The organism is Pseudomonas sp. PS02302, assembly GCF_029959585.1.
Taxonomy (GTDB): Bacteria; Pseudomonadota; Gammaproteobacteria; order Pseudomonadales; family Pseudomonadaceae; genus Chryseomonas; species Chryseomonas aestiva.
The window spans coordinates 1-56,410 of the sequence record NZ_JASCON010000018.1 but is presented as its reverse complement, the minus strand read 5'-3'; the positions used below and the strand labels follow the sequence as shown (position 1 = coordinate 56,410).

The window sequence follows — 56,410 nt, the reverse complement described above, 5'->3', positions numbered from 1 at the left end:
CAGCCCTGGCGATGTTGGCCAGCCTGGACGTGACGGCGCTGCACCCACGGCTGGCGGAGGTGGAGGTGGTCATTGCCGCCGACGTCGACAATCCGCTCTGTGGTCCCCAGGGCGCCAGCCAGATCTTCGGTCCGCAAAAGGGCGCTTCGCCCGAGCAGGTCCGCCAGCTCGACGCGGCCCTGGCGCATTTCGCCACCGTCACCGCCGCGACCCTGGGTCGTGATGTCCGGGAGCAACCGGGTGCCGGCGCCGCCGGTGGCGTCGGCTTTGCCGCCCTGGCCTTTCTCCAGGCGACCTTCCGCCCCGGCATCGAGGTGGTGGCGGAACTGGTCGGTCTGGACGACGCCCTGATCGACGCCGATCTGGCGGTGACCGGCGAAGGGCGGTTGGACGGCCAGACCCTGAGGGGCAAGACCCCGGCGGGCGTATTGCGTCTGGCCCAGCGCCACGGCGTGCCGGTGGTGGCCGTGGCCGGATCGCTGGGCGAGGGCTACGACGCCCTCTATGAGCAGGGTCTCGCCGCCGCCTTCAGCCTGGTGCCGGGCCCGCTGAGTCTGGAAGAGGCCCTGGCCCAGGCCGAGGTGTTGCTGGAGCGGACCGCTCGCGATATCGGGCGGTTGTGGCGGACGGCGAAAGGCTGACGCCAGAGCCTGCCTGGCTGGCGAGCCGCGGGGATTTGCCTCATGCTGGGCATTCCGCTGCCAACCGACTGCCGCGATGACCTCGTCTGCGATCCTGCGTACCGGCCTGCTCACCGCGGCCCTGCTGCTGACAGTGCCCGCCGTCCAGGCGGCCATTCCCAGTCTCAAACCGGCCAACACCTGCGTGCGCAGCGCCTTCGTGCTGCGCTGTCAGGACGGGCAGGGCGGTTGGTACGGGGTGGCGGTGCAGGGCAACGACACCCTGATGCGTGGCTATGATCCGGTATCGGGCCGCTCCTGGGCTCAGACCAGTACGCGGCTGGGACGGCTGCAGTTCTTCAGCGGCCTGACCAGCGACGGCACCCTCTGGCTGGGCCGCACCCGCCAGCTGGGCTGGAACGTCATCAGTCGCTTTTCCACGTCCCAGGGCGACCGCGCCCGCACCAGCTGCAACCGCGTGGCGGGGTGCGAGTGGCGTTAGGTGAACCGGCTAATCGGCTCACTAGATGAGCTGATTGGCCGGTTTATCCGGCTCAGGCGTGACGCCCAGGTCGGGTTGATACCTGATTGCCTGTTCAACCCAGCGCCTGGGTCAGCAGCGCGAACTGATCCACCCCTTCGCGGGACCGCGGCGCCGCGCCCCTGGCCATCTGCTCGACCTCATCGACCTGGGGGACACCGATTTCAATCAGCCAGGGATTGAGACCGCTGCGGGCCGTCACGTCGAATCTCAGGTAGCGCCCTTCGGCGTGGCGCAGCAGGGCGAGGATCAGGGCCTTGGCTTGGTCGGTGGATTCGGCGATCACCGGGCCGACCGACAGGCCGCGACCATAGGGGCGTAGCAGGGCGAAGCCGCGTAGCTGGCCTTCCAGCTCCAGGCCGACGATGCGCTCGGCCTGGGGCACCAGTTCGCGGAGCAGGGCGCTGCGGTCCAGGCCGGTAGCCGCCTGGGCGAGGGTCTCCAGCTGCGGCGCCGCTGCCGGATTCAACGCGCGGACCTGACCTTCCAGCGGATGGCGTTCCCCCATGGCCGGCAGACGCGCCACCTGGTGCTGATAGATGCGCTCATAGGATTCGAAGCCCTGGCTGCGGTAGAGCGGGGCACCGCGCACCGTTGCGACCAGCAGCGGCGTGCGGTTGCCGGCCAGTTGCAGCAGGCCGTCCATGAGCCGGCGGCCATGGCCCTGACCCTGGTGGCTGTCGGCGACGATCACCAGGCCGATGGTGGCGTAGTCGCCCTGGGGTACGCAGAAGCCGGTGCCGAACACGCCCTGGTCGTCTTCCAGCACCAGGCCTTCGCCGGTGTGGAACAGGCACTGCCAGTCTTCCAGGCGATGGGGCCAGTGCAGCGCCTGGGACAGCTGGTGGGCGGTGGCGAGGTCGGTTTCGCGCAGGGGTCTCAAGGTGGCGTGGGACACGGCAGGGCTCCGGTTCGGGTCTGGCTGATTCAGGTGCCAGCCTAGCAAGCCGCGACGGCAGATTCGGTTGCCGGCGGGTGGGCGTGCCACTGCGAGGCACCGAAGGTCCCTGCCAGTTCGGCAAAAGATGGCGGCCCGGCGGCCTAGCATTGGGGCCAAGCCCACAGCCCTAGCGGAGCGCGCCATGGCCTCGTTCGACCCCAGAGCAATAGCGGTTCGTTGTGCCCACTTCATCGACGGTCGCACCTGCGATGCCCGCGCCGAACTGGAGGTGTTCCGGCCGTCCGATGGTGGCTTCCAGAGCGGCCTGCCGTGCGCCTCGGCGGAGCTGGTGGACGAGGTGGTGGAGGGCACCTGGCGCGCCTGGAAGGCCAGCGACTGGGCCAGTCGGCCGCCGCGTGAACGCGCGCGGGTGATGCGCCGCTGGGCCGATCTGGTGGAGGCCGATGGCGAAGTCCTCGGCCCGCTGGAGGCGGTGGGTTCGACCCGACCGCTGCGCGAGGTGCTGGCCTGGGACATTCCCTATGTCGCCGAGGGCATCCGCTTCTTCGCCGAATTCGCCGACAAGCACGGTGGCGAGGTGGCGGCCACCGCCACCAGCCACCTGGGCCTGCAGATCACCGAGCCCTATGGCGTGGTGGGCGCCATCGCGCCCTGGAACTTCCCCCTGAGCATGGCCGGCTGGAAGATGGCCCCGGCGCTCGCCGCCGGCAATGCGGTGGTGATCAAGCCGTCGGAACTGACACCCTTTTCCATCCTGCGCCTGGCGGAACTGGCCGTGCTGGCGGGCCTGCCGGCCGGCATCCTCAGCGTGGTCCAGGGCGATGGTCGGACCACCGGCGACGCCCTGTGTCGCCATCCGCGCATCGGCAAGGTCACCTTTACCGGTTCCACCGGGACCGGCACCGCCATCATGGTCGCCTGCGCCGAGAGTGGGCCCAAGCCGGTGACCCTGGAACTGGGCGGCAAGAGTCCGCAACTGGTGTTCGCCGATGCGCCGGATCTGGCCCGTACCGCCCGCAGCGTGGCGGCGGCCATCACCGGCAACGCCGGCCAGGTGTGCGTCTCGGGTTCGCGGCTGCTGGTCCAGCGTGCCGCCCTGGAGCCGATGCTGGAGGGCATCCGCGCGGCCTTCGCCGCCTTGCGTCCGGGGCCGACCTGGGCGGCGGAGGCTACCCTGGCGCCGATCATTTCCCACCGCCAGGGGCAGCGCATCCAGGACATCGTCTCCCGCAGCCGGGCGGCCGGCGCGGAGATCCTGGTCGGTGGCGCCCTGGAGGAGGGCATGGGTGGTGCCTACTATCAGCCGACGCTGATCGCCGGGGTCGACGCGGGCAACCCTGCGGTGCACGAAGAGATCTTCGGCCCGGTGCTGACCGTGCAGGTGTTCGACGACGAAGCCGAGGCCCTGGCCCTGGCCGACCACCCCACCTACGGCCTGGCCGCCGGGGTGCACACCGCCGATCTCGGGCGGGCATTGCGGCTGACCCGGGCGCTGGAAGCCGGTACCGTCTGGGTCAATCGCTATGGCCGCAGCCACGACTGGATCATCCCCACCGGCGGCTACAAGCGATCCGGCATCGGCAAGGACCTGGGCCGCGCCGCCTATGAGGCGACCCTGCGCAGCAAGAGCGTGCTGATCGACCTGGAACACTCCTGAAGCTTGGCTGAAAAGTCGCTGAGCGATGGTCAGGCAAGGCAAAAATCAGCGAGGAAGCGGAGTTTACGAATGGTAAATGAGCATTCCGAGATGATTTTTAACGCAGCATGGCCGAGCGCAGGCACTTTTCAGCCAAAGCCTGAGGTCGCCGCAAACAATGCTGGGCCCTACCGCTAAAACGGTTTTTTCTGTCTCCCGCGGTGCCTGAAAGCGGACAACTGTCAGGCCCGCCGATGCTGTAATGCTTGCCAGGGACGCCACCGGCGTCCCGGCCTCTCACTCATGACCCCTGTCAAAGGACCCTTGCCATGACCGCCTTTCGGCCCAAGTACATCACCTTCGACTGCTACGGCACCCTGACCCGTTTCCGCATGTCCGACATGGCCCGCGAGATGTTCGCCGACCGCATTCCCGCCGAGGCGATGGACCAGTTCTGCAAGGACTTCAACGGCTATCGCTTCGACGAGGTGCTCGGCGCCTGGAAGCCCTATTCGGAGGTGCTGTACGCGGCGGTGGAGCGCACCTGCAAGCGCTGGGGCATCTCCTTCACCGACGCCGAGGCCAATGCCTACTACGAGGCGGTGCCCAGCTGGGGGCCGCATCCGGACGTAACCGCGGGCCTGGCCAAGATCGCCGACAAGATCCCGCTGGTGATCTATTCCAACGCCGCCGACGAGCAGATCATGTCCAACGTCGACAAGCTGGGCGTGCCCTTCCACCGGGTCTTCACCGCCGAGCAGGGCCAGGCCTATAAGCCGCGCCTGCAGGCCTTCGAATACATGCTGGACACCCTCGGCTGCGGTCCGGAAGACGTGCTGCACGTGTCGTCGAGCTTTCGCTACGACCTCATCCCGGCCGACTACATGAACATCAAGAACAAGGTGTTCGTGAATCGCGGCCATGAGCCGAGCACGCCGTTCTACACCAACACCGAGATCAAGGACATCGGCGGCCTGGCCGCGGTGGTCGGTCTCGAATAACCCCCTGAGCTGCCGGAGCGCCCGCCCATGAGTCTTGGCCCAGCATCGTCCGATTCCTACTGGCTCGCGACCGCGCCGGGCTTTACCGGGGCTACCCCCGGGCCGGTGGCGGGCGAAGTGGATGTCGCCGTCATCGGCGGCGGCTTCACCGGGCTCTCCGCGGCCGTGGCGTTGCGTCAGCGGGGCGCCTGCGTGGCGGTGCTGGAGGCTGGCCGGGTGATCGGCGAAGCCTCCGGACGCAACGGCGGACACTGCAACACCGGGGTCGCCCAGGATTACGCGGCCCTGCACGCCAGCCTGGGCGCGGAAAAGGCCCGGGCGTTCTACCAGGCCTATGCCGATGCGGTGGCCAGCGTCGAGGCGGTGATCGCCGAAGAGGGCATCGCCTGCGACTTCCACAAGGCCGGCAAGCTCAAGCTGGCGGCCAAGCCACAGCACTATGACAACCTCGCGCGCACCTGCGAACTGATCCGCCAGGAGGTGGACCCACAGGTCGAGCTGCTCAACGCCGCCCAGGTGCGGGCTGAGGTGGCGTCCGACGATTTCCATGGCGGTCTGCTGCAGCACAACGGTGCCCAGATGCACATGGGGCGCTTCGGCGTCGGGCTGGCGGAGGCGGCCGTGCGGCGGGGCGCCCAGGTGTACGAGGGCGCGGCGGTCAGCGATCTGCAGCGACTGCCCGATGGCAGTTTTCGTGTGATCAGCGCCCGGGGCGAGGTGCGCGCCCGCCAGGTGCTGGTGGCCACGGGCAACGCCAGCGTCGGCCCTTTCCAGTGGTTTCGCCGCCGCATCGCCTCGGTGGGCAGCTTCATCATCGCCACCGCGCCCCTGCCCAAGGCGCAGCTGGACGGTTTGCTGCCCAATCGGCGCACCTATGTCACCAGCCGCATCATCGGCAACTATTTCCGCACCACCCCGGATCACCGGCTGATCTTCGGCGGACGGGCGCGTTTCGCGCTGTCCGATCCACGCCAGGACGCCAAGAGCGGCGCCGTGCTGCGCGCCGCGCTGGGTCAACTCTTTCCCAGCCTGGCCCAGACGCCCATCGACTATTGCTGGGGCGGCCTGGTGGACATGACCGCGGATCGCCTGCCCCGCGCCGGCGAGCAGGACGGCCTGTTCTACGCCATGGGCTACAGCGGCCATGGCGTGCAGATGTCGGTGCACATGGGCCGGGTGATGGCCGAGGTACTGGAAGGTCGCGGCCAGGCCAATCCCTGGCGGGTGCTGGACTGGCCGGCGATTCCCGGGCATTTCGGCAAGCCCTGGTTCCTGCCGCTGGTAGGGCTGTATTACCGCGTCCAGGATCGCCTGCACTAGCCCCGATCCCGCCACCGCCACCGCCAGTCCAGGCCCCGCCACGCAGCGCCCGGCTTGGCGGTTTTTTCGTTTCCGCAGCCTGTCGCAGCGCTCACCGGCGCCGCTGCGCAGAACCTGCTGTCGCGGCGTGCTTCCTGCGATGATCCAGCCTCCCGTCGCGGTCCGCAGCGCGCTCCGTCAAGCCAAGGGAAACGCCGTTCCGGCGCGCCAAAGGCGGGCATGACGGGCCCCGATGCGCCGTCGCGACGCATACCGCAAACAATGCTGAGCGGCTTGGTCAAAACGGTCTTTTCTGTCTCGCTGCGGGGGCAATTCGACGGTAATCGACGAGGGGCCGGTGCTGTAATGAACCTGGCCGCACGACAAGGCGGCCAAGAGGACAGCTTCGTGCGCCCGGGGAGGGGTGCGCGGACTGGCGACCGAGTCCCCAACGAGCGAGCCGACATGACCGAGAAAAAGACTGGAAGTCCCCTGATAGGAGCTGCTGAAAGCGTTCGGGCCTTCGAGGCCCTGCATCGGGGGGTGTCGCGGCGCGATGCGCTGCGCCTGCTGGGCGCCGCCGGATTGCTGGCGACCGGGGTGGGCAGTCTGCTCGGTCGGGATGGCCAGGCCTTCGCCGCAGAAGATGCGGTCACCGGCACCCCGCGTCGCGGCGGTCGGGTGCGTGCCGCCGCGGCGGGTTCCTCCACCGCCGATACCCTCGATCCGGCCAAGGGCTCTTTCTCGGGCGACTATGCCCGCCAGTACTTCTTCTACAACGGCCTGACCGTCTTCGACAGCCATCTGGAACCCCAGATGGCCCTGGCCACCAGCGTGGAGACCCAGGATGCCCTGACCTGGACGATCAAGCTGCGCCAGGGCGTGCAATTCCACAATGGCAAGACCTTGGACAGCGCCGATGTCGTCTACTCGCTGCTGCGCCACAAGGACCCGGCGGTGGGTTCCAAGGTCAAGGCCCTGGCCGATCAGTTCGCCGAAGTCACCGCGGTGGCGCCCGACGAGGTGCGCATCCGCCTGGTGTCGCCGAACTCCGAGCTGCCCGCGGTGCTGGCCATCTCACCGTTCCTGATCATCGCCGACGGCACCAAGGACTTCTCCACCGCCAACGGTACCGGGCCCTTCAAGGTCAAGGAATTCAAGCCGGGCGTGCGCACCGTGGGCGTGCGCAACGAAAACTACTGGAAGTCCGGCAAGCCCTATCTGGACGAGATCGAGCTGATCGGCATCGGTGACGAGCCTTCGCGGGTCAATGCGCTGCTGGCCGGCGACGTCCAGCTCACCGTGTCGGTGGATCCCCGTTCGGCGGATCGGCTCAAGCAGGGCGGCAAGCTCAAGATCGTCGCCAACAATTCCGGTAGCTACACCGATCTCATCATGAGAATCCCCAACCGTCCCTTCAACGATCCCAACGTGGTGGAGGGCATGAAGCTGCTGTTCGACCGCGAGCAGATTCTCAAGTCGGTATTCCTCGGCTACGGCGTCATCGGCAACGACCAGCCGATCATGCCCGGGACACCCTATTACGCCGCGGACCTGCCCCAGCGGCCCTATGATCCGGACAAGGCCAAGTTCCTGTTCCAGAAGGCCGGCATCGCCGGGGCGAAGCTGCCGCTGGTGACCTCCACCGCCGCCGACAACGCCAACGAGATGGCCCTGGTGCTGCAGCAGTCGGCGCGCCAGGCGGGGCTCAACCTGATGGTCAACCGGGTCAGTGCCGACGGCTACTGGAACAGCCACTGGATGAAGGACCCGCTGGGTTTCGGCAACATCAACGCCCGGCCCACGGCCAATATCCTGCTGTCGCAGTTCTTCAAGTCCGATGCGCCCTTCAACGAGTCGGGCTGGAAGAACGAGCAGTTCGACCAGTTGCTGGTGACCTCCCGGGGCGAGACGGACATCGCCAAGCGCAAGCAGATGTACGCCGACATGCAGCTGCTGATCCACCAGCATTGCGGCATCGGCCTGCCGATCTTCACCAGCTCCATCGATGCCCATTCGCCCAAGCTCGGTGGCTACGGGATCATCCCCATCGGCGGCTTCATGGGCTACATGTTCGCCGAGCACGTCTGGCTGGAGGCCTGACGCCCGGTGCCTGCCGGCGAGCCTGTCCGCAAGGGCCTGGCTCGCCGCTCCACGCTCAAGCAGGAGGTGGCTTTGGACCTTTCCGTTTTCACGCTCATCGCCAGACGCCTCGGGGGCGGGTTGCTGACCCTGCTCATCGTCTCGTTGCTGGTGTTCTTCGTCTCCGCGCTGTTGCCGGGTGATGCCGCCCAGCAGGCGCTGGGCCAGTTCGCGCTGCCCGAGCAGGTCGCGGCCCTGCGTGCCCAGATGGGGCTCGACCAGCCCGCGTTGCTGCGCTACGTCCACTGGCTGGGCGGTCTCCTGCACGGCGATCTCGGCCAGTCGCTGGCGAGCCAGATGCCCATCACCAGCATGATCGGCGATCGGCTCGGCAGCTCGCTGATGCTGGCCGGAGTCACCGCCCTGGTGTCGGTGCCCCTGGCGCTGGGCCTGGGCATCGTCTCGGCGATGAACGCCGGCGGCCGCCTGGACCGGGCCCTCAACGTCTTCACCCTGGGCATCGTCGCGGTACCGGAATTCCTGGTGGCGACCCTGGCGGTGCTGGTCTTCGCCGTGCACCTGCAGTGGACCTCGGCGCTGACCTTCGCCCATGACATCGACGGCCCCCTGGATTTCCTGCGCGCCTATGCGCTGCCGGTGGGCACCCTGTGCTGCGTGATCGTGGCGCAGATGGCGCGGATGACCCGCGCAGCCCTGGTGGAGCAGTTGCAGAGTTCCTATGTGGAGATGGCGCGGCTCAAGGGCGTCGGTCCGGTCCGCGCCGTCCTGCGCCATGCCTTGCCCAATGCCGTGGGCCCCATCGCCAACTCCATCGCCCTGAGTCTTTCCTACCTGATGGGCGGGGTGGTGATCGTCGAGACCATCTTCAACTACCCGGGCATCGCCCAGCTGATGGTGGACGGCGTCGCCAGTCGCGACCTGCCGCTGATCCAGGCCTGCGCCATGCTGTTCTGCTGCGCCTACCTGGTCCTCATGACCCTGGCGGATCTCTGCGCCATCCTGTCCAATCCGAGGCTGAGAACGCTATGACCCGACCCGTGACTCCCGTACGTGCCGCGTCCGTCCTGCCGGTGGATGGCAAGACCCTCGACGCCCAGTTGTCACCCCCTCGTACCCGGCCGCGGGCCCGCTGGTCGCTGACCGGCATTTTCGGCGGCGTGCTGGTAGCCTTCTGGCTGTTCATCGCCGTGTTCGGCGCCTGGCTGACCCCCTATGACCCGGGCGCCCTGGGCGATAGCGCGGTGCTGGCCGGTTACAGTCAGGCGCACCTGCTGGGCACCGACTACCTGGGGCGCGATGTCCTCAGCCGCATCCTCGACGGCGCCCGTTTCACCGTCGGCCTGGCGCTGGTCGCCGCCGTGCTCTCCTGCGTGCTGGGCACCGGGCTCGGTCTGCTGGCGGCGCTGTCCGGCCGCTGGGTGGACGAGCCGCTGTCACGGCTGATCGATGCGCTGATCTCGCTGCCGAGCAAGATGCTGGCGCTGGTCATGGTCTCGGCCTTCGGCTCCTCGGTGCCGCTGCTGATCGTCATGGCGGTGGTGGGCTATGCCCCCGGCTGCTATCGCATCGCCCGCAGCCTGGCCATGAACCTCACCGAGCTGGAGTACGTCCAGGTCGCCCGCACCCGCGGCGAGGGCCGGTTCTACATCGCCCTGCGGGAGATGCTGCCCAACATGCGCCTGCCGCTGCTCACCGATCTGGGGCTGAGATTCGTCTATATCGTGCTGCTGCTCAGCGGCATGAGCTTTCTCGGTCTCGGCGTGCAACCGCCGAATGCCGACCTGGGCTCCCTGGTCCGGGAAAACATCGGCGGTCTGGCCGACGGCGCCCCGGCGGTGCTGATGCCGGCGCTGGCCATCGGCACCCTGACCGTGGGTGTCAACCTGCTCATCGACCGGTTCGGCGCGCGACGCCGGGGAGGGCGCTGAGATGGAATTGCTGGTAGAGGTCAAGGACCTGCGGGTGGTCGCCCAGGGCGACGACGGCAGTGAAACCACCATCGTCAAGGACGTCGGCTTCAGCCTGGCCAAGGGCGAGGTGCTGGCGCTGATCGGCGAGTCGGGCTCGGGCAAGACCACCATCGCCCTGTCGTTGCTCGGCTATGCCCGGGCGGGCTGTCGGTTGGCCGGTGGCTCGATCCGCGTCGGCGACACCCAGGTGCTGGAGCTGGACGCCGCTGGCCTGCGGCGCCTGCGCGGTCGCACCGTCGCCTACATCGCCCAGAGCGCGGCGGCGGCCTTCAATCCGGCGCGGCGGCTCATGGAGCAGATCATCGAGAGCGCGCTGATCCATGGCGTGTTGAACCGCCGGGAAGCCGAGGCGCGGGCGTTGCAACTGTTCAAGGAGCTGGCGCTGCCGGACCCCGAGCACATCGGCCAGCGCTATCCGCACCAGGTCTCGGGCGGTCAGTTGCAGCGGTTGATGGCCGCCATGGCGCTGATCACCGATCCGACCCTGGTGATCCTCGATGAACCCACCACGGCCTTGGACGTCACCACCCAGATCGAGGTGCTGCGGGTGTTCAAGCAGGTGGTGCGCGAGCGTGGCGTGACCGCCATCTACGTCTCCCACGACCTGGCGGTGGTGGCCCAGATGGCCGATCGCATCCTGGTGCTCAATGGTGGCGAAGTCTATGAGAATCGCCGCACCGAGCGGCTGCTGGCGAGTGCCCGGCATCCCTATACCCGCAGCCTGTTGGCCGCGGCCCGGCCGGAACCCCTGGCGGAGCGTGGCCTGCCCACCGTCGAGACCACGGCGCCGATCCTGGAGGTCAGGGATCTGGTGGCGGGCTATGGTTCCCTCGGCGCCGATGGCCTGCCGCACTACCGGGTGCTGGAAGGCATCGACCTGCGCATCGCCAAGGGCCAGGCCCTGGGTGTGATCGGCGAGTCCGGGTCGGGCAAGTCGACCCTGGCGCGGGTGATCGCCGGCCTGCTGCCGCCGGCCCAGGGCAGCGTGCGCCTGGGCGGCGAACTGTTGCCGCCAGGCCTGGAAGGCCGCACCCGTGAGCAGTTCCGCCGGGTGCAACTGGTCTATCAGAACGCCGACACGGCGCTCAATCCGTCCCACAGCGTGGAGCGAATCCTCATGCGGCCGCTGGAGACCTATCACGCCTTCGACAAGGCCACCCGCCAGCGCAAGGTCCGCGAATTGCTCGACCGCGTGCAGCTGCCGGCCAGCCTCGCCAGTCGGCGTCCGGGCGAACTGTCCGGGGGGCAGAAGCAGCGGGTCAACCTGGCCCGGGCGCTGGCGGCCGAACCCGAGCTGATCCTCTGCGACGAGGTCACCTCGGCGCTCGATACCGTGGTCGGCGCCGCCATCCTCGACCTGCTCGCCGAACTGCGCCGCGAGCTGGGGCTGGCCTATCTGTTCATCAGCCACGACATCTCCACGGTGCGCAGCCTGTGCGACGAGGTGCTGGTGCTCTACGCCGGACAGCCGGTGGAAGTGGGCACGCCGGCCACCTTGCAGCATCCGCCGCTGCATCCCTACACCGACCTGCTCACCGCCTCGGTGCCCGAGCTGCGTCAGGGCTGGCTGGAAGAGCAGCCGATCCGTGCGCCGCTGCCCTGGGTCCCGTCGACAGCCGCCAGTGGCCGACTCTGCAGCTTCCTGCAACGCTGCCCGGTGCGCATCGAAGGGCGCTGCGACCGGGTGCCGCCGGAGCCCCGGATGCTGGCCGGTGGCAATCGCATCCTCTGTCATCACGACGGTGACGCCCTGCAACGACTGCAGGGCGGTACCGTGCTGCACACCCAAGGAGTTCGCGCATGACTACCCGCTTCCAGCGTCTCGGCGAAACCGGCCGACCGCAGGTCAGCCTCAGTGTCGATGGCCTGCCGGTCACCGCCCTGGCCGGCGACACCCTGATGGTCGCCTTGCTCACCAACGGCCCGGCGCTGCGCCGCTCCGAATTCGGCGACGAACGTCGCGCCGGCTTCTGCCTGATGGGCGCCTGCCAGGATTGCTGGGTCTGGACGGCCGAGGGCGAGCGCCTGCGCGCCTGTGGCACCGAAGTACGCGAAGGCCTGCAGATCCTGACCACGCAACCGGAGGCCATATGGAATCTGGCCTAGTTCAACAGGGCGCGAACCCGCCGCGGGTGATCATCGTCGGCGCGGGTCCGGCCGGCGTGCGCTGTGCGGAAACCCTGCTTTCCGCGGGTATTACCCCGGTGGTGATCGATGAGAATCGCCGCGATGGCGGCCAGATCTATCGGCGTCAGCCCGAGGGCTTCCAGCGGCCCTACGCCACCCTCTATGGCAGCGAGGCAAGCAAGGCCGAGGCCTTGCACCGCAGCTTCGACAGCCTGCGCGGGCGCCTCGACTACCGCCCGGATACCCTGGCCTGGCACCTGCACGAGCGCACCCTCTATACGGCGCAGGGCAATCGCCAGCGGACCCTGGAGTTCGACGCCCTGGTGCTCTGTACCGGTGCCGGCGATCGGCTGCTGCCGGTGCCGGGCTGGAATCTGGCCGGCACCTATACCCTGGGTGGCGCCCAGATCGCCCTCAAGGCCCAGGCGGTGTCCATCGGCCGCCGGGTGATCTTCATGGGCAGCGGGCCCTTGCTCTATCTCGTTGCCGCCCAGTACCAGCAGGCGGGAGCCACAGTGGCGGCGGTACTCGATACCGCGCCGCTGCGCCTGCGTGCCCTGGCGACGCCCAAGCTGCTGGCCCGCCCGGGGGTGGCCTGGAAGGGCGTGCAGCTCATGGCCGCGCTCAAGCGCGCCGGTGTGCCGCTGCATTTCGGCGTCACGCCGCTGGAAATCCTCGGCGATGCCGAGCAGGGGGTTGCCGGCGTGGCCTTCGCCGATGCCCGTGGCTTGCGTCAGGAGGTAGCGGGTGACGCCGTGGGCCTGGGGTATCACCTGCGCCCGGAAACCCAGCTCGGCGACCTGGCCCGCTGCGCCTTCGAATTCGAGCGGGCGACCGGCCAGTGGGTGCTGCAACTGGACGGCGACGGCCGCACCTCGACGCCCGGCGTCTATGCCGCCGGGGATGGGGCGCGGGTACGGGGCGCCGACGGCGCCGAGCTGGCCGGGCAACTGGCCGCTTGCGCGGTCCTGACCGATCTCGGCCGCACGGCGCCCAGCGGCCTCGCCGAGCGCTGCCGCGAGGCGCTGGCGGTGCAGGAGCGCTTTCGCCTGGGCCTGGCCGAAGCCTTTCCCTGGCCGGCCAGGCAGATGGCCAGTCTGCCGGACACCGCGGTGGTCTGCCGTTGCGAAGGCATCACCGCCGGCGAACTGCGCGCCGTGGTGCGTGAAAAGGGCGCCCGTGAAGCCAACCGCGCCAAGGCCTTCAGCCGGGTCGGCATGGGCCGGTGCCAGGGTCGCTATTGCGCCCAGGCCGGGGCCGAGATCATCGCCGCCGAATCCGGGGTGCCGGTGGAAACCGTCGGCCGCCTGCGTGGCCAGGCACCGATCCGGCCATTGCCGCTGGGCATCGTGACCAGCGAAGAGGAGGTTTCATCATGAGTCAGCATGCCGCCAACCGGGCCGATGTCATCATCGTCGGCGCCGGCATCATGGGCAGCGCCAGCGCGTTTTTCCTGCGTCGCCGGGGCTTGTCGGTGCTCCTGCTGGAGCGTGACCAGGTCGGGCGCTTCGCCAGTGGCACCAATTTCGGCAATGTCCGCCGTCAGGGCCGCTACCTGAGTCAGGTCGCGCTGGCCACGCGGTCGCGGGGGATCTGGGGTCGCCTGCCGGAGCTTATCGGTGACGATCTGGAATTCATTCCAGGCGGTCATCTGCGGGTGGTCTACGATCCGGCGCGCATCGCCATGCTGCACGAGTATGCACGGGCGCCGGAGACCGCCGCCCTGGAACTCCAGGTACTTGAAGGCGCGGCGCTGCACGAGAAATTTCCCTATCTGGGCCCCGAGGTGGTGGCCGGCTCCTATGCGCCCCACGATGGGCACGCCAATCCGCGCCTGGCCGCTCCGGCGTTCGCCCGCGCCGCGGTGCGCGAAGGCGTCGATCTCCAGGAGGGGGTCGAGATCACCCAGGTCACCAAACCGGGCGGTGACTTCCTGGTGCAGGCCGCCGATGGCCGGCGCTACCAGGCGCCACGGCTGCTGATCACCGCCGGTGCCTGGGGCAGCCGGTTGTCGAGCCAGTTCGGCGAGCCGGTACCCATCGAGACCCACGGCCCGCAGATGGGGGTCACCGAGCCCTTGCCCTATGTCTTCCGCGAGACGGTGGGCGTGTCTTCGCCGCTGGTGAGCGAGACCATCTATTTCCGCCAGATCCCCCGGGGCAACGTCATCTTCGGCGGCTGCTTCCGCACCCGACCGGACCTGGATACCCGCCTGGCCCGGGCCGAGCCCCATGGCATGCTCAACCAACTGGCCCAGCTGCGCCGCCTGGCGCCGGCGCTGGGGCGGATCAACGTGATCCGTACCTGGAGCGGGGTGGAGGGCTATATCGTCGATGACCTGCCGATCATGGGTCCCAGCAGTCAGGTGGACGGCCTCTACTACGCCTTCGGCTTCTGTGGCGCCGGCTTCCAGCTCGGCCCGGGCGTGGGCGATACCATGGCCGAGCTGATCGCCACCGGGCGTACCGAGACGCCCCTGGCGGCCTTCGATATCAGCCGCTTCGCGCAGCCGCGCAGCGAGAGCCTCGCCGGATGAACAGCCAGGACCTGCTGCGCACCCTGATCGGCTTTCCCACCGTCTCCGCCGACTCCAACCTGGCGCTGATCCAGCATGTGCAGGGCCTGCTGGAAGGCGCCGGTATCGCCTGCCGCCTGGTGCTCGACGAGAGCGGGCGCAAGGCCAATCTCTTTGCCAGCGTCGGCCCAGGCGACGTGCCCGGCGTGCTGCTCTCCGGGCATACGGACGTGGTGCCCGTGGCCGGCCAGGCCTGGACCCTGCCGCCATTCGCGGGGACCCTCAAGGACGGCCGGATCCATGGCCGCGGCGCCTGCGACATGAAGGGCTTCGTCGCCTGTGCGGTGGTGGCGCTGCTGGACGCCGCTCGCGGTGAACCGCTGAAACGACCCTTGCAGCTGGCGCTCTCCCATGACGAGGAGATCGGCTGCGTCGGGGTACGGCGACTGCTTGATGTGCTGGAAATGGCACCGGTGCGACCCTTCCTCTGCATCGTCGGCGAACCCACCAACATGCAGGTCGCCCTCGGCCACAAGGGCAAGGCCGCATTGCGCGCCCACTGCCATGGCCAGGAAGGTCATTCCTCCTTGGCGCCGCAGCACGTCAACGCCATCCACCTGGCCAGCGACCTGGTCGGCGCCCTGCGTGCCAGCCAGCGGCGGCTGGCGGAAGAGGGCGCGCATGACGCGGCCTACGATATTCCCTACACCACCCTGCATGTCGGGCGGATCGACGGCGGCAAGGCGCTGAACATCGTGCCCAACCTCTGCACCCTGGACTTCGAGATCCGCCATCTGCCGGCGGACGATCCCGCCAGCCTGGTCGCCGCGCTGCAGGAAACGGCGGACAGCCTGGTCAGGGAGGCACAACAGACCTCAGCCAAGGCCGCCATCGAGATCGAGACGGTCAACGCCTATCCGGGCCTGGACACTCATCCCAGCGTCGAAGCCGTGCGCTTCCTGCAGACCCTGGTCGAACCCGGCACCACCCAGCTCAAGGTGGCCTTCGGCACCGAGGGCGGACTTTTCGCCAGTCGCCTGGACACCCCGGTGGTGGTCTGCGGCCCCGGCAGCATCGAGCAGGCGCACAAGCCGGATGAGTATGTCGAATTGAGCCAGCTCGCTGCCTGTGACGCTTTGCTGGGACGGTTGCGGGTGGCCCTGGGCTGAGGCCACCCCGAGCCTCGGCTAGTACCCTCGCTGCCGATCCACCAGCCCCCGCAGCGGCTCGCCGCGCTGGTGGCGGCGAATGTTGTCCAGCAGCACGGTGAAGGCCGTTTCCGGCACCGTCATGGCGCCCACGTGGGGCGTCAGCCAGATCCGCGGATGCTGCCAGAAGGGATGGTCGGCTGCCGGCGGTTCCGGCTCCACCACGTCCAGCACCGCCTGGCTCAGCTGACCGCTGTCCAGGGCCGCCAACAGATCGGCTTCCACGAGCTGGGCGCCACGCCCCAGGTTGATCAGGCTGGCGCCGCGAGGCAGGGCGGCGAAGAGGTCGGCCGCGAGAATTCCACGCGTCTCCTGGGTCAGGGGCAGCAGGCAGATGAGAATCTCGCAGTCGGCCAGGAACGCCGGCAGCTGCGCGGCGCCGGCATGGCAGCGCACCCCCGGCAGCTCATGGGCCGAGCGCGACCAGCCCGAGAGCTGGAAACCAAAGGTGGCGAGCCGCTCCAGCACTGCCTGGCCGATCTGGCCGAGACCCAGCACCCCCACGCGTCTATTCTCCGCCGTCACCAGGGCATGCTCCTGCCAGCGTCCTGCGGCCTGCTGGTCGAGGTAGCGCGGCAACTGGCGATGCAGCGCCAGCACCATGAGGGTGGCGTACTCGACCATGCCGGCGACGATGCCGGGGTCCAGCATGCGCACCACCGGCAGGTCGGCAGGCAGCAGGTTCAGGTCGAACTGATCGACCCCGGCCGAGGTGGCGAACAGCACCTCCAGGTTGGGAAAGCGGCCGGCAAGGTCCTCCGGCGGTTGCCAGCAGGCCAGGTAGCGTACCTCATCGGCATTGCCCACCTCCGGCCATTGGCGGAATTCGATATCGGGCGCCCGCTCCTGGAACAGGTGTCGCCAGGCCTGGCCGCGTTCGGGATCGGCCTTGTAGAGCAGCGTCATGGGAAAGGTCTCCGGCAAAGCCCAAGGATGGCGCAACGGGGCGGTAGTTTGTCCTGAAATCCCCGGCATCGCCGTCATGATCGGTGGTGCGGTGGAAACTGCGCCGCATCCGGGAAAAACGGTAGCTTCTGTGCTGGTCCGGGGCGCAAACGCCATAACCCAGGCGCCTTGGCGGTCGATACTGGCCAGGTCCGCGGCACGCCCGCCGCACCTCTTAGCCTGAGGATTCGCCATGCCCTTGCTGCATTACTGCCAACCGTCCAATGACCGCCAGCTGCCGCGCGCGCTGCAACCCCTGCACGCTGATCCCCTGGCCGCCGGCCGGGAACCGCACCTGCACGATAGCCGCCTGGGCTATGTGATGGGCAGCGCCGTCGCTCATTCCGCCGACTGCCAGCTGGACGACTACCCCTGGGTGGAAGTCAGCCTCATCGAGGCCGGAGCGCTGCAGCTGGAATGGGACGGAAAGGTCCTGCAGCTGGAGGCCGGCGATGCCTTCATCCTGCCGCGTGGGCTGACTTGCCGCTGGCGTCACAGCGGCGAGTTGCGGCGCCTGTTCATGGCCTTTCCCGGCCGGGCCAGCGAGGGGCCCATGCCGCAGGGACCCGTGCTGCTGGATCCCGCGGCCCCGCGCGAGCCCTCGCCGCCGCCGGCGGCCAGCGTCCTGCTCAGTCCTGAGCCCACGGCCACTGGCTGCGATCTGTTCGAAAGCGGTGGCGGCGCCCTGCGGATCGGGATGTGGGAATGCTCGGCCTATACGCGCAAGGCGGTGAGCAATCCCCACTGCGAGCTGATGCTGCTTCATGCCGGCACCGTGACCCTTGAGGTCGAAGGAGAAGCGGCCTGCACCGTCAAGGCGGGCGAGGCGGTGCTGGTACCGGCGAATACACCGATGGCCTGGGACAGCCGGGAGAGCGTGCGCAAGCTGTATTGCATCCTGCGCTGAGAAGAGGACGCTCCGGCAGCGGGATGCTGGTGGAGCGTCGCGGCGAGGGTGGTCAGCCGGCCTTGATCAGGCTGCGCAGCGGCAGGGCGTTCTTGACCATCGGCGACTTGATGACGATGTAGCTGAAGTACTTCTCGATGCCGACGTTGCGGTCGAGGATGGATTCCATCAGCTCCTGGTAATGACCGATGCTGCTGCACATGAACCGCAGCAGGTAGTCGTAGCCGCCGCTGATGAGGTGGCATTCGAGGATCTCGTCGACACCGCGGATGAAGGACTCGAACTTCACGAAGTCGGCGCGCTTGTGGTCGGAAAGGGTGACCTCGGTGAAGACCGTCACCGAGTTGGCGATCTTGGCGAGATTGACGTGGGCTTCGTAGCCGCTGATGTAGCCGGCCGCCTCCAGGCGCTTGACGCGCTGCAGGCAGGGGCTGGGCGAGAGGCCCACGGCTTCGGCGAGACTGACATTGGTCATCCGGCCATCCTTCTGCAGTTGCACCAGGATGTTGATGTCGATGCGGTCCAGTTTTGTTGCGGCGTCCATCGTCGTTCCTCGCAGTCGTGAACGTCAGGCTAGGCACGCAGGGCGGTCTGATGCGCATGCACCAGGTCGGCGAGACTCGCGTACTCGCACCGCGTGCCATCCAGGGCCTGCCGTGAAAGGTTCCAGGGCCGCGAGCGATCACGGCGCAAGGTACACAGCGGAAAATCCACCAGGGGGTTCCAGGGGTCGTCCGGTTCGCTGCCCCTTACCGGCAGCAGATCCCCACGCGCCAGGCCCAGTTCTTCCAGGGTGTTGTCCAGCGCCAGGCGCAGATCGCCACCGCGGTTGGGGATCACGGCGGCGAACACCTCGGGCAAGCGTGCCGTGACCGCCGCGGCCTCGCCGTCATCGGGCGACGCCAGCAACACCAATCGATAGAACTTGCTCAGGTACTGCAGCGCGCCCGGCGCATCCTCGAACACCGGCCAGCACGTCGTGGCGTTTCCAAAGGCCACGCTGGCATCCAGATCGTCTTCCTGCTGCAACTCTTGCGCCAGACGCTGGTGGATACGCAGGTGCAGACTGGTCTGGCTGGCGTTGGGCGCGGCCTGGCGCAGCTCGCGGGCCAGGCGGTGATAGCTGCCGAGCAGCCAGTCGGGATGGGTGCTGAGGCCCGCCTGCGCCACAAGGGGGCGCAGGGCTTCGAGGATGCCCCCTTCGCGGTCGACGAGGGTGCCGTAGCAGGAAAAGCCTATGGCCTGGTAACGCGTGATTCTCATGGTCGGTTTCCCCTTGGCGCCGCTCTGCCGATATCAGGCGGCGTTACGTTCGACCTCAGGCTCCGGCCTGGGTGAGGGCTTGGCCGAACATGTGCAAGGCTTCGGCCAGTTGTGCCTCGGTGGTCACCAGCGGTGCCAGGAAGCGGATGACGTTGCGTTCGACACCGCACTTGATCACCAGCAGGCCCGCCTGGCGGGCGCCGTCGATGACCTGCTGGGCAAGGGCGGCGTCCGGGCTGTGGCCATCGGTGCCGACCATTTCCACCGCCAGCATGAAGCCGCGGCCGCGCACCTCGCCGATGCGTGGATGCCGCCGCTGCAGCTCGAGCAGACCGCTGCGCAGCTGCTCGCCGAGGGCGACGCCACGGGCGACCAGATCTTCTTCCGCGAATACGTCCAGCACCGCCAGGGCCGCGGCGCAGGCCAGGGCGTTGCCGCCGTAGGTACCGCCGAGGCCGCCGGGCAGGGGGGCGTCCATGATGGCGGCGCGTCCGACCACCCCGGAGAGCGGCAGGCCACCGGCCAGGCTCTTGGCCACCGTCACCAGGTCGGGCTGGACGCCGGTCTGCTGGAAGGCGAAGAGGCTGCCGGTCCGGCCGAAGCCGGTCTGGATCTCGTCGGCGATCAGCACGATGCCGTGCTGGTCGCAGAGGGCGCGCAGCGCCTGGAGGAATTCCACCGGCGCCGGGCGGAAGCCGCCGTCGCCCTGCACCGGTTCGATCAGGAGGGCGGCCACCTGGTCGGGCGCGATCTGGGTGGCTAAGACTTCGCGCAAGCCGGCCAGGGCCTGCTGGCTATCCACCCCGCGGAAGGCATCGGGGTAGGGCGCGTGGTAGATGTCACCGGGGAAAGGCCCGAAGTTCTGCTTGTAGGGCTGGGCGAAGCCGGTTAGGGTCACGCCGAGCAGGGTGCGGCCATGGAAGCCGCCGCGAAAGGCGATCACCCCCGGTCGCTTGGTATGGGCACGGGCGATCTTGATGGCGTTCTCCACGGCTTCGGCCCCGGACGTCAGCAGCAGCGTCTTGTAGGCTTCGCCGTTGCCGATGAGGGTGTTGAGGCGGCTGGCCAGCTCCAGGTAGGGCTCGTAGGCCATCACCTGGAAGCTGGCGTGGGAGATCTCCCCGACCTGGCGACGCACGGCCGCCACCACCCGTGGGTGGTTGTGACCGACGTTGAGCACGCCGATGCCGCCGACGAAATCGAGGTAGCGACGACCGTCCACGTCCCAGACTTCGCTGCCCTGGGCGCGGGCCACCACGACGGGATGGGCGGTGATGATGCCGCGGGGCACGCCTTGTTCGCGAAGACCCAGCAGGCGGTCGGTGGCTTTGGCAGCGGAATTCATGCAGCGATACTCCAGGCAGGGGCGAGAGTTCCAGCCTACGCAGGCCGCAGGGTCGGTAACGCTGAAGTTGCCGGCCCCGGCATCGTGATCGGCTGTTTTGCTTGGGGGCGGCGGCATTTTCGGTTGCCTGCCGCCAAAAGCGTTCTTAGGCTTTTCTGAAAAGTTGCCGAGGGAAGGTCAGGCAAGGCGAAAATCAGTGAGGAAGCGGAGTTTACGAGTGGTAAATGAGCATTCCGATCGGACTGGCGACCCAGCTGATTTTCAACGCAGCATGGCCGAGCGCAGGCAGTTTTCAGATAAGCCTAGGCGAGCCCGCCGAGGTGCCAGGCCTTGACCTCGAGGTACTCGTCCAGCCCCAGGTGCGAGCCCTCGCGGCCCAGGCCGGATTGCTTCACGCCGCCAAAGGGCGCGACCTCCATCGACAGGGTGCCGGTGTTGAGGGCCACCATGCCGAATTCCAGCTGCTCGCCGACGCGCCAGGCGCGGCGCAGGTCCTGGGTGTAGTAGTAGGCACCCAGACCGTAGGGCGTGGCATTGGCCAGCGCCAGGGCCTCGGCTTCGTCGCGGAAGCGGAACAGCGGTGCCACCGGGCCAAAGGTCTCCTCGCGGGCCAGCAGCATGTCCGCCGTGGCGCCGGTCAGGACCGTGGGCGCGACGAACTGGTCGCGGCCGCTGGGCGGTCCGCCGAACAGTGCCTTGGCGCCCTGGGTCAGGGCGTCGTCGACATGGCGCGCCACCTTGTCCACCGCCTGGCGATTGATCAGCGGACCCAAGGTCACGCCGGCCTCCAGGCCGTTGCCCACCTTGAATTTGGCCACCTCGGCGGCCAGCCGCTCGGCGAAGCGGTCGTGGATGCCGTCCTGCACCAGGATGCGGTTGGCGCAGACGCAGGTCTGGCCGGCGTTGCGGAATTTGCTCTGCAGCACCCCGGCGATGGCCAGGTCCAGATCGGCGTCGTCGAAGACGATGAAGGGCGCATTGCCGCCCAGTTCCATGCTGGTGCGCTTCACCGTGGCCGCGCACTGGGCCAGCAGCAGCTGACCGATGCGTGTGGAGCCGGTAAAGGACAGCTTGCGCACCGCGGGGTTGCCGGTCAGTTCGCCGCCGATGCCGGCGGGCATCCCGGTGAGCACGTTGAATACTCCGCGCGGAAAGCCGGCGCGCTCGGCCAGTTCGGCCAGCGCCAGGGCCGACAGCGGGGTGAGGTCCGAGGGCTTGATCACCACCGGGCAACCGGCGGCCAGCGCCGGCGCGGCCTTGCGGGTGATCATGGCGTTGGGGAAATTCCAGGGCGTGATGGCGGCGGCGACCCCCACCGGTTGCCGCAGCACCAGCACCCGGCGATCCCGGGCGGGGGCGGGCAGGATGTCGCCAAAGCTGCGCCGGGCTTCCTCGGCGAACCATTTGACGAAGCTGGCGCCATAGGCGATCTCGCCGCGCGCCTCGGCCAGGGGCTTGCCCTGTTCCAGGGTCATCAGCAGGGCCAGGTCTTCCTGATGCTCCAGCATCAGCGCGTGCCAGCGCTCCAGCAGGGCCGCGCGCTCGGCTGCGGGACGCTCGCGCCAGGCCGGCCAGGCCGCTTCCGCGGCGGCGATGGCGCGGGCGGTTTCCGTTGCCTCCAGCGCCGCCACCTGGGCGATGACGGCGCCGGTGGCAGGATTTTCCACGGCGAAGGTGGCGCCGTTGTCGGCGGCTATCCAGTGGCCGTCGACATAGGCGGATTCGTTGAACAGGCGTGGGTCTCGCAGATCGGGGTGCAGTGGCATGGTGGCGCTCCCAGTGGCAGGTCAGCCCCTGAGTCTAGGGAGCGGCCACGGTGGCGAATGCCGAAATGCAGGGTGCCTGAGCGCTGCCCGCGGTGTTCCTCACCGCCTCGCCGCAGTTTCTGCGGCGGCCCCCGGGCATTGCCTTTATTGCGCGTCGGTGTCCGCCTCCAGCCCCTTCACCGCCCCGTCGAGGAAGCGCGCCAGCGCCTGGAGCCGGGCGCTGCGCTGCTTGCGCGCGGGGACCAGCAGGGTGATGGGCGCGCGGTCGAAACGCCAGTCCGGCAGCAACCGGACCAGCGCGCCGCGGGCGATGGCGTCGGCCACGTCCCATTCGGAGCGCAGCACGATGCCCTGACCCTGTTCCGCCCAGCGTCGGGCCACGCTGCCGTCGTTGGTCAGCAGCGCGGGTTCGATGCGCAGCGTGCGGCGCTCCTCAGCGTGGCGGAGTTGCCAGAGCGTCACGTCTTCGTCGTTCTCGCGGATGCAGATGCAGCGGTGCCGCAGCAGGTCCTGCGGCTCCCGGGGCACGCCGTGCTCGGCCAGGTAGGCGGGACTGGCGCACAGCCAGCGCTCGTTGTGCGCCAGGGGCTTGGCGATCCAGGAGCTGTCTTCGATGGCGCCGATATGGATGACCGCGTCGCTGTCGTGTCGATCGGGCCAGGGCGTCTCGCGCAGGTCCAGTTGCAGGCGCACGCCTGGATGCAGGCTGGCGAAGCGGGCCAGCAGCGGAGCGATGCGCTGGCGACCATAGCCGAAGGGTGCCGCCAGGCGCAGGGTACCCACCAATGGCTGGTCGTGGCGGGCGAACGCCTCGGGCAGGGCGTCCAGGCGTTCGAGCAGCTCGGCGCATTCCTGGGCCAGGCGTTCGCCATCGGGGGTGAGGCTCAGCCGCCGAGCATCGCGATTGGCCAGGGCCACGCCCAGGCGTGCCTCCAGCCTGCGCAGCCGAGTGGAGAGGGCGGGCGGCGAGACGTTCAGGGCGCGCGCCGCCGCGCTCAAGGAATCGGAACGGGCCAGCAGCACCATCAGGCGCAGGTCTTCGATGGCGATCATTAATCTGAGCTGAAGGAATGAGTCAATTTGATTGAAGCACAGCTTCAGGCTGGCTGGGTACAGTCGAGCCATCGCCCATTGGTCGAGTCCCTGCCATGACCCCGTCCCTGCTCACCCTCGATACCCCCGCCGCGCTCATCGACGAGACGCGGATGACCCGCAACATCCAGCTCATGCAAGCACGCATGGACGCCCTCGGCGTACGCCTGCGGCCCCACGTGAAGACCAGCAAGAGCGAGGCGGTCATGCGCCGGCAACTGGACGCGGGCGCCGAGGGCGTGACCGTTTCCACGCTGCAGGAGGCCGAGGCCTGCTTCGCCCTGGGCATCACCGACGTGCTCTATGCCGTGGCCATCGCCCCGGCGCGGCTGGAGCAGGTGCGGGCGCTGCGGCGGCGGGGCTGCCGGCTCGGCATTCTCACCGACAGCCTGGCGGGGGCGCGCGCCATCGTCGAAGCCGGACAGCGCCATGCCGAAGCCTTCGACGTCTGGCTGGAGATCGACTGCGACGGTCATCGCGCCGGCCTGCAGCCGGACGATCCCAAACTGCTGCAGGTCGCCGAGGTGCTGCGGGCCGGCGGTATGACTCTCGTGGGCGTGCTCACCCACGCCGGCTCCAGCTACGAGTTGCACGAGACCGCGGCCTTGCAGGCGCTGGCCGAGCAGGAGCGCGCCCTCTGCGTGGCGGCCGCCGAGCGGCTGCGGGGCCAGGGCTTCGCCTGTCCGCAGGTGAGTATCGGCTCGACACCCACGGCGCTGTCGGCCCGGGACCTGACCGGCGTCACCGAGGTGCGCGCCGGGGTCTATGTCTTCCAGGACCTGGTGATGCTCAACGTCGGCATCTGCCGCGCCGACGACCTGGCGCTGAGTGTCCTCACCACGGTGATCGGCCACCAGCCGGAGAAGGGCGGGGTACTGGTGGACGCCGGTTGGATGGCGCTGAGTCGCGACCGCGGCACCCAGCGGCAGCAACGCGATTTCGGTTACGGCCAGGTCTGCGACCTGGACGGGACCTGGCTCGAAGGCGCGCTCCTGTCCGGCGCCAATCAGGAGCACGGCATGATCAGCTTCGCGGGAGGGGCGCCCGCCGATCTGGAGCAGCGCTTCCCCGTAGGCAGTCGCCTGCGGGTCCTGCCCAATCACGCCTGCGCCACCGGTGGCCAGTTCGATCACTATCACGCCGTGGACGCCACCGGCGCCCTCACTGCCTGGAGTCGCCTGCATGGCCGTTGATCCCGAATTCATTCAGACCGCCACCGCCGCGCCGCCCGGTGGGCATTACAGCCAGGCGGTGGCCTACCAGGGGCTGCTGCATGTCTCCGGGCAGCTGCCGGTGCGGCCCGATGGCAGCCACAGCGTGGCGGCGAGCTTCCCCGATCAGGCGCGCATCGCCCTGGACAACCTCTGCGCCATCCTGGCCGCCGCCGGGCGTGGGCCACAGGATCTGCTCAAGGTGACCGTCTACGTAGTGGGTATCGAGCACTGGCCCACCTTCGACCGCCTCTATGCCGGGTACCTGGGCGACCATCGCCCGGCGCGGGCGGTGGTGCCCGTGCCGCACCTGCACCATGGTTATCTCGTCGAGATCGAGGCGCTGGCCCGCGCCTACTGATCCCGGACATCACACCAGGAGAGCTCATGAACGCCTCGACCTACAGCTATCGCCCCGCCACCGCCCAGGACCTGCCGGCCGCCCACGCGCTGTCGCAACGGCTGCGCTGGCCGCATCGGGAAGCCGATTGGGCCCTGGTCCAGCGCACCGCCGACGGGTTCGTCGCCGAACACGAGGGTCAACTGGTGGGCATCGCCTTCGCCTGCCACCAGGGCGACTTTTCGTCCATCGGCCTGGTGATCGTCAGCGATGAGCAGCAGGGCAAGGGGATCGGTCGGCGCTTGATGGAGCTGTGCCTGGACGCCACGGCGCCGCGCACGCCCATCCTCAATGCCACCGAGGCGGGCGCCCCGCTGTACGCCAGCCTGGGTTTCGCGACCTTCGACCATATCCAGCAGCACCAGGGCTGCCTGGCCAATGCGCCCGCCGCGCCGGTGCTTGCCGAGTCGCGCTGCCGCCGCCTGGCGCCGGCCGACTATCCGCAGGCGATCGCCCTGGCCAACGCCGCCAGCGGTCTGCAGCGTGATCGGCTGCTGGATGAGCTGCTGCCCGAGGCGTTGCAGGTGCTGGGGCTGGAGCGGGCGGGTGGATTGCAGGGGCTGGCCCTGCTCAGACGCTTCGGCCGGGGCCTGGTGATAGGCCCCGTGGTTGCGCCGGATGCCGAGGCGGCCAAGGCCCTGATCGCACCGCTGCTGGAGGCGACCCAGGGTGAATTCGTGCGCATCGACATCCTCGCCGATTGCGGCCTGGCCGACTGGCTGGTAGCCGCCGGCCTGGCCTGCGTGGATCGCGCCCCGCGCATGGCCAGAGGCACGCCGCCACGAGCGTCGGGGACTGTCCAATCCTTCGCCCTGGTGACCCAGGCGCTGGGCTGAGTCGCGTTCAATCTTCAGGAGACACCGCCATGCTGGACGCCACGCTGCACGACCTGATCGATCCCCGGACCACCAGCCACTTCTATCTCGACGGCCGCTGGGTGCCCGCCGCCGGCCCGGAACCGGTCAGGGTGATCAACCCGGCGAATGAACGTCCCCTGGCCGACGTGGCCCTAGGCAGCGCCGCCGAGGTGGATCGGGCCGTACAGGCCGCCCGCGCGGCCTTCAGCGACTGGTCCGGTCGTACCCCGGCCGCCCGGGCCGGGCTGCTGGAGCGACTCCATGGCCTGCTGACGCAGCGCAGCGAAAGCTTCGCCCAGGTCATTTCCCGGGAGATGGGCGCGCCCCTGGCCGCGGCGCGCGCCCTGCAGGTGCCCCTGGCCCTGGAACATCTGCGCGTCGCGCGCGAGGTCGCGCTCGACTACGCCTTCGAGCGCCGCGAGGGTGAGCTGCGCATCCGTCGCGAAGCCATCGGCGTCTGCGCCCTCATCACCCCCTGGAACTGGCCGCTGTACCAGATCACCGCCAAGGTCGCGCCGGCGTTGGCCGCCGGCTGCACGGTAGTGCTCAAGCCCAGCGAATTGGCGCCGTTGAGCGCCTTGCTGTTCGCCCAGGCGGTCCATGACGCGGGGATACCGGCCGGGGTGTTCAACCTGATCAACGGTGACGGCCCCACCGTCGGCGCCGCGCTGGCCGAGCATCCCGAGGTCGACATGATTTCCATCACCGGCTCCAATCGCGCCGGAGTGCAGGTGGCCCGGGCCGCCGCCGCCACCGTGAAGCGAGTGACCCAGGAGCTGGGTGGCAAGTCGCCGAACCTGCTGCTACCCGATGCCGACCTCGAGACGGCCGTGGCCAAGGGCGTGCTGGCGGCCTTCCGCAACAGCGGCCAGTCCTGCAGTGCGCCGACGCGGATGCTGGTGCCCCAGGCCCAGTTGGCGGAGGTGGAGCGCCTGGCGGCGGCCACCGTGGCCAGCCTCGTGGTCGGTGATCCCCTGGCGCCCGCGACGACCCATGGTCCCCTGGCCAATGGCGCCCAGTTCGCCCGGGTGCAGGAACTGATCGAGAGCGGCCTGGCGGAGGGCGCCAGGCTGGTCTGCGGCGGACCGGGGCGACCGGACGGCTGCAGCACCGGCTTCTATGCCCGCCCCACGGTCTTCTCGGCGGTCACCACCGGCATGCGCATCGCCCAGGAAGAGATCTTCGGGCCGGTGCTCTGCCTGCTGCCCTACGGTTCCGTCGAGGAAGCCATCGCCATCGCCAACGACAGCCGCTATGGCCTCAGTGCCCACGTCCAGGGGCAAGACGCGGCCCAGGTTTCCGCGGTGGCCAACCGCATCCGCGCCGGACAGGTGCATCTCAACTACCCGGCCTGGAACCCCTGGGCACCCTTCGGCGGCTACAAGGGCTCCGGCAACGGGCGCGAATATGGCGTCCACGGCCTGGAGGAATACCTGGAGACCAAGGCGATCCTCGGTCACTGACGCGGATTGAACAGCGGATTGCTCCGCAATCCCGCTACCGCCAGGTCGATGAACGCCCGGACCTTGGCCGGTGCCTGGCGGCCCTCGGGATAGATCAGATTGACCGGCAGCGGCGCCTCTTCGTGGTCTTCGAGTACCAGTTGCAGCACGCCGTCCGCCAGGGCCTGGGCAATCTGATAGTGAGGTACGCGGGTGAGGCCCAGACCGCTCTCGGCCGCGCTGATCGCGGCGGCATTGGTGTTGCTGTGCAGCAACGGCTCGACCACCACCCGTTGCCCCCCGGCGAAGCGCCATTCCAGCGACGACCAGGCGCTGTGGGACACCAGGACGCGGTGATCGCGCAGCGCGGCGGGCGTCCGCGGGATGCCACGGGTCGCCAGGTAGCTGGGCGCGGCGCAGACCACCCGCCGCATGCAGCCGACCTGGATGGCGGTGAGGCCGGAGTCGGCCAGATGACCGATGCGCAGGGCGATGTCCATGCCTTCGTCGACGATGTTCACCGGCCTGTCGACGAAGAAGGTCCGGGCGCGCACGTCTGGATAACGCCCGAGGTAGTCCAGCACCAGCGGCAATACGTGCAGTTGGCCGAGGAGCAGCGGCGCGGTGATCGCCAGGGTGCCGACCGGCTTGGCGTAGTGCCCGGCCGCGGCCAGTTCCGCCTCGGCGATCTCGCCGAGGATGCGCCGGCAATCCTGCAGATAGCGAACGCCGGCCTCGGTGGGTTTCACCGAGCGGGTGGTGCGCACCAGCAAGCGGGCGCCGACCAGCGCTTCCAGGCCCGCCACCAGGCGGGTCACCGCCGGGGCGCTCAGGTGCAGATCCCGGGCCGCGCGGGCGAAACTCTCGGTCTCGGCCACCTTCACGAATACGCGCATCGCCTGCCAACGATCCATCTGCGGGGTCTTCTCAAGGGCGCCGGAGCGGCCCGGCAAGACGCCCATGGTAGTCGACCCGGCCAGGCAGGCCAGCCTAGAGATCCAGTTCCAGTGGCGCGGACCCGGCTGCAGGCCGCGCGCAACAGAGCAGGACCTGGCCGGCGGCGACCGTCGCGGCGGGTTCCTTGGCATAGGTGACCGCGCCCCGGAGCAGCCCCGTGCGACAGCTGCCACAGTGCCCCTCGCGACAGCTGAAGGCGGGCTCCAGGCCCTGGGCCTCGGCCAGCTCCAGCAGACTGCCGGAGGCAGGCGTCCACTGCGCGTGCTGGCCGGACGCCGCGAAGCACACCCGGACGGCCTCGGTGGCCGCGGCAGGCCGTACGGTCGCCGCCGTCGCCGCATCGCTGCGCGCCAGGCCGGCCGGACCGAAGGCTTCGGCATGGATACGGCCATCCTCGATGCCAAAACCGCGCAAGCCGTCATAGAGGCTCTGGGTAAAGGCCGCGGGGCCGCAGAGGTAGAAGTCATAGTCACCGAAGGGCAGCTGGCGGCCCAGCAGCGCCATGTCGATGCGCCCGGCAACGTCATAGTCCACTCCGGGAAGGGCAGCAGCGGGATCGCTCAGCACCCTGATCACCCGTAGCGCTTCCGGAGCCCTGGCCATCAGCTCGGCGAGTTCCCGGTCGAAAGCCCGCTCCGCCTGGGTCCGGGCGCCATAGAACAGCGTGACTGGCCGCCGACCCTGATGGACCGCCTGGCGCAGCATGGCCAGCAATGGAGTGATACCGATCCCGGCGGCCAGGAACACCAGGGGGCGCGCCGCCGAGACCGCCAGGGTGAAGTCGCCGGCGGGTGCCCGCGCCTCGATCAGGTCGCCTTCGCGCAGCTGGTCGTGCAGCAGCCGCGAGACCAGACCGTCGCGCTTGACGCTGATGCGGTGATGGCCGTCGGCGGGGAGGGAGGTCAGGGTATAGGTTCGGACCAGGGAGGGTTGCCCCGCCTCGGCTGTCACCCGGATCGGCAGGAATTGACCGGCCTGGTAGGGGGGCAGGGCTGAACCGTCCACCGATTCGAGGTGGAAGGAGCGGATGGTGGCGCTCTCCTGGACGATCCGGGTGATGCGCAGCGGACGCCAGGAGCGGTCCTGGGCCCTGGGCTGCAGGCGCTGCTCGGCCTCCGCCCAACTGCCGGTCAGCCGACTGCTGTCCGACTCGCCGCCGGGCTGCGCCTGCCAGCGCAACGCCAGGGCGCCGCGGCGACGGACGATACGCTGGGGGCGAAAGGTCCAGAGGCGTTCGGCGCCTTCGAAGGCGCCGATCTCGGGCGAGTCGAACAGCACCTCGGCGGTACCGCTCAGCTGCAGCAGATCACCGCGCTCCAGGTCCGCGAACAGCAGTCCGGCCCGGCCAGTGGCGACGACATTGCCCAGGGTGTTGAAGAACAGATTGCCGTTGAAGTCGGGAATGGTCAGCAGGCCCTCGGCGTCCACCCGGACGAAGCCCGGCTTGCCGCCCCGGTGGGAGACATCGACCCGTCGCTGGCCCTGCTGGTCGGCGTAGGAGGCGACGAAAAAGGCATCGGCGCCGGCAATGAGCGCGCGGGCCGACGCATCCAGGCTGGCGAGCTGCTCCCCGGGCGTGACCGGGACGGCGCCCGGTTCGTGAGCGAAGCTCAGGTCACGCAGCTGGATATAGCGCGGGCAGTTGCCAAAGCTCTGGTCCACCGTCACGCGCAGTCCCTGGGCCGTGGGGCTGAGGACGCCGTTCATGCGATTGCGGCGGCGGGTGTGCCACTCGATGCCCAGCAGGCCCACGGCCGCGCCTGCGCCCAGGCCGGCTGCTGCCGGATCCTCGCGGGCCGGGCGGGCGGCGATATCCAGGGTGGTGGACGTGGGCGAGGCGAGAAAGCCCGGCTGGCCTTCCAGGATCGTCGCCCAGGCGTCGCCGGCGGCATCCACGCTGCCCAGTATCACGAAGGGCAACTGGGCGAAGAACTGCCGATGCTGGTCGGGCATGAACGGCCGGATCACCTGCGGCCCCAGGGCCTCCAGGCGTTCACGAACGCCCAGCCGTTCCTGGATGAAGGTTTCCCCGGCGTGCCAGGTGGGTAGGGGCTCGTGCATGACCTTGACCTCCAGCGGAGAAAAGGCGTGATCAGGCCCGGAGGCCGGCCGTGGTCTCGGGAAAGGGCACGAAGCCAGGCAGGGCCTCCACCCGCTGCAGGAAGGCGCGCACCGCCGTATAGGGCGCCAGCTCCACATTGCCTTCCGGCGCTCCGGCCAGGTAGCTGTAGAGGGCAATGTCGGCGATGGTCGGGTGATCGGCGGCCAACCACTCGCGCGTGGTCAGGTGCGCCTCCAGGCGTTCGAGCAGGACATGGGCGCGGGCGATGACTTCTTCCGGATTCAGGCGGGCGCCAAATACCGTGATCAGTCGCGCAGCCGCCGGGCCATAGGACAGTTCGCCGGCGGCCACCGACAGCCAGCGCTGCACCGCGGCCGCGCCAGCGGGGTCTTCCGGTAGCCAATCGGTGCGTCCGGCCTTCTTCGCCAGGTAGACGAGGATGGCGTTGGAGTCGGCGACGACCACGCCGCCGTCCTCCAGCACCGGCACCTGGCCGAAGGGATTGAGGGCGAGGAATTCCGGCGTGCGATTGGCGCCGCCCGGAATATCGATGTCGATCAGCTCGACCTCGATCCCCAGCAGCGAGGCGAAGAGCACGGCGCGATGGGCATGACCGGACAGCGGGGTGTGATAGAGCTTCATGATCCGACTCCTGGCAGGCAGCGGGCCGAGGGGCCCGATAGGTGCTACCAGCTTGGGATCAGCGCGCTTTCGAGGGAATGGGTCTTCTGGTCAGTTCAGCATTCCGCAAAATGGAATGATCGGGCTAGGTGCTGTACGAAGCATCACCGAGCGCAGGCACATTTGGTACAGGACCTAGCGGCAGGCGAAGGCCAACACCCGCCCCAGCATGGCATCGCAATCATCCAGCTGCGCCTGGCTGATGAATTCGTCCGGCTTGTGACCCTGGGCCATGCTGCCGGGGCCGCAGACCACGGTGGGGATGCCCGCTGCCGCGAACAGCCCCCCTTCGGTACCGAAGGCCACCGTACCGAATTCACGGGACCCACAGAACTGTGCGATCCAGTCGGCCGCCTCGCTTTCGATGGCGGTATCCAGGCCGGGATAGCTCGACAGTTCGGTGAAGCGGATGGCGCTCTGGCCGCTGATGGCGCGCATGGCCGGGAGCAATGCCGCTTCGGCATGGGCCTGCAGCTGATGGATCAGCTGGTAGGGGTCCTGGGCGGGCAGGGCGCGGATCTCGAAATCGAAGGTGCAGTCCTGGGGCACGATGTTCAGGGCCTGGCCGCCGTCGATGAGGCCGGTCTGCACCGTGGAGAAGGGCGGATCGAAGCGGGGGTCCTGGCTTTCCGCTGTCTTGAGCGCCTCGCCGAGCCGGCCGAGTTCGACGACCAGGCGCGCGGCGTATTCGACGGCGTTGACGCCCTGGGGCGCATAGGCCGAATGACAGGCCGCGCCGTGCACCTGGCAGCGCATGGCCACCTTGCCCTTGTGGCCGAGCACGGGTTTCAGCTCCGTGGGCTCGCCGATCAGGCACAGCAGCGGCTTGACCGGACGCTGGGCCAGTTGGTCGAGCAGGCTGCGCACGCCAAGGCAGCCGACTTCCTCGTCGTAGGACAGCGCCAGGTGCAGCGGGCGGCGCAGGGCCGCGCGGCTGGCCGCGGGCACCAGTGCCAGCAGGCAGGCCAGAAAGCCCTTCATGTCGGCGGTGCCGCGACCGTAGAGCTTGCCGGCGCTTTCGCTGAGGGCGAAGGGGGGGCGGGTCCAGGCCTGGCCGTCCACCGGCACCACGTCGGTATGCCCCGAGAGCACGATGCCCGGCACGTCCGCCGGCCCCAGGGTGGCGAACAGATTGGCCTTGGTGCCTTCGCCGTTGTGGATCAGCTCGTAGGCTACGCCGAACCCTTCCAGGTAGCCGGCGACGAAGTCGATCAACTCCAGATTGGATTCGCGACTGGTGGTGTCGAAGGCCACCAGCCGCACCAGCAGTTCGCGGCTGGCGCTCATCGGTCGTCTCCCGGGACGCCGTAGCCGGGGGCGAGATCCGGTCGCACCGCGCGGTCGAGATAGTCCTGCAACTGGGGTTGATAGGCGCGCCACAGCGCCGCCAGCTCGCCGATGGGGTCCGTCTCGGCCCAGTCGACCCGCAGATTAACGATGGGCCAGCTGGCGTCGCCCACCACCAGCAGCGCCGCCGAATGCACCGGACCGGCCTCGCCACCGGCGGCCATGGCCGCCTGCATGGCCCGCAGCAGGCGCTCGGCAAGAGCGCCCTGGCTGGCTTCGAAGCTCTCCACCAGCGCCTCCACCACCGCGGGGCTCGCCAGCATGTTGCCGGCGCCCACGCAGTCCCGGCCGCTGCGCGCCTGGTGCACGCCGAGGGTATGGGCACCGCTGTGGTGGGCACTGCGGCCCTGGGCGTCGATGACGGTCACCTGGCGATACTCGGCGTAGCCGTCGCCGGCCAGGCTCTCGGCCAGAGCCGCGGCGGGAGCCTGTCCCGCGGCCAGTCGCTCCAGGGTACGCGGCCCTAGCGCGGGCAGGGTGATGTTCTGCGAGCTGACCGCGCCGACCCCGGGTTGCAGCCAGGGACAGCGGGCGCCCACGGCGATGCTCGACGAACTGATGGCGATGCCGAATTGACCGGTCTCGGCGCAGCGGGCGGTGAGGGAAAAGGTCATGGGGCGGCCTCAGTCGGGGATCACGGCGATGACGTCGATCTCCATCAGCCACTGGGGCTGGCCCAGGGCCGCGACCACCAGGCCGGTGGAAATGGGGAAGACGCCCTTGAGCCACTTGCCGACCTCCTGGTACACCGGCTCGCGATAGCGCGGATCGGTCAGGTAGGTGGTGGTCTTGACGATGTGGCTGAGGTCGCTGCCGGCTTCTTCCAGCAGTTGCTTGACGTTCTTCATGGCCTGCTCGGCCTGGGCGCGGGGATCGCCCAGGCCGACCAGCCTGCCGTCGAAATCGGTGCCGACCTGACCGCGCACATAGACGGTGTTGCCAGCACGCACGGCCTGGCAGAGGTCGTTGTCCAGGGTCTGGTTGGGGTAGGTGTCCTTGGTGTTGAACATGCGGATACGGGTGTGGGTCGGGGTGGCCATGCGGGATCTCCGGGTCTCGATAAGGGCGTCAGGCGCTACGCGACTGCTGGGGGTGGGCGGCCGTCTCGATGCTGGGACGGTAGTCCTGGTAGCGGCGCTGGATGGCGATCTGGTCGGCCACGTGGCGGGCGTCGTGCCAGCAGCCCCAGATGAAGGCCGAGCCGCGACGACTGAGCCAGGGCAGACCGACGAAATAGATGCCCGGCTCGGCACCGACCCCGCGCTGGTGCCTGGGCTTGCCGTTGTCGCCAAAGGTATCCACCTGCAGCCAGCTGAAGTCGGTGGCATAGCCGGTGGCCCAGATTACCGCGCTGACGCCCGCGGCCCGCAGGTCCAGTTCCTTGAGCGGTTCGCGGATGCAGGTGGCGTCCGCCACCCGCTCGCGGGCCGTGGGTTCTTCGGGTAGATCCAGGCCGTGGCGGGCGGCATAGGCGTCGGCGGCGTCGAGCAGGGCCAGGTAGTTGGCGTCGCCGGCGTCGAGATTCTGGTTGAGGTCCGGGCGGAAGCGCACCACCCCGTCGACGAAGCTTTCGGTGAGGCCCACCAGGGTCATGCCGGCCTGGGCCAGGCGGCGGAAGTCCACGGTATGGCCGCCGCGGGCGCCGCTCACGGCGATGGTCACGTGCTCGCGACCCGGCTGCATGGTCTCGGTGTCCCACAGGCCGAGCACGCCCAGCCACCAGCAGAAGTCGCGGCCGCGATAGGCCCGCGGCGGTCGGTCATGAGGACCTACCGAGAGATAGACACGCTTGCCGGCGCGCAGCAATTCCTCGGCGATCTGCACCCCGGAGGAGCCGGCGCCCACCACCAGCACCGCGCCTTCGGGCAATTGTTGCGGATTGAAATAATGGGCGGAGTGGATCTGGTAGAGGCGCTCGTCCGTTGGTGCGATGGCCGGGATCACCGGCTTCTGGAAGGGACCGGTGGCCACCACCACGCGCTGGGCTTTCAGGCTGCCGGCCGAGGTTTCCACCACAAAGCCAGCCTGGCCGGCCTGGCGGGTCACCCGGGTGACGGCGACGCCGGTGCGAATGGGCGCGCCGATCTGCCGGGCATAGGTCTCGAAGTAGGCGGCGATCTCGTCCTTGCCGGGAAAGCCGTCCGGCGCCGTCTGGAATTCCAGGCCGGGGAAGCGGTCGTGCCAGGCCGGGCCGTTGGCCACCAGGGAATCCCAGCGACCGGTGCGCCAGGCTTCGGCGATGCGGTTCTTTTCCAGCACCAGGTGCTCGATGCCGAGCCGTCCCAGGTGCTCGCTCATGGCGACGCCGGCTTGGCCAGCGCCTATCACCAGGGTGTCGATCGTGGTCGGTAATGTGGACATGAGGGTACCCTTCGGCCGCGCGGCGGGGTGCGGCCGTCATCTAAGCAGTAGGAAGGCGGAGCGCGCAGGCTCCGCGGCGATCAATCCAGCACGGAAGGGTCCTGCTGGATCATCAGTTCTTTCATCTCGGCAAAGTGCTGCTCGGAGAAGTCGGTGATGCCTTCCCAGGCCCGCGCGGTCTTCTCGGCGACCTCGGCGGAGAGCACCTTGAGCGGCTGGCCGGTGGACCAGGCGGTGACCAGGATCTGGCAGGCGCGCTCCAGGGTCCAGATATCGTCGAAGGCCTGGCCGATGGTGGGGGCGATCACCATGACGCCGTGGTTGCCCATCAGCAGCCGCTGCTTGCCATCCAGCAAACTGGCCAGGCGCGCACCCTCGGCCTCGGTATCGGCCATGCCGCCATAGAGTTCGTCCACCGCCAGGCGCTTGAAGTAGCGCGCGGTGTTCTGGTCGATGGGCGGTACCTCGGGCTTGGCCAGGCAGGCCACCGCCGTGGTGTACACCGGGTGCAGGTGCAGCACCACCCGGGCCTCCGGCAGCCGGCGATGGATCTGCCCGTGGATCGACCAGGCCGTGCTGTCCACCTCGGGCCGCTCGGCGCCTCGGGGATCGTCCGCGTCGAGCAGCAGCAGATCACTGGCGCGGATGCGCGAGAAGTGCTTCCACTTGGGGTTGATCAGGAACTGCTTGCCGTCGGCGGAGACGGCGGCGCTGAAGTGGTTGGCGACGGCTTCGTGCATGTCGAGGTGAGCGATGACGCGAAAGGTCGCCGCCAGATCGATGCGCAGCCGTTCCTCGGGAGAAAGTGCCATGGTCGTGCCTCCGGAAGGCTCAGGGCTTGGGCATCAGGGCGGCGATGTCCGCCTCGGTGGGCGCCTGGAAGTTGTACTTCTTCAGCAGCGCGGCGTACTCCGGGGTGGCGCTGTATTGCTTGAGCGCCTCCACCAGGGCGGTCTTGACCGCATCGTTGCCCTTCTTCACGCCGAAGCCGTTGAGCACCGGGTAGATCAGGCTGTCCGAGGAGATCACCACGCGATTGCCGAGCTTTTCCACCAGGCCGCGGGCCACCGCGGCGTCGGTGATCTGCGCTTCCACGGCCTTGGCCAGCAGCGCCTGGGTGGTCTGGGGATCGGTGCCGTATTCGCTCACGGCGATGGGCTTGAGGCCGTTCTTCACGCAGTACTCGTCGGAGAGCTTGTGCAGCTGCTGCAGCCAGGAGGTGGCGCCCATGGAGCCGATCTTGTGGCCGCAGAAGTCTTCCGGCTTCTTGGGCTGATAGCTGCTGCCCTTGAGCGCGATGATCGACTCGCCGCTCTTCAGGTAGGGGATCATGTCGATCACCTTGAGGCGGTCCGCGGTGATGTACATCGAGGAGTTGGTGATGTCGAAGCGCCCGCCCTGCAGCCCGGTGATGAGGTTGGGGAAACGGGTGTCCAGCGTTTCCACGGAGCGGCCCATGATCTTCGCCAGCCCCTCGACGAATTCGATGTCGAAGCCTGCCGGCTTGTTGTCCTGCATGTATTCGTAGGGGAAGAAGGTCAGGTCGGAACCCGCCACGAGTTTGCCCGGCTGCAGGAAGTCGGCCGAGGCCAGGCTGGAGACCAGCGCCAGGCCGGCGCCCAGTACGGTGGTGGAGAGGATTCGAATCGAGGCGCTGCTGAATCTTTGCATGACGAAGCTCCTTGAAGAGTAGGAAGGATCAAACGGCAGCCTGGTCGAGCCCGGCCTGCTGGACGAAGAAGGAAGCACCGCGCGGTTTCTGCGGCAGCCGCACGCTGTTGGCCACGCTGCGCACCAGCCCGCTTTCCTGGCCGGCCACCAGCACCCCGGCGTGCTCGCTGGGCAGCGGATTCTCGCCGAAGGGCAGGGCGTCCTCGGCGGCATAGACGCTGATGAACAGGGTGCGCGGCAACTCGGTCTGGTTGGGGCTGGAGGCGTGCAGCAGGCGGGTGTGCATGAAGCACACCGAGCCGGCCGGGCCGAAGCAGGCCACGGGCTCGCCGCAGTGCTCGGCCACCACGCCGTCGTCGACCGCGCCGGTGAAACGGCCGTCCTGCCAGTGCGACCACAGCGGCCCCTGGTGGCTGCCGGGGATGACGGTGAGGGGGCCGTTCTTCGGGGTCACCTCGCTCACCATCAGCAGCGCGGTGACCACGTCATCGTTGCTGTGGGGCGTGAAGAGGAAATCCTGGTGCCACTTCACCTGGGTGGCGGTGCGCGGCAGCTTCGAATTGATCTTGCTGTGGTGGAATCGCGTGCCGCTGCCACCGATGAGCTGAGCCGCGACCTGGGCCATCCGCGAGGTGAAGGCGACCTGGCGATAGGCCGCGGAGATCTCGGTGGGCGAACTGACCCGGCGCAGGGAGGGGTGATCGGGGCGGTGATCCAGTTCGACATCGAAGCGGGCGCGGCCGTCCTGGGTCTCGCCCCAGGCCTCGGCGTGGCTGCGACTGTCTTCGACCCAGCGCTCGAAATCGGCCTGCAGGGTGGCGATTTCCTCGGCCGTCAGCAGGTTCTCGACCACCAGGTAGCCGTCGCGATGAAACTGGTCCAGTTGCGCTTGCTCGATCATAGGGGTTCTCCAGAAGCCAAGGGGTGGGGTCAAGCCAGGGACACGTCTTTGAGGAAAGCCTCGACGCGGGGATGCTGGCCGTTGCGCAGTACCTGGGGCGCGTCGTCGCAGACCACGCGGCCCTTTTCCATGAACACGATGCGGTCCGAGACCTTGAAGGCGAAGTTCATCTCGTGGGTGACGATCACCATGGTGATGCCCTCCTGGGCCAGGGCCTCGATCACCTGCAGCACCTCGTTGACCTTTTCCGGGTCGAGCGCCGAGGTGGGCTCGTCGAACAGCATGATCTGCGGTCGCATCATCAGCGCCCGGGCGATGGCCACCCGCTGCTGCTGGCCGCCGGACAGCTGGTGCGGATACTTCCAGGTGTGATCGAGCATCCCGACCTTGTGCAGCAGCGCATAGGCCTGCTGCCTGAGCGCCGCGGGGGTATCCAGGCGGTGATAGCGCGGCGCGAGCAGCAGGTTGTCCAGCACCGTGAGGTGGGGGAAGAGGTTGAAGCTCTGGAACACCATGCCGATGTCCAGGCGATGCTCGCTGTGCTCGATGAAGCGCGGCTTCTGGGCGCCGTCCTTGTGCAGGTGGATGAAGGGCTGGCCGTTGATGCGGATCTCGCCGTTGTCCAGTTGCTCCAGGCCGTTGAGCAGGCGGATCAGGGTGGTCTTGCCCGAGCCGGACGGGCCGATCACCGAGACCACCTCGCCGGGCTGGACGCGCAGGTTGACCGAGCCCAGCACCTCGACGTCGTTGTAGGCCTTGTGCAGGCGGGCGGCCTGTAGCGCCGGGGTGGCGGCGTCCCATTGCGGCCTGGCGCTGGCGGTCGACGCCTGGCTGGCCAGGGCCAGCACCTGGGCGTCGGGGGTCCGCACCACCTTGCGCTGGGTGACGTCGAGGTAGCGCTCCAGGCGTTTGAGCAGGAAGTCGAACAGGGTGACGATCAGCACGTAGTAGAAGGCCACCGCCACCATGGTCTCCATGACCAGGAAATTCTGCGAATAGAGCCGCTGGCCGACCATCAGGATCTCGGTAAGGGAGATCACCGACACCAGGGAGCTGAGCTTGACGATGGAGATGTATTCGTTGGCCAGCGACGGCAGGGCCACGCGCAGGGCCTGGGGAATGACGATGCGCCACTGGGTGCCGAGAAAGCGCAGCCCGAGTGCCCGCGCCGCTTCGCCCTGGCCCTTGGGAATCGACAGCAGGCCACCGCGGTGGATCTCGGCGACATAGGCCGTCTCGCTGATGACCAGGCCGATCAGGCCGGCCCAGAAGGGATCGGCCAGCACCACCGAGGTGCCCGGCAGCGCCTGCGGCAGGTTGTAGATGAAGATCAGCAGGACCAGCAGCGGCACGCTGCGAAAGAACCAGATGTAGCCTCGTGCCGGCAGGTTGAGCGCGGGATGCCGGGACTGCTTGGCCAGGGCGATGAAGAAGCCCAGGGCGATGCTGATGACCCAGGTGAGGGTGCTGAGTTTGATGACGGTCCAGGTTGCCAGCCAGAATTGAGTGTCGCCGATAAGGCCGAACATGTAGTTCCAGTCGAAAGTCATCGTTAAAACCTGTCGCCATTCATTGGAAGGACACGCCCGAAGAGGGCTGTCCGGTCGCTGCAATTACAGAATTGGCAATCGGCGGACTTATCGTCAATTAACAAATTACGGGCCTTTGTATAGGACTTTGCTATACAGGGGCAGCAGCTCTTAGAGGCCTTTTCCCCTATGCCCTCATAAGGGGCAAAGTGCCGCCATAAAAGGCCGTAGTGCAGGATTTTGGTGCACTGGCGCGACAAAGAAGCAACGAAGATCCGTTGAATTTTCAAGGGTTTGATGGGGGTGGGCGGCGGTCGCAAGCAGCCTGGCACAGCTTTCGCTTCGAGAGTAAAGGCTATGCAGAGACGAGTTCTGTACAGTTTTTTCCTATAGGTAATCCGTGACCCACTTTACGCTCAGGCAACTTCGTTATTTCGTCGCGGTGGTCGAGGAAGACAGCATCGTCGAGGCGGCGCGACAACTGCACATCTCCCAGCCGTCGATTTCCGTCGCCATCAAGAATCTCGAAGAAAGTTTCGAGCAGAAGTTGTTTATCCGCCATCACGCCCAGGGCGTTTCCCTCACCGCCAGCGGGCGCCGACTCTATGAAAAGGCCAAGGAACTGTTGCGGCTGTCCCACGAGCTGGAACAGAACGCCAAGGCGGAAAACGAGATGGTCTCGGGCACCGTGGCCATCGGCTGTTTCGAATCCGCCGCGCCGCTCTACCTGCCCAAGCTGGTCGCCGGCTTCAAGCGGCTCTATCCGGAAATCACCATCCAGTTGCACGACGGCGAGCAGCACGAACTCATGCACGGCGTGCACCGGGGACGCTTCGACCTGGTGTTTCTCTACGATCTGGAACTGGGTGATTCCATCACCAAGGAAAAGCTCAATGCGCCGCACAAGCCCTATGCCCTGTTGCCCATCGCCCACCCCCTGGCGGGCAAGAAGGCGGTGACGCTCAGGGAGCTGAGTCGCGAGCCCATGATCCTGCTGGACGTGGTGCCCAGCCGTAACTACTTCATCGACATCTTCAAGGAAAAGGGCTACCACCCCACGGTGGCCTACAGCTCCCCCTCCATCGAGATGGTGCGCTGCATGGTGGGGCAGGGTCTGGGCTTTTCCGTGCTGGTCACCCGGCCAACCACCGACCTGACCTACGACGGCAAGCGCCTGGCCCAGGTCAACATCCACGACGACATGCCGGCCTCGACCTTCATCATGGCCTACCTGCGCAACAACGAGCCGACCAAGGCGACGCGGCTGTTCATGGACTACTGCCGGAGTGTCGATCTGTCGCCGGTGCCGGCGGAAAGCCCGGCAGGCTGAACGCCGTGCTGGCATTTACTCATCTTCCGGGCGAAAGGGCAGGGATAGACGGCTCCGGGCTGGTCGCCGATGCGTGATGTAAAGTAGAATCAATATCATCCAGGCATCATCGAGCAGGCAGCACCCGTCATGAGTGATATGGCTCTCGCATCCTCACGCCATCTTCATCGGCTCTATTGCGACCACAGCGGCTGGCTACAGGCCTGGTTGCGGCGGCGGTTGGGCAGCGAATGGGATGCGGCCGATCTCAGCCAGGAGGCCTTTCTGCGGCTGGTGCGCAACCCCGAGGTGCTGGGCGAACTGCAGGAGCCGCGGGCGTACCTGGTGACCATCGGCAAGCGCCTGCTGATCAATTTCCAGCGCCGACGCAGCCTGGAGCAGGCGTATCTCGACGCCCTGGCCGAGCTGCCCGAAGCCTGCGCGCCATCGCCCGAGCAACGCTGGGTCCTGCTGGAAACCCTGCAGGCCCTCGATGAACTGCTCGACGGCCTGCCCGCCAAGGTGCGCCATGCCTTCCTGCTCAGCCAGCTCGAAGACCTCACCTACCGCGAGATCGCCGAGCGCTTGCAGGTCTCCGAGCGCACCATCAAGAGATACATGGCGCAGGCCTATGAGCATTGCCTGCTGGCGGAGCTGTGCTGAGCGGCGCCCAGGACCGTCGGCGAACAGCGATCCGTGAGGCCGCAGGCTGGCTGGCGTTGCTGGAATCCGGTGCGGCTGGCGAGCGCGAACACCAGCAACTGCAGGCCTGGCGCCAGGCCCATGCCGAGCACGAGCGGGCCTGGCAGGCGGCCTTGGCGCTGCAGCAACGCTTCGCCGCGGTGCCGTCGCGGCTGGCCATGGCCAGTCTGCAACCGGTCGATCGCGGCCGGCGTACCGCCTTGCGTCAATTGCTCGGCCTGGCGGTGGTGGTACCGACGGGGTGGTGGCTGACCCAGGAAGTGCCGTTGGACGTCTGGACCGCTGATCTCTCCACCGCCACCGGCGAACGCCGCAGCCTGACCCTGGCCGACGGCAGCCTGTTGCAACTCAATACCGCGACTGCGGTAAATCTGGATCAAGCGCGGCGCCGGCTGACCCTCGTGCAGGGCGAGCTCTCGCTACAGGTGCCCGGACCCCAGGCGTTGACGCTGGAAACCCGCTTCGGGGCCCTGACGGTGCGTCAGGCCGAGGTCTGCGTGCAGCAGGACGATGAAGGGTGCGACGTGCGGGTGGTCAGCGGTAGCGTGGGCGTGCGGCCGCTGAGCGGCCCGGGGTTGGCGTTGGGCAAGGGCCAGCAATTGCGCCTCAATGCCCTGGGGATCGGTGCCATCGAGCCGTTTTCCGCGGCGCTGCTGAGCTGGCGCCAGGGCGTGCTGATCGCCCAGGACCAGCCACTGGGCGAATTCCTGCAGCAATTCAGTCGCTATCGTCCTGGCCTGCTGCGCTGGGATCCCGCGGTGGCCAACCTCAGGGTCACCGGCAGCTTTCAGCTCGCCGATACCGACCGGGTACTGGCGCTGCTGGCCGCGACGCTGCCGGTGGAGCTGCACTGGCGTACCCGCTTCTGGGTGACCCTGAAACCTCGCGCGGTCGCCGTCTGAAAAAAGTCTGTCCCCTTTTTCGTACCTGTCGGTCATTAACGGCATAGGACAACCAAAAGGAGGGGGATTCGATGGTGACGTTGGTATTGCGGCCGTTGCTGCGCACGGGCTTGCTGGTGGCGTTGAGTGGTACTCCCTGGTGGGCGGGTTCTGCCTGGGCCCAGGAGGCCGCCCGCCGGCATTACGAGATTCCCGCCGGCAGTCTCGCCCAGACGCTGACGCGCTTCGCCGCGGAGTCCGGCGTCAATCTGGCGGTGGATCCGGGGCTGGTGGGCAAGCGCGACAGCGCTGGCCTCAACGGTGACTATGGCGTGGAGGAGGGCTTCAGCCGCCTGCTGGCCGGCTCGGGGTTGCGGCTGCAACCGCTGGGGGAGCGCGACTTCACCCTGGCGCCAGCGCCGCAGGACAGCGGCGTCCAGGAGCTGGCCAGCACCTCCATCGTCGCCACCAGCCTGCAGGCGGATGACGCGCCCTACGCCGGTGGCCAGGTCGCGCGGCAAGGCTCCCAGGGACTGCTGGGCAATCGCGACTTCATGGACACGCCCTTCAGCCAGACCTCCTACACCGCCCAGACCGTCCAGAATCTCCAGGCCCGCACCCTTACCGACCTGATCGCCAGCGATCCCTCGGTGCGCTCCACCAATCCGTCGGGTGGTCGCTTCGAGCAGTTCACCATCCGCGGTTTCAGCCTGTTCAACAGCGACGTCGCCTACAACGGGCTCTATGGCGTGCTGCCGACCTATTCCATCGACATGGAGATGGCCGAGCGGGTCGACATCCTCAAGGGGCCGAGCCAGCTGCTCAACGGCATCTCGCCTCGCGGCAGCGTCGGTGGAGGCATCAACGTGGTGCCCAAGCGCGCCACCGATCAGCCCATCACCGAAATCACCGGCAGCTATGCCTCCGACAGCCAGGTAGGCGGCGCCGTGGACATCGGCCGTCGCTTCGGCGAGGACAATCGCTTCGGGATGCGCTTCAACGGCGTCAAGCAAGCCGGCGACACCACCTGGGATCACCAGCACGTCGACCGGCAGATGGGCGTGCTCGGTCTGGACTATCGCGTGGAACGCCTGCGCCTGGGCCTCGATCTCGGCCACACCGAGCGCGACACCGACGCGCCCCAGGAGCGGGTGCTGGTCGGCGCCAATGCCCGGGTGCCCGATGCCGACGATGTGCGCCACAACTATGCCCAGCGCTGGACCCGCGCCCAGACCAAGGACACCTTCGGCGCCCTGCGTGGCGAATTCGACGTCGACGATTCGCTGATGGTCTACGGCGCCGTGGGCGCGCGCCGCAGCGATCACGATTTCCTGCGCCACAATGTGTCCCTCACCAACGACGCTGGCGACTTCACCGTCCAGCCGCGCGACTTCACCCGCGACGAAAACGTCCGCACCGCCAACGTGGGCGCGCGCAAATGGCTGCAGACCGGGCCGGTCAGCCACGAGCTCAATGTCAGTGCCGACTACTTCTACATGGACTTCGAAAACGGTGGCGGGCGCTACGCCAGCGGGGCCAGCAACCTCTATGCGCCCCGCGACGTGCCCGCGCCGGGCGTGCGCACCCGGTCCGATGCCAAGGACTACACCGAGAACCGCTTCAGCGGCGTGGCCCTGGCCGACACCCTGGGCTTCTTCGACGACCGCCTGCTGGTCACCCTCGGCGCCCGCTGGCAGCGGGTCAAGGTGGACGACTGGTCCGATGGGGTGAAGCAAACCACTGCCTACGACGAGGAGAAGGTCTCGCCCTCGGCGGGGGTGCTGTTCAAGGCCACCGAGCGCCTGTCGCTCTATGCCAACTACATGGAAGGTCTCAGCCAGGGCAAGATCGCGCCGTCCACCGCGCTGAACGAGGACGAGATCTTCCCGCCCTTCATCAGCCGCCAGGCGGAGGTGGGCGCCAAGTACGACTTCGGCGCCGCGGCCGTGACCGCGAGTGCCTTCCGCATCAAGCAGCCAGCCTACGAGACCAACGCCACCAGCCGTACCTTCGGTCCCAACGGCAAGCGGGTAAACGACGGGGCGGAGCTGAGCGTGTTCGGCGAGCCGCTGGCCGGCTTCCGCGTGCTGGGCGGCCTGATGTACATCGACAGCGAACTCAGGGACACCGTGGGTGGCACCTTCGACGGCAATCGCGCCCCGGCCACGCCCAGGCTCAATGCCAACCTCGGCGCCGAACTGGACATCCCGGCGGTGCCCGGCCTGACCCTGACCGGACGGGGGATCTACACCAGCTCCCAGTATCTGGACCAGGCCAACAGCAAGGAAATCGACGCCTGGCATCGCTTCGACGTGGGCGCGCGCTACGCCTTCAAGGTCGACGCCACCCGCGTGACCCTGAGGGCGTCGGTGGAGAACGTGATGAACGAGCGCTACTGGGCCTCCGCCGGCGCGTCCGACGACAGCGAACCCGGCCTGACGATCTCCACGCCGCGGACCTTCGTCTTCTCCACCACCCTGGCGTTCTGAGGCCGCCGGAGCCCGCTGCTGCGCAGGGCTCGGGCAGTCCTGCGCAGCGGCAGATTGTATGAGCCGTTAATTACCGGCAGAACCTTGCTGCGTTATTCGGTTGAAAGTCGTTATTCATCGACAGGAGTGCCCTGCGGATATAGCTGAAACAAGATCCTTATCAAGCTCATTACCGAGCTATTTCAATAACGGACTGTAGTGAGTTCGGGTTTCCTGTCGTCCGCACATTGGCCAAAGTTGGGCGAGTTCAAAGACTGGGCTATTTGCCGGAATACCGGTTGAAGGATGAGAATGAAACTGATTATCGTTACCGAAGATAAACGTCCCGAGGTCTGACGCCATGCTTCAACCATCCCTCAGTCGCGATACCGCAGTAGCCGACAACGCCTTCTTTCTCGCTCGCCAGGCGCGCTTCGAATCAAATGTCCGCAGCTATCCGCGCAAGCTGCCGCTGGCCATCGCCAAGGCCGCCGGTGTCTGGGTGACCGACGTCGAAGGCAAGACCTACCTGGATTGCCTGGCCGGGGCCGGCACCCTGGCGCTGGGGCACAACCATCCGGCGGTCACCGCGGCCATCACCGACTTTCTCGGCAGCGGCCTGCCTATGCACAGCCTGGACCTCACCACGCCGCTCAAGGACGCCTTCAGCGAGCGCCTGCTGGGTCTGCTGCCGGGTCGGGCGGAAGACTACTGCCTGCAATTCTGCGGGCCGTCCGGCGCCGATGCGGTGGAAGCGGCGCTGAAGCTGGCCAAGAAGGTCACCGGACGCAGCAACGTGGTGGCCTTCTCCGGCGGCTACCACGGCATGACCCACGGCGCCCTGGCCGTGACCGGCAATCTCGCGCCCAAGCAGGGCGTGGCGGGGTTGATGCCCGGGGTGCAATTCCTGCCCTATCCCCATGAGTACCGCTGCCCGCTGGGACTGGGCGGCGAGCAGGGCGCCGCGGCCCTGGCGCGCTATCTGGAGCGGTTCTTCGGCGATGTGGAAAGCGGCGTCTGCCGGCCGGCGGCGGTGATCGTCGAGGCGGTCCAGGGGGAGGGCGGCGTCAACCCGGCACCGGCGGCCTGGCTGCGGACCCTGCACCAGGTCACCCGGGCGCACGGCATCCTGCTCATCGTCGACGAGGTCCAGACCGGCTTCGGTCGCACCGGCGAGCTATTCGCCTGCCAGCATGCCGGCATCGAGCCCGACATCCTGGTGCTGTCCAAGGCCGTGGGCGGTGGCCTGCCGCTGGCCCTGCTGGCGATTCGCCGCGAATTCGACGCCTGGGAGCCCGGTGGCCATACCGGGACCTTTCGCGGCAATCAACTGGCGATGGCCACGGGGCTGGCCACCCTGGAGGTCATCGAGCGCGAAGGCCTGGTCAGCCATGCCGCCCAGCTCGGTGGCTGGCTCAAGCGGCATCTGGAGCGGCTGCGCGGGCGTTTCCCCGCCATCGGCAATGTCCGTGGCCTCGGCCTTATGCTGGGCCTGGAGATCGTCGCTGCGGGTGGCGAAGCGGATTCGCTCGGCAGCCTGCCCGCCGATCCCGCCCTGGCGGCGGCCATCCAGCGCCACTGTTTCGCCCAGGGGCTGCTGCTGGAGCGCGGCGGCCGCGACGGCAACGTGGTGCGCCTGCTGCCCCCGCTGATCCTGCAGGAAAGCCACTGCCTGGTGCTGCTCGAACGCCTGGAGGCGGCCCTCGTGGCGGCGCTGGCCGCGCCCCGTGGCTGAGCGCAAGGCACCACCCGAGTGCCGTGACACCGGATCGCTCCCCGCGACGCCCAACCTTCTGGACACTGCCATGACTTCTTTCGAATCCACGCTGCTTTCCCGCATCGTCAGCGAGCTGGCGTCTTCCCATGCCCTGATGAATTGCCTGATCAAGGAATTCGCCCTGCCGGAAAAGTGCCTGACTTATAACTGGCCGGAAGATCGGCGCGGTATAGCGCCGGCCAATCATCTGAGTTGGTTGCAAGACGGCGGCGTCCCCTTGCTGATCAACTTTCCTGGAGACCGCCAGTTCTTTCTGGTCGTCGATCGACAGGATGAACTCGGCAGCCAGCGTTATCTATCCGATATCTATGTAAGACGCGGCGACCAGCCCTGGTATTGCCCGGACTTTCCTGCCTTCATCGATTATCTGCTGGAGGCCTGCGAAGAACTCGCCGGCGCCCACAATGGCGAGTTGCTGCAGCAGGTCCTGCAGAGTCAGCGCCTGACCGCGGCCATCGTCGACCACGTGCAGGTCACCCGACATCCCGCGCCGCTCAGCGACTACCTGGCCAGCGAGCAGGGCTTGTGGTTCGGCCATCCCAATCACCCGGCGCCCAAGGCGCGGCGCTGGCCGGAGCCTCTGCCGGCCGAGGCCTATGCACCGGAGTTGCACACCAGCACCCCCATGCACGTGCTGGAGGTGCCGCGCGCCGGGTTGCAGGTGGCTGGCAACGGCCTGAGCGATGACCAGGTGCTGCAGGGCTTCGTGGACCAGGCGCAGGCCGCTCCGGAGCGGGCGCGGATCGTGCTGCACCCGGTCCAGGCGCAGCTGTTCCTGGGCGATCCGCGGGTCCAGGCGCTGGTCAGCGAGGGGCAGATCCGTGACCTCGGGCCCAGCGGCGCCCTGGCCAGTCCCACCGCCTCCATGCGCACCTGGTACCGCGCGGGCCATACCTTTTTCGTCAAGGGCTCGCTGAATGTGCGCATCACCAATTGCGTGCGCAAGAACGCCTGGTACGAACTGCAGAGCAGCCTGATCGTCGACCGCCTCATGCAGCGCCTGCAGGGGCGGGTGGCGGGCCTGGACATGGTGCGTGAGCCGGGTGCCCTGAGCTGGGCACCGCCGGCGGCGAGTGCCGAGGACGAGCGCTGGTTCCGCGAGCAGACCGGCGCCATCCTGCGCGAGAATTTCTGCCTGGAGCATGGCGCCGACTGCTGCCTGCTGGCCGGCACCCTGTTCGCCCGCGACACCCGCCTGCAGCCGCTGCTGCAGGACTTCCTCAGCCGCTGCGGCGGTCGGGAAACCAGCGATCAGGCGCGACTGGCCTGGTTCCAGGATTACCAGCGGCTGTTGCTGGGGCCGGTGCTGCGACTGTTCTTCGAGCACGGCGTGGTGCTGGAGCCGCACCTGCAGAATTGCGTGCTGGTGCATGACAATGGCCGGCCCGTCCGGCTGCTGCTGCGCGACTTCGAAGGCATCAAGCTGACCGATACCCTCGGCGCCGAGGCGCTGGACGCCCACGTCCATCCCCGGGTGCGCCAGTCGTTGCTCTACAGCCGCGACCAGGGCTGGCGGCGCATCGCCTACTGCCTGTTCGTCAATAACCTCGCCGAGGCGGTGCTGGCGCTGAGCTGGGAGCGTCCGCACCTGGCGCCGCGCCTGTGGCGGCAGGTGGAAGCCGAGCTGATCGCCATCCGCCGGGACCTGCAACGCGCCGCGCCCGAGCTGGATGCGCTGATCGCCGGCCAGCCGATTCCCTGCAAGACCAATCTCAAGGTGCGCCTCGCCGCCCAGGCCGATCGCCAGGCTGGCTACGTGCAGTTGCCTTGCCCCTGGGGCGCGGAGGTGCGTCATGGGTGAGCTACCGGCCGTGGTCCGCGCCGCCCTGGTGGAGGCCCAGGCGCAGTCCGGCGATCCCCTGGCGGCCTTCGTCTACGACCTTGATGCCCTGCGGCGGCACGTCGCCGCGCTGATGGCCGAATTGCCGCCGGGCGTGGAGCTGTACTACGCCATCAAGGCCAACAGCGAGGCGCCGATCCTGGCGGCCCTGGCGCCGCTGGTGCACGGCTTCGAGATCTCCTCCGGTGGCGAGATCGATCGCCTCGCCGCCTGCCCGCAGCGCAAGCCGTTCATCTTCTCCGGTCCGGGCAAGCTGGATTCCGACCTGCGCACCGCCCTGAGCGCCGGGGTCGAAGCCATCCACCTGGAGAGCCTCGGCGAGATCCAGCGCCTGCAACGGCTGGCCCGCTCCCTGGGGCGGCTACAGCCGGTGTACATCCGCATCAATCCGCAATTGCCGGCCGGGCTGACCAGTACCCTGGCCATGGCCGGCACGGCGACGCCCTTCGGCTTCGACGAGGCCGACCTGCCCACCGCGGTGGCGGCGGTAGAAGCGGCCAGCCACCTGCAGCTGCAGGGCTTCCATGTGCATGCCCTGTCGCACCAGCACTCGGTCGAACGCCATCTGCACCTGCTGGACTTCTACCTGGAGCGCTGGCCACACTGGCGCGCCCTGGCCCGGCGCCCGGAGAGCCTGGTGCGGCTCAACGTCGGTGGCGGCATCGGGGTGGATTACCGCGAAGGTCGGCGATTCGACTGGGCGCGGCTGTGCGCGCACCTGCGCGCCCGTCTGGCCGCCCAGGCGCAGCCGCCGCTGATCCGCTTCGAACCGGGCCGTTTCCTCGCGGCCTTCTGCGGCTACTACACCATGGAGGTGCTGGATACCAAGACCAGTCATGGCCAGCACTTCCTGGTCTGCCGCGGCGGGACCCACCAGTTCCGCCTGCCGGTGGCCCAGGGACACGATCACCCGGTGCTGCACCTGCCCCGCGAGGCGCGAGCGACGGCGACCGGGGGCAAGGCCTGGACGGTGGTAGGCCAGCTCTGTACCCCCAAGGACATCCTCAGCCGCGGCCAGCCGCTGGGCGAGGTACGGGTGGGCGACCTGCTGGTGCTGCCCCTGGCCGGCGCCTATGGCTACAACATCTCCCACGCGGACTTCCTCTGCCATCCGCGCCCACGGCAACTGTTCCTCGACGGGAACGGGAGGGCCTCGGCGTGAGCGTGGCGATCCCGCGGGTCTGGGTGGCGGTGAACGTGCTGCTGGGCACGGTCACCGTCAGCCTGGCCAATACCGCGCTCAATCCGGCGCTGCCGGCCTTCATCGCGGCCTTCGACCTGGGGCCGCTGCTGGCCAGCTGGATCGTCGCCGGCTTCATGGTCGCCATGGGCATCACCATGCCGCTGACCGGTTTCCTGGCCGGGCGCCTCGGGCGCCGGCGGCTCTATCGCCTCGGGCTGCTGGCCTTCATCGCCGGTTCGGCGCTGGGCGCCCTGGCCGAGTCCATCGCCGGCGTGCTGCTGGCGCGCATGGTTCAGGGGGTGGCCAGCGGCCTGATGATTCCCCTGGCGCTGGGCATCATCTTCTCCGTCTATCCCAAGGAGGAGCGCGGGCGGGTGACCGGCTGGTGGGGTGGGGCGGTGATGCTGGCGCCGGCGGTAGGGCCCTTGTGCGGCAGCCTGCTGCTGGAGGTGTTCGACTGGCGCGCCCTGTTCCTGCTCAACGTCCCGGTGGGCCTGCTGGCCCTGGCCATGGGGCAGGTGGTGCTGCCCGCGGATGCCCCCCGCGAACACCAGCCCTTCGACCTGGCCGGCTACCTGCTGATCGCCGGTGGCCTAGGGTTGCTGCTGGTGACCCTCGGCCGGCTGCGCGAGCTGGCGGCGCTGGGCGAACCCCTCAATCTGCTGGCCCTGGCGGCCGGCTTCCTGTGCCTGCTGGCCTTTGTCCGGCTGCAACTGCGGCGCAACCATCCGCTGCTGCCGCTGCGACTGTTCGCCCTGCGCGGCTACCGGGCCAGCGTCATCATCGCCGTGGTCCAGGCGGTGGGCATGTTCGAATGCCTGGTGCTGCTGCCGCTGCTCATCCAGCTGGTACTGGGCCACAGCGCGCTCTGGACCGGTCTGGCACTGCTCTGCACGGCGCTGGCGGCGGCGCTGTTCGGTCAGGTCGGCGGGCGCCTGCTCGACCGCCGCGGACCCCGTGGCGTGATCGCCACCGGTCTGGCGCTCAGCGGCCTGGCCACCCTGGCCCTGGGTGTGGTTGGCAGCCATGCCGGACTCGCCTGGATCTGCGCGCTGATGGTGCTGCGCGGCGTCGGCCTGGGGCTGTCCTACATGCCGGCCACCACCGCCGGCCTCAATACCCTGCCGGATGCCCAGGTCACCCAGGGCGCGGCCATGAACAACATCGCCCGGCGCCTGGTGTCCTCGGTGGCCGTGGTGGCCGCCTCCCTGTGGCTGGAACTGCGCCTGGGCGGCGCGGCTGGCTGGGGCCCGCGCCAGGCTGCCACCGGCGTCGCCATCCAGGACGCCTTCAGCGCCACCGGTCTGTTCATCCTGCTGGCACTGCCCTGGGCCTGGCGCTTTCCCGCCGGCCAATCCCTTTCCGTTCGGAGGTACTCATGACCGCTCAGCTTTCACTTCCTGCGCAGCCCTGGCCGTCGCCCGCCGACGCCGCCCTCTATCGCCAGGTCGAGCAGCGCGTGGTGGCGCAATTGCTGCAGACGCTGATCTACGAAGAGGTGCTCAGCGCCCAGGTACAGCCAGTGGCGGATGGTCTAGCGCAGTATCGCCTGGCCGGTCGCGCCGCCGATGGCCAACCGGTGCAGTACCTGGGCTATGCGCCCGCCGCTGCCAGCTTCGGTCTGATCCGCCTGGACCCCCAGCGCCTGGTGCGCCAGGACGCCCAGGGGAGCCGTGCGCCGACGCTGCACGAGACCCTGGCCGAATTGCTCGGCGAGCAGAGCGACGCGCCGCTGTGGCCGCGCTTCGTCCAGGAGCTGGAGCAGACCCTGCTCAAGGACCTGCAGTCGCGCCGCCAGGATTATCGTCCCGACCGCCCGGCCCACGAGCTGGACGTGGATGCCCTGGAGCGGCACTTCATGGATGCCCATGGCTACCACCCCTGCTACAAGTCGCGCATCGGCTTCTCCCTGGCCGAGAATCGCCGCTACGGACCGGAATTCGGCGAGCCGATCCAGCTGGTCTGGCTGGCCCTGGCGCGCGAGCGGGCCTCGGTGGGGCATTCCAGCCGTCTGGACTTCCCGGCCTTCATCGCCGAGGAATTCGGTGCCCAGCGCTGGGCAGCCCTGGCCGCCGAGTGGCGCGAACAGGGTCGGGCGCTGGACGACTACCAGCTGATTCCCGTGCATCCCTGGCAGTGGGAGCAGCACCTCGCCGCGCTGTTCCAGCCCGAGCTGGTGAGCGGCGAGCTGCTCTACCTGGGCACCTCTCGCGACCAGTACGCCGCCCAGCAGTCGATCCGCACCCTGGCCAACCGCAGTGCGCCCCGGCGGCCCTACGTCAAGCTGGCGATGTGCCTGACCAATACCTCCAGTACCCGCATCCTGGCGCGCCATACGGTGCTCAACGGGCCAATCATCACCGACTGGCTGCAGCGCCTGATCGAAACCGATGCCACGGCCCGCGACCTGGACTTCGTGGTGCTCGGCGAGGTCGCCGGCGTCGCCTACGACAGTCGCACGCTGCCGGTCAGTCGCGCGGGGCAGGTCTACGGCACCCTCGGCGCCGTCTGGCGCGAGAGCATCCATGCCTATCTGCGTGCGGATGAACAGGCGGTACCCTTCAACGGCCTGACTCAGGTGGAGAATCGTTATGGCCAGGGCGCGCCGCAGCCCTTCGTCGCCGCCTGGATCGAGCGCCACGGCCTGGACGCCTGGCTGCGGCAACTGCTCAAGGTCACGGTGACGCCGCTGATGCACATGCTCCACGCCGAAGGCATCGGCATGGAGTCCCACGGCCAGAACATCGTGCTGATCCACCGCGACGGCTGGCCGCTGCGCATCGCCCTCAAGGACCTCCACGATGGCGTGCGCTATGCCGAGCGCCACCTGGCGCGTCCGGAGCTGCGCCCGACCCTGGAGTGCTTGCCGGCGAGCCATGCGCGGATCAACCGCAACTCCTTCATCCTCACCAAGGACGTGGACGCGGTGCGGGACTTCACCTGCGATGCCTTCTTCTTCATCGCCCTGGGCGAGCTGGCGGTGTTTCTGCGTCAGCACTTCGCCCTGGCCGAGGCCGACTTCTGGCAGGCGACCGCCACGGTCATCCTCGACTACCAGCGCGCCCATCCCCAGCACCGGGAGCGCTATGCGCTGTTCGACGTCTTCGCCCCCACCTTCGAGGTGGAGGAGCTGACCAAGCGGCGCCTGCTGGGCGATGGCGAGCGGCGTTTCAAGGCGGTGGCCAATCCCCTGCATCCCTACCGGCCCGCCGCATGCTGAGGCGCAATCGACTCAAGGCCGCCCTGGCGGCCGGCACGCCCAGCCACGGCCTGTTCGCCTCGTTGCCCACGCCCGCCAGCATCGAGCTGATCGCCGAAGCCGGCTACGACTTCGTGATCATCGACCTGGAGCACGTGCTGATCAATCCGGAAACCCTGGAGAACATGATCCGCACCGCCGAGAGCTACGACCTCACGCCCCTGGTGCGGGTGCCGGACACCGAGCCCAAGCGCCTGCTGCGCCTGCTCGATGCCGGCGCCCAGGGGATCGTGCTGCCCTGCGTGGAAAACCCGGCAGTGCTGGCCGCCGCGGTGCGCGCCTGCAAATACCACCCAGAGGGCGAGCGCAGCCTCAATGCCGGGCGGCCTGGCTCCTTCGGCAAAACCAGCCTGGCCGACTACGTGACCCGCGCCAATGCGCAGATCCTGGTGGTCGCCATGATCGAGAGCGCCACCGGCGTTGCCCGGGCAGCGGAGATCGCCGCGGTGCCGGGAGTGGACCTGCTGCTCGAAGGGGCGGCGGACCTGTCGCAATCCCTCGGTCGCCCCTGGCGCATCGCCGATCCGGAGGTGCAGGAGGCCCTGCGCCAGACCTGGGACTCGGCAAGACGCCAGGGCACACCCTACTGCGCCATCCCCCGGCAGCCGGAGGACCTCGACCTCTGGCGCGCCCGGGGCGTCACCACCTTCGTGCTCGGCGACGAGCGCGGCATCGCCTTCCGGGCCCTGCAGGCCCGCCTGACCGCCCATTCCTGCGGAGAATCCCCATGAACGCCCAGACCCTCGCCACCGATCTGATCCTGCAGGACCTGTTCGACTGCCTGCTGGCCGAAGACGTCTTCGCCCCGCTGGCCGTGACCCTCGCGGCCGCGGCCCCGGAACTTCCCGCCACCCTGCAACCGGCCGCCCCGGAGGAGCGCCTCTGGGAGTGCTGCTGCGATCCCCGCGAGCAGCGCTTCATCGCCGCGCGGGTGCGTCCGGGTATCACCCAGGCCTGGGTAAAGGTGCCCGGTACGCCGATCCTGGCGCGCCAGGGCGACGCCTGGAGCACCCTCACGCCCGAGGCCTTCGTCAGCCTGGTCTTCGCCGAGGCGGCGGCCGCTCCGGAGCAGGCACGGGGCATCGCCCTGCTGCGCGAGACCCTGGCCACCAGCCTGCGCCAGACCCGGCTGTCGCTGGAAAGACCCCTGGTCCCGGGTCCGCTGCTGGAGGGCGACGGCCAGGCCGCCTTCCTGCAACTGGAGCGCTGGGCCGCCCTGCGGGATCGACCCTATCACCCCCTGGCCAAGGCCAAGCTGGGCCTGAATGACGCCGACTACCAGGCCTACCAGGCCGAATTCGGCCAACCCGTGCGCCTGGCCTGGGTCGCGGTGCGCCGCGATCAGCTGCTGTGCGGAGAGGGCGTGGCGGCGGACGGCCAGGGGCCGGCGGCCGACCTGCTGACCCCAGCGGCGCTGGCCGAGTTGCAGGCTGAATTGCAGCAGCGCGGCCTGGCCGAGAGTCACCTGGCGCTGCCGGTACACCCCTGGCAACTCGCCGAGGGACTGCCGGGCCGGCTGGACGAGGCCTTCGCCAGCGGCGTCTGCCAGCACCTGGACTTCGCCGGCGCACGTTGCCACGCGACCTCGTCGCTGCGCTCCATGCTCATGGAGGAGGGCGCGGGCGTCGCCCAGCTCAAGTTGCCCATGGCGGTGCATTCCCTGGGCGCCTCGCGCTACCTGCCGGCAGTAAAGATGATCAACGGCTCGCGCAGCGAGGCCCTGTTGCGCCAGGCGCAGGCCCTGGACCCGGTGCTCGCGGAGAGCCTGCACCTGTGCGACGAATCGCGCTGGTGGGCCTTCATGCCGCCGGCGGCGACCCTGTTCGACGAGGCGCCGCGGCATCTCTCGGCCATGGTGCGCGGCTATCCCGCGGCGCTGCTGGCCGATCCCGACTGCCGCCTGCTGCCCATGGCCGCGCTCGGCACAAAGCTGCCGGGCAGTCGCCGACATTTCTTCGACGACTGGCTGGCAGCCCGGGCGCTGGCACCGACGCCGGCCAACGTCCTGCTGTTGCTGGGTGAGCTGTGCCACAGCTTCATCGATCTCAACCTGCGCCTGTTCCGCCTCGGCCTGCTCGGCGAGGTGCACGGGCAGAATGCCGTGCTGGTCTGGCGCGCCGGGCGCATCCAGGGCCTGCTGCTGCGCGATCATGACTCCCTGCGCCTGTACGTGCCCTGGCTGGAGCGCCAGGGGTTGGCCGATCCGCAGTACCGGATCAAGCCCGGCCATGCCCAGACGCTCTATCACGAGCATCCGCGCGATCTGCTGTTCTGGTTCCAGACGCTGGGCATCCAGGTCAACCTCAGGGCCATCTTCGAGACCGTCGCGAACTGCTACGCTGTCCCGCTGACCGCTGCCTGGACGCTGCTGCGCGAGGTACTGGAGGAACGCATCGCGGCCCTGGATTTCGACGCCGAGGCCCGGGCGCTGCTCCGGGAGACCTTGTTCGAGGCGCCGGACTGGCCGCAGAAGTGGCTGCTGCGCCCGATGATCGAGCGGGCCGGTGGGCCCGGCAGCATGCCGTTCGGCAAGGGCAGGGTGGTCAATCCCTTTCATCAGGTGAGCCATGCCCGCTAGTGTTTCCCTCTCTATGACTCGCCGCCGCCTGCTCGGGCTCGGCGGCGTGCTCGCCACCGGCCTGGCGCTGCCGCCAGGCGTCGCCCGGGCGCAGTCCACGCGCGTGGCCACGCTGTTCCAAGGCGCCACCGACAGCGCCGTGGCCCTGGGGCTCAGGCCTTGCGGGGTGGTCGAGTCCTGGAGCGAGAAACCCGTCTATCGCTACCTGCGCCCGGCGCTGGCAGGAGTGCCCTCGCTGGGTCTGGAAACCCAGCCGAGCCTGGAGGACCTGGCGCTGCTGGCGCCGGAGCTGATCGTCGCTTCGCGCTTTCGCCATGGCCGGATCGCACCCTTGCTGCAGCAGCTGTGCCCGGTGGTGATGCTGGGGGAGGTCTTCGAATTCAAGCAGACCCTGCTGGCCCTGGGCACCGCCGCGGGGTGTGAAGCGGACGCCACGGCCCTGCTGCAGGCCTGGCAGGCGCGCATCGCCCGTCTGCGCGAGGCGCTGCAACGCCATTACGGGGCCCAGTGGCCGCCGACGGTGGCGGTACTGGATGTGCGCGCCGATCACCTGCGCAGCTACCTGCCCGACAGCTTCGCCGGGCGGGTACTCAGCGAACTGGGCTTCGCCTGGCCGGCGGCCAGCCAGGGCAGCGCCGCGCCCTCGATCAAGCTGACCTCCCGGGAAAGCCTGCCGGTGGTGGAGGCCGAAGTCTTCTTCGTCTTCCTGCGCGCCGACCAGGCCGCGGTGCAGCGCAACTACGCCAGTCTGCTCGAACACCCGCTCTGGCAACGCCTGAGCGCCCCCCGGCGCGGGCAGGTCTGGCGGGTCGACGGGGTGGCCTGGAGCCTGGGCGGCGGCATTCTCGCGGCGAATCGGCTGCTGGACGATATCGAGGGCGTTCTGGCCACCCAGGGGGCCGCATGAGCGCACCCTTCAGATTGCTGCTGCTCGCCCTGGCCCTGGCGCTGACCGCCGTGCTGAGCCTCTCGGTCGGTGCGCGCTGGATCGCGCCTAGCAGCGTGGTTGCGGCGCTGGTGCAGGATCCTTCTCTGGCGCTGGATGCCACCCTGGTCAACACCACGCGCCTGACGCGGCTGCTGGTCGCTCTGGTGGTGGGTGCCAACCTGGCGGTGGCCGGTGCCCTGATGCAGGCCATGACGCGCAATCCCCTGGCTTCGCCGGGGCTGTTCGGCATCAACGCCGGGGCCACCTTCGCCCTGGTGCTGGGCATCACCCTGCTGGGACTGTCCAGCACGGAAGGCTGGGTGCTCTGCGCGCTGCTGGGCGCGGCGGTGGCCGGCACCCTGGTCTGGATCCTGGGCAACCGGGGCCAGGCGCGCCTGACGCCGCTGCGCATCGTGCTGGCTGGCGCCGCCCTGGCGGCGCTGTTCACCGCCTTCAGCCAGGCGCTGCTGGTGATCAATCAGGAGGGCCTGGACAGCGTGCTGTTCTGGCTGGCCGGTTCGGTGGGTGAGCGCAACCTGGCCATGGCTGCGCCCCTGCTGGTGTTCAGCCTGCTGGCCCTGGCCGCCGCCATGGTCCTGGCCGGGCAGCTGGATGTACTGGTCGCCGGTGACGACCTGGCCCGTGGCCTCGGCCAGCCGATCGGACTGATCCGCTTGCTGGCCGGGGTGCTGGTGATCTGCCTGGCCGGCAGCGCCGTGGCCCTGGCCGGCAACATCGGCTTCATCGGCCTGATGGTGCCGCATCTGGTGCGCGGGCGGTTTGGCCCCGCGCGCAACCCGCCACGCGGGCGGCTGCCCCGGTGCGCC

49 protein-coding genes (1 of these 49 cut by a window edge) are annotated in these 56,410 nt (G+C 68.5%); 31 read left to right on the top strand and 18 right to left on the bottom strand.

Annotation, left to right across the window (positions count from 1 at the left end):
* Window positions 1–641, top strand: partial view of a glycerate kinase gene (locus tag QMX82_RS08670; protein WP_208691149.1) — the 3' portion only. It extends 496 nt beyond the left edge of the window; only the last 641 of its 1,137 coding nucleotides appear in the window; its start codon lies beyond the left edge, outside the window; the stop codon is at window positions 639–641.
* Window positions 642–717: 76 nt separating this feature from the next.
* A complete protein-coding gene (locus QMX82_RS08665; protein WP_208691150.1) occupies window positions 718–1,122 on the top strand; it encodes a hypothetical protein in 405 nt (134 codons plus the stop codon).
* 94 nt (window positions 1,123–1,216) lie between these two features.
* Here the strand turns inward: QMX82_RS08665 and QMX82_RS08660 are convergent, their stop codons facing one another.
* A complete protein-coding gene (locus tag QMX82_RS08660) occupies window positions 1,217–2,059 on the bottom strand; it encodes a GNAT family N-acetyltransferase (RefSeq protein WP_282282364.1) in 843 nt (280 codons plus the stop codon).
* A 184-nt stretch (window positions 2,060–2,243) separates the two neighbouring features.
* On the opposite strand from QMX82_RS08660, the gene QMX82_RS08655 reads away from it, so the two are divergent.
* From QMX82_RS08655 to argE (QMX82_RS08605), 11 genes are all read left to right on the top strand, one after another.
* Window positions 2,244–3,719: an aldehyde dehydrogenase family protein gene (locus tag QMX82_RS08655; RefSeq protein WP_282282362.1), complete on the top strand. Its 1,476-nt coding sequence runs from the start codon at window positions 2,244–2,246 to the stop codon at window positions 3,717–3,719.
* 308 nt (window positions 3,720–4,027) lie between these two features.
* Window positions 4,028–4,699 carry a haloacid dehalogenase type II gene (locus tag QMX82_RS08650; RefSeq protein ID WP_133861774.1) on the top strand — a complete coding sequence of 224 codons (672 nt, stop codon included), beginning with the start codon at window positions 4,028–4,030 and terminating at the stop codon, window positions 4,697–4,699.
* A gap of 27 nt (window positions 4,700–4,726) precedes the next feature.
* The gene (locus QMX82_RS08645; RefSeq protein WP_282282358.1) at window positions 4,727–6,019 is read left to right on the top strand and encodes an NAD(P)/FAD-dependent oxidoreductase; all 1,293 of its coding nucleotides are present in this window, start codon (window positions 4,727–4,729) and stop codon (window positions 6,017–6,019) included.
* A gap of 444 nt (window positions 6,020–6,463) precedes the next feature.
* On the top strand, window positions 6,464–8,101 hold the full coding sequence (locus QMX82_RS08640) for an ABC transporter substrate-binding protein (protein ID WP_133861772.1): 1,638 nt from the start codon (window positions 6,464–6,466) through the stop codon (window positions 8,099–8,101).
* 72 nt (window positions 8,102–8,173) lie between these two features.
* On the top strand, window positions 8,174–9,130 hold the full coding sequence (locus QMX82_RS08635) for an ABC transporter permease (RefSeq protein ID WP_133861771.1): 957 nt from the start codon (window positions 8,174–8,176) through the stop codon (window positions 9,128–9,130).
* Entirely contained in the window at window positions 9,127–10,029 is a 903-nt protein-coding gene (locus QMX82_RS08630) for an ABC transporter permease (RefSeq protein ID WP_208691153.1), read from the top strand. Before QMX82_RS08635 ends, QMX82_RS08630 begins: the two co-directional genes overlap by 4 nt.
* 1 nt (window position 10,030) lies before the next feature.
* On the top strand, window positions 10,031–11,875 hold the full coding sequence (locus QMX82_RS08625; RefSeq protein WP_282282351.1) for an ABC transporter ATP-binding protein: 1,845 nt from the start codon (window positions 10,031–10,033) through the stop codon (window positions 11,873–11,875).
* Complete coding sequence (locus QMX82_RS08620; RefSeq protein WP_208691155.1) at window positions 11,872–12,177, top strand: (2Fe-2S)-binding protein; 306 nt, start codon at window positions 11,872–11,874, stop codon at window positions 12,175–12,177. Before QMX82_RS08625 ends, QMX82_RS08620 begins: the two co-directional genes overlap by 4 nt.
* The gene (locus QMX82_RS08615) at window positions 12,162–13,577 is read left to right on the top strand and encodes an FAD/NAD(P)-dependent oxidoreductase (protein ID WP_282282349.1); all 1,416 of its coding nucleotides are present in this window, start codon (window positions 12,162–12,164) and stop codon (window positions 13,575–13,577) included. The genes QMX82_RS08620 and QMX82_RS08615 overlap by 16 nt, the downstream gene beginning before the upstream one ends.
* Entirely contained in the window at window positions 13,574–14,734 is a 1,161-nt protein-coding gene (locus QMX82_RS08610; RefSeq protein ID WP_282282347.1) for an NAD(P)/FAD-dependent oxidoreductase, read from the top strand. Before QMX82_RS08615 ends, QMX82_RS08610 begins: the two co-directional genes overlap by 4 nt.
* Entirely contained in the window at window positions 14,731–15,882 is a 1,152-nt protein-coding gene (gene argE / locus QMX82_RS08605; protein WP_208691158.1) for an acetylornithine deacetylase, read from the top strand. Before QMX82_RS08610 ends, argE (QMX82_RS08605) begins: the two co-directional genes overlap by 4 nt.
* An 18-nt stretch (window positions 15,883–15,900) precedes the next feature.
* On the opposite strand, the gene QMX82_RS08600 is transcribed toward argE (QMX82_RS08605), so the two are convergent.
* Window positions 15,901–16,827 carry a 2-hydroxyacid dehydrogenase gene (locus tag QMX82_RS08600; protein ID WP_282282346.1) on the bottom strand — a complete coding sequence of 309 codons (927 nt, stop codon included), beginning with the start codon at window positions 16,825–16,827 and terminating at the stop codon, window positions 15,901–15,903.
* Between the two features lie 232 nt (window positions 16,828–17,059).
* On the opposite strand from QMX82_RS08600, the gene QMX82_RS08595 reads away from it, so the two are divergent.
* Window positions 17,060–17,773 carry a cupin domain-containing protein gene (locus QMX82_RS08595; RefSeq protein ID WP_282282345.1) on the top strand — a complete coding sequence of 238 codons (714 nt, stop codon included), beginning with the start codon at window positions 17,060–17,062 and terminating at the stop codon, window positions 17,771–17,773.
* 52 nt (window positions 17,774–17,825) lie between these two features.
* On the opposite strand, the gene QMX82_RS08590 is transcribed toward QMX82_RS08595, so the two are convergent.
* From QMX82_RS08590 to QMX82_RS08570, 5 genes are all read right to left on the bottom strand, one after another.
* Window positions 17,826–18,317: an Lrp/AsnC family transcriptional regulator gene (locus QMX82_RS08590; RefSeq protein WP_282282344.1), complete on the bottom strand. Its 492-nt coding sequence runs from the start codon at window positions 18,315–18,317 to the stop codon at window positions 17,826–17,828.
* A 29-nt stretch (window positions 18,318–18,346) separates the two neighbouring features.
* Window positions 18,347–19,036 carry a hypothetical protein gene (locus QMX82_RS08585; RefSeq protein ID WP_208691161.1) on the bottom strand — a complete coding sequence of 230 codons (690 nt, stop codon included), beginning with the start codon at window positions 19,034–19,036 and terminating at the stop codon, window positions 18,347–18,349.
* 55 nt (window positions 19,037–19,091) lie between these two features.
* Window positions 19,092–20,381, bottom strand: coding sequence for a 4-aminobutyrate--2-oxoglutarate transaminase (gene gabT, locus QMX82_RS08580; protein WP_282282342.1), 1,290 nt, complete (start codon window positions 20,379–20,381; stop codon window positions 19,092–19,094).
* Between the two features lie 302 nt (window positions 20,382–20,683).
* Window positions 20,684–22,147, bottom strand: coding sequence for an NAD-dependent succinate-semialdehyde dehydrogenase (locus tag QMX82_RS08575; protein ID WP_282282341.1), 1,464 nt, complete (start codon window positions 22,145–22,147; stop codon window positions 20,684–20,686).
* Window positions 22,148–22,291: 144 nt separating this feature from the next.
* Window positions 22,292–23,200, bottom strand: coding sequence for a LysR family transcriptional regulator (locus QMX82_RS08570; RefSeq protein WP_282282340.1), 909 nt, complete (start codon window positions 23,198–23,200; stop codon window positions 22,292–22,294).
* A 95-nt stretch (window positions 23,201–23,295) separates the two neighbouring features.
* Here QMX82_RS08570 and QMX82_RS08565 point away from each other — a divergent pair, with 95 nt between their 5' ends.
* Genes QMX82_RS08565 through QMX82_RS08550 form a run of 4 tightly spaced genes read left to right on the top strand, consistent with a single transcriptional unit; the run spans window position 23,296 to window position 27,170 of the window.
* Window positions 23,296–24,432: an alanine racemase gene (locus QMX82_RS08565; protein WP_208691165.1), complete on the top strand. Its 1,137-nt coding sequence runs from the start codon at window positions 23,296–23,298 to the stop codon at window positions 24,430–24,432.
* Window positions 24,422–24,811, top strand: a complete 390-nt coding sequence (locus QMX82_RS08560) for a RidA family protein (protein WP_208691166.1) — start codon at window positions 24,422–24,424, stop codon at window positions 24,809–24,811. Before QMX82_RS08565 ends, QMX82_RS08560 begins: the two co-directional genes overlap by 11 nt.
* 26 nt (window positions 24,812–24,837) lie before the next feature.
* Window positions 24,838–25,686: a GNAT family N-acetyltransferase gene (locus QMX82_RS08555; RefSeq protein WP_208691167.1), complete on the top strand. Its 849-nt coding sequence runs from the start codon at window positions 24,838–24,840 to the stop codon at window positions 25,684–25,686.
* Between the two features lie 29 nt (window positions 25,687–25,715).
* On the top strand, window positions 25,716–27,170 hold the full coding sequence (locus QMX82_RS08550) for an aldehyde dehydrogenase family protein (RefSeq protein WP_208691168.1): 1,455 nt from the start codon (window positions 25,716–25,718) through the stop codon (window positions 27,168–27,170).
* Here the strand turns inward: QMX82_RS08550 and QMX82_RS08545 are convergent.
* The 11 genes from QMX82_RS08545 to QMX82_RS08495 form a co-directional block, all read right to left on the bottom strand.
* Window positions 27,164–28,063, bottom strand: a complete 900-nt coding sequence (locus QMX82_RS08545) for a LysR family transcriptional regulator (RefSeq protein WP_208691169.1) — start codon at window positions 28,061–28,063, stop codon at window positions 27,164–27,166. The genes QMX82_RS08550 and QMX82_RS08545 overlap by 7 nt on opposite strands.
* A 76-nt stretch (window positions 28,064–28,139) precedes the next feature.
* The gene (locus QMX82_RS08540) at window positions 28,140–30,167 is read right to left on the bottom strand and encodes a 2Fe-2S iron-sulfur cluster-binding protein (protein WP_282282328.1); all 2,028 of its coding nucleotides are present in this window, start codon (window positions 30,165–30,167) and stop codon (window positions 28,140–28,142) included.
* A gap of 31 nt (window positions 30,168–30,198) precedes the next feature.
* The gene (locus tag QMX82_RS08535) at window positions 30,199–30,810 is read right to left on the bottom strand and encodes a glutathione S-transferase family protein (RefSeq protein ID WP_282282326.1); all 612 of its coding nucleotides are present in this window, start codon (window positions 30,808–30,810) and stop codon (window positions 30,199–30,201) included.
* Window positions 30,811–30,984: 174 nt separating this feature from the next.
* The gene (gene argE, locus QMX82_RS08530) at window positions 30,985–32,136 is read right to left on the bottom strand and encodes an acetylornithine deacetylase (RefSeq protein WP_282282324.1); all 1,152 of its coding nucleotides are present in this window, start codon (window positions 32,134–32,136) and stop codon (window positions 30,985–30,987) included.
* Window positions 32,133–32,810 carry a DUF1028 domain-containing protein gene (locus tag QMX82_RS08525; protein ID WP_282282322.1) on the bottom strand — a complete coding sequence of 226 codons (678 nt, stop codon included), beginning with the start codon at window positions 32,808–32,810 and terminating at the stop codon, window positions 32,133–32,135. Before QMX82_RS08525 ends, argE (QMX82_RS08530) begins: the two co-directional genes overlap by 4 nt.
* Before the next feature lie 9 nt (window positions 32,811–32,819).
* Window positions 32,820–33,236 (bottom strand): RidA family protein, encoded by a 417-nt coding sequence (locus QMX82_RS08520; protein ID WP_208691174.1) that lies wholly within the window; start codon window positions 33,234–33,236, stop codon window positions 32,820–32,822.
* A gap of 28 nt (window positions 33,237–33,264) precedes the next feature.
* Window positions 33,265–34,557, bottom strand: coding sequence for a flavin-containing monooxygenase (locus QMX82_RS08515; protein ID WP_208691175.1), 1,293 nt, complete (start codon window positions 34,555–34,557; stop codon window positions 33,265–33,267).
* An 80-nt stretch (window positions 34,558–34,637) separates the two neighbouring features.
* Window positions 34,638–35,369, bottom strand: a complete 732-nt coding sequence (locus QMX82_RS08510; RefSeq protein ID WP_208691176.1) for a class II aldolase and adducin N-terminal domain-containing protein — start codon at window positions 35,367–35,369, stop codon at window positions 34,638–34,640.
* 19 nt (window positions 35,370–35,388) lie between these two features.
* A complete protein-coding gene (locus QMX82_RS08505; RefSeq protein ID WP_208691177.1) occupies window positions 35,389–36,228 on the bottom strand; it encodes an ABC transporter substrate-binding protein in 840 nt (279 codons plus the stop codon).
* A gap of 28 nt (window positions 36,229–36,256) precedes the next feature.
* Window positions 36,257–37,129 (bottom strand): phytanoyl-CoA dioxygenase family protein, encoded by an 873-nt coding sequence (locus tag QMX82_RS08500; protein WP_208691178.1) that lies wholly within the window; start codon window positions 37,127–37,129, stop codon window positions 36,257–36,259.
* A gap of 29 nt (window positions 37,130–37,158) precedes the next feature.
* Window positions 37,159–38,679, bottom strand: a complete 1,521-nt coding sequence (locus tag QMX82_RS08495) for an amino acid ABC transporter permease/ATP-binding protein (RefSeq protein WP_208691179.1) — start codon at window positions 38,677–38,679, stop codon at window positions 37,159–37,161.
* A gap of 379 nt (window positions 38,680–39,058) precedes the next feature.
* Here QMX82_RS08495 and QMX82_RS08490 point away from each other — a divergent pair, with 379 nt between their 5' ends.
* The 13 genes from QMX82_RS08490 to QMX82_RS08430 form a co-directional block, all read left to right on the top strand.
* A complete protein-coding gene (locus tag QMX82_RS08490; RefSeq protein WP_208691180.1) occupies window positions 39,059–39,988 on the top strand; it encodes a LysR family transcriptional regulator in 930 nt (309 codons plus the stop codon).
* Between the two features lie 129 nt (window positions 39,989–40,117).
* Window positions 40,118–40,630 carry a sigma-70 family RNA polymerase sigma factor gene (locus QMX82_RS08485; RefSeq protein ID WP_158895581.1) on the top strand — a complete coding sequence of 171 codons (513 nt, stop codon included), beginning with the start codon at window positions 40,118–40,120 and terminating at the stop codon, window positions 40,628–40,630.
* Window positions 40,624–41,571 carry a FecR domain-containing protein gene (locus tag QMX82_RS08480; RefSeq protein WP_282282309.1) on the top strand — a complete coding sequence of 316 codons (948 nt, stop codon included), beginning with the start codon at window positions 40,624–40,626 and terminating at the stop codon, window positions 41,569–41,571. The genes QMX82_RS08485 and QMX82_RS08480 overlap by 7 nt, the downstream gene beginning before the upstream one ends.
* Before the next feature lie 71 nt (window positions 41,572–41,642).
* Entirely contained in the window at window positions 41,643–44,039 is a 2,397-nt protein-coding gene (locus QMX82_RS08475) for a TonB-dependent receptor (protein WP_282282307.1), read from the top strand.
* A 340-nt stretch (window positions 44,040–44,379) separates the two neighbouring features.
* On the top strand, window positions 44,380–45,753 hold the full coding sequence (locus tag QMX82_RS08470; RefSeq protein WP_282282305.1) for a diaminobutyrate--2-oxoglutarate transaminase: 1,374 nt from the start codon (window positions 44,380–44,382) through the stop codon (window positions 45,751–45,753).
* A 70-nt stretch (window positions 45,754–45,823) separates the two neighbouring features.
* Window positions 45,824–47,596: an IucA/IucC family protein gene (locus tag QMX82_RS08465; protein WP_282282303.1), complete on the top strand. Its 1,773-nt coding sequence runs from the start codon at window positions 45,824–45,826 to the stop codon at window positions 47,594–47,596.
* On the top strand, window positions 47,589–48,797 hold the full coding sequence (locus tag QMX82_RS08460; protein WP_282282301.1) for a type III PLP-dependent enzyme: 1,209 nt from the start codon (window positions 47,589–47,591) through the stop codon (window positions 48,795–48,797). The genes QMX82_RS08465 and QMX82_RS08460 overlap by 8 nt, the downstream gene beginning before the upstream one ends.
* Window positions 48,794–50,200, top strand: coding sequence for a DHA2 family efflux MFS transporter permease subunit (locus QMX82_RS08455; RefSeq protein ID WP_282282298.1), 1,407 nt, complete (start codon window positions 48,794–48,796; stop codon window positions 50,198–50,200). Before QMX82_RS08460 ends, QMX82_RS08455 begins: the two co-directional genes overlap by 4 nt.
* On the top strand, window positions 50,197–52,038 hold the full coding sequence (locus QMX82_RS08450; RefSeq protein ID WP_208691187.1) for an IucA/IucC family protein: 1,842 nt from the start codon (window positions 50,197–50,199) through the stop codon (window positions 52,036–52,038). The genes QMX82_RS08455 and QMX82_RS08450 overlap by 4 nt, the downstream gene beginning before the upstream one ends.
* Entirely contained in the window at window positions 52,032–52,808 is a 777-nt protein-coding gene (locus tag QMX82_RS08445) for an HpcH/HpaI aldolase family protein (protein WP_208691188.1), read from the top strand. Before QMX82_RS08450 ends, QMX82_RS08445 begins: the two co-directional genes overlap by 7 nt.
* The gene (locus QMX82_RS08440; RefSeq protein WP_282282292.1) at window positions 52,805–54,655 is read left to right on the top strand and encodes an IucA/IucC family protein; all 1,851 of its coding nucleotides are present in this window, start codon (window positions 52,805–52,807) and stop codon (window positions 54,653–54,655) included. Before QMX82_RS08445 ends, QMX82_RS08440 begins: the two co-directional genes overlap by 4 nt.
* Entirely contained in the window at window positions 54,645–55,562 is a 918-nt protein-coding gene (locus QMX82_RS08435) for an ABC transporter substrate-binding protein (protein ID WP_410003685.1), read from the top strand. The genes QMX82_RS08440 and QMX82_RS08435 overlap by 11 nt, the downstream gene beginning before the upstream one ends.
* Window positions 55,559–56,410 (top strand): FecCD family ABC transporter permease (locus QMX82_RS08430; RefSeq protein WP_282282290.1); only part of this gene is annotated, 852 nt, incomplete at its 3' end. The genes QMX82_RS08435 and QMX82_RS08430, both read left to right, overlap by 4 nt.

What these genes read in the sequence shown, in the direction of transcription:
- QMX82_RS08665 (WP_208691150.1), top strand. Translation starts at nt 718, where the DNA reads ATGACCTCGTCTGCGATCCTGCGTACCGGCCTGCTCACCGCGGCCCTG.
- QMX82_RS08655 (WP_282282362.1), top strand. Translation starts at nt 2,244, where the DNA reads ATGGCCTCGTTCGACCCCAGAGCAATAGCGGTTCGTTGTGCCCACTTC.
- QMX82_RS08650 (WP_133861774.1), top strand. Translation starts at nt 4,028, where the DNA reads ATGACCGCCTTTCGGCCCAAGTACATCACCTTCGACTGCTACGGCACC.
- QMX82_RS08645 (WP_282282358.1), top strand. Translation starts at nt 4,727, where the DNA reads ATGAGTCTTGGCCCAGCATCGTCCGATTCCTACTGGCTCGCGACCGCG.
- QMX82_RS08640 (WP_133861772.1), top strand. Translation starts at nt 6,464, where the DNA reads ATGACCGAGAAAAAGACTGGAAGTCCCCTGATAGGAGCTGCTGAAAGC.
- QMX82_RS08630 (WP_208691153.1), top strand. Translation starts at nt 9,127, where the DNA reads ATGACCCGACCCGTGACTCCCGTACGTGCCGCGTCCGTCCTGCCGGTG.
- QMX82_RS08625 (WP_282282351.1), top strand. Translation starts at nt 10,031, where the DNA reads ATGGAATTGCTGGTAGAGGTCAAGGACCTGCGGGTGGTCGCCCAGGGC.
- QMX82_RS08620 (WP_208691155.1), top strand. Translation starts at nt 11,872, where the DNA reads ATGACTACCCGCTTCCAGCGTCTCGGCGAAACCGGCCGACCGCAGGTC.
- QMX82_RS08615 (WP_282282349.1), top strand. Translation starts at nt 12,162, where the DNA reads ATGGAATCTGGCCTAGTTCAACAGGGCGCGAACCCGCCGCGGGTGATC.
- QMX82_RS08610 (WP_282282347.1), top strand. Translation starts at nt 13,574, where the DNA reads ATGAGTCAGCATGCCGCCAACCGGGCCGATGTCATCATCGTCGGCGCC.
- argE (WP_208691158.1), top strand. Translation starts at nt 14,731, where the DNA reads ATGAACAGCCAGGACCTGCTGCGCACCCTGATCGGCTTTCCCACCGTC.
- QMX82_RS08600 (WP_282282346.1), bottom strand. Translation starts at nt 16,827, where the DNA reads ATGACGCTGCTCTACAAGGCCGATCCCGAACGCGGCCAGGCCTGGCGA.
- QMX82_RS08595 (WP_282282345.1), top strand. Translation starts at nt 17,060, where the DNA reads ATGCCCTTGCTGCATTACTGCCAACCGTCCAATGACCGCCAGCTGCCG.
- QMX82_RS08590 (WP_282282344.1), bottom strand. Translation starts at nt 18,317, where the DNA reads ATGGACGCCGCAACAAAACTGGACCGCATCGACATCAACATCCTGGTG.
- QMX82_RS08585 (WP_208691161.1), bottom strand. Translation starts at nt 19,036, where the DNA reads ATGAGAATCACGCGTTACCAGGCCATAGGCTTTTCCTGCTACGGCACC.
- gabT (WP_282282342.1), bottom strand. Translation starts at nt 20,381, where the DNA reads ATGAATTCCGCTGCCAAAGCCACCGACCGCCTGCTGGGTCTTCGCGAA.
- QMX82_RS08575 (WP_282282341.1), bottom strand. Translation starts at nt 22,147, where the DNA reads ATGCCACTGCACCCCGATCTGCGAGACCCACGCCTGTTCAACGAATCC.
- QMX82_RS08570 (WP_282282340.1), bottom strand. Translation starts at nt 23,200, where the DNA reads ATGATCGCCATCGAAGACCTGCGCCTGATGGTGCTGCTGGCCCGTTCC.
- QMX82_RS08565 (WP_208691165.1), top strand. Translation starts at nt 23,296, where the DNA reads ATGACCCCGTCCCTGCTCACCCTCGATACCCCCGCCGCGCTCATCGAC.
- QMX82_RS08560 (WP_208691166.1), top strand. Translation starts at nt 24,422, where the DNA reads ATGGCCGTTGATCCCGAATTCATTCAGACCGCCACCGCCGCGCCGCCC.
- QMX82_RS08555 (WP_208691167.1), top strand. Translation starts at nt 24,838, where the DNA reads ATGAACGCCTCGACCTACAGCTATCGCCCCGCCACCGCCCAGGACCTG.
- QMX82_RS08550 (WP_208691168.1), top strand. Translation starts at nt 25,716, where the DNA reads ATGCTGGACGCCACGCTGCACGACCTGATCGATCCCCGGACCACCAGC.
- QMX82_RS08545 (WP_208691169.1), bottom strand. Translation starts at nt 28,063, where the DNA reads ATGGATCGTTGGCAGGCGATGCGCGTATTCGTGAAGGTGGCCGAGACC.
- QMX82_RS08540 (WP_282282328.1), bottom strand. Translation starts at nt 30,167, where the DNA reads ATGCACGAGCCCCTACCCACCTGGCACGCCGGGGAAACCTTCATCCAG.
- QMX82_RS08535 (WP_282282326.1), bottom strand. Translation starts at nt 30,810, where the DNA reads ATGAAGCTCTATCACACCCCGCTGTCCGGTCATGCCCATCGCGCCGTG.
- argE (WP_282282324.1), bottom strand. Translation starts at nt 32,136, where the DNA reads ATGAGCGCCAGCCGCGAACTGCTGGTGCGGCTGGTGGCCTTCGACACC.
- QMX82_RS08525 (WP_282282322.1), bottom strand. Translation starts at nt 32,810, where the DNA reads ATGACCTTTTCCCTCACCGCCCGCTGCGCCGAGACCGGTCAATTCGGC.
- QMX82_RS08520 (WP_208691174.1), bottom strand. Translation starts at nt 33,236, where the DNA reads ATGGCCACCCCGACCCACACCCGTATCCGCATGTTCAACACCAAGGAC.
- QMX82_RS08515 (WP_208691175.1), bottom strand. Translation starts at nt 34,557, where the DNA reads ATGTCCACATTACCGACCACGATCGACACCCTGGTGATAGGCGCTGGC.
- QMX82_RS08510 (WP_208691176.1), bottom strand. Translation starts at nt 35,369, where the DNA reads ATGGCACTTTCTCCCGAGGAACGGCTGCGCATCGATCTGGCGGCGACC.
- QMX82_RS08505 (WP_208691177.1), bottom strand. Translation starts at nt 36,228, where the DNA reads ATGCAAAGATTCAGCAGCGCCTCGATTCGAATCCTCTCCACCACCGTA.
- QMX82_RS08500 (WP_208691178.1), bottom strand. Translation starts at nt 37,129, where the DNA reads ATGATCGAGCAAGCGCAACTGGACCAGTTTCATCGCGACGGCTACCTG.
- QMX82_RS08495 (WP_208691179.1), bottom strand. Translation starts at nt 38,679, where the DNA reads ATGACTTTCGACTGGAACTACATGTTCGGCCTTATCGGCGACACTCAA.
- QMX82_RS08485 (WP_158895581.1), top strand. Translation starts at nt 40,118, where the DNA reads ATGAGTGATATGGCTCTCGCATCCTCACGCCATCTTCATCGGCTCTAT.
- QMX82_RS08475 (WP_282282307.1), top strand. Translation starts at nt 41,643, where the DNA reads ATGGTGACGTTGGTATTGCGGCCGTTGCTGCGCACGGGCTTGCTGGTG.
- QMX82_RS08470 (WP_282282305.1), top strand. Translation starts at nt 44,380, where the DNA reads ATGCTTCAACCATCCCTCAGTCGCGATACCGCAGTAGCCGACAACGCC.
- QMX82_RS08465 (WP_282282303.1), top strand. Translation starts at nt 45,824, where the DNA reads ATGACTTCTTTCGAATCCACGCTGCTTTCCCGCATCGTCAGCGAGCTG.
- QMX82_RS08460 (WP_282282301.1), top strand. Translation starts at nt 47,589, where the DNA reads ATGGGTGAGCTACCGGCCGTGGTCCGCGCCGCCCTGGTGGAGGCCCAG.
- QMX82_RS08450 (WP_208691187.1), top strand. Translation starts at nt 50,197, where the DNA reads ATGACCGCTCAGCTTTCACTTCCTGCGCAGCCCTGGCCGTCGCCCGCC.
- QMX82_RS08445 (WP_208691188.1), top strand. Translation starts at nt 52,032, where the DNA reads ATGCTGAGGCGCAATCGACTCAAGGCCGCCCTGGCGGCCGGCACGCCC.
- QMX82_RS08440 (WP_282282292.1), top strand. Translation starts at nt 52,805, where the DNA reads ATGAACGCCCAGACCCTCGCCACCGATCTGATCCTGCAGGACCTGTTC.
- QMX82_RS08435 (WP_410003685.1), top strand. Translation starts at nt 54,645, where the DNA reads ATGCCCGCTAGTGTTTCCCTCTCTATGACTCGCCGCCGCCTGCTCGGG.